Genomic DNA, 57,671 nt, shown 5'->3' with positions numbered 1-57,671 from the left:
AAATACGGGCCAGCTTCCGTAGAGTTCTTTATAAAGAATCATGGCATCAGTATGGATAAGCTCAATCGCTTTCCTGTCCTTGCCACTCACACAAGAACCATAAGAATGCCCGCCAAGGGTCAAAATAATCAGCTGCTCCAAAGAACTCAAAAACAATTCTCTGCCTGCATAATCAAAAATCGTCGCTGTCCCTGGTTTTGATTCTAAAACACTTTTATATTGCTCCAAAAGCGTCTGCAGCCCTGGGGTCGAAGAAGCATATTTTTTCGCAACAGCCAATAAATTCAAACTGTCTTTATCATTCGACGGAGTATAATAAACCCGTTTTGCTATATTATAAGGGTGATTGTTTTGGAGAATTGCTTGAGTTTTTGCTCGCCGTTCTACAGCCGCTCGCGCTAATTTGTACAGCTCTAAATCAGGAGGTAGTGTTGGCAAATAATCCGTTATCCAGTTCGGCACATAATCTGCTGCATGAATTGGGCTAATCAGCGTTTGTAAGAGTGGAAGCTGCTCTGACTTCGAATGTTCCATCACTTTAGCAAGATTTGAATCGCTATGACGCTCCTGAACTGCCTGTGGCCATTCCAATCCATCGCGTGTGGCAATATGGCTCGAGCGATACCGCTTCTTTGAGAGTTCACGAATTTTTCCTTCACGGCTTACTGCCAATAAACTATGGGCAGCATAATTTGCAGGTAAAGGCAGCGTTCGGTGACGGCTGGATAAAAAGGTAACCGCATCTTCTTCCCGCTCGAACTCTTTAAGTACATGTCCTAGAAAAAACTGCTGATGATGGGGTAATACCCAATACCATTGTGGAATACTTGAAATGTGTCCCACTGTGTCAGCGCATTCCAGCTTAAAATTCTCTGAGGTGAGCAGTTTTTTAAACTTGTCTAATTTTTTATCCACAGTATAAGGATCAGCCGCCAAAATTCGCATCATTTCTCGCAGGTGCGGGCTCAGTTGATTAAACCATAAAGGAAGCGGTGAAGATCCCGCAGCAATTTGTTGTAGGTCTGTAGTCAAACTGATTGCTTTCTTTTTTATTGAATCCCAATTAAATAAGAAATCATTAAAATCATGGACCACTTCAGTGGGGCTTTCAATTTTTCGATCCAGATTGCAAAAATAAGCTTGTTGATGCTCATTAAGAGTATAAAACCAGGGTGGAGTTTTCGGATATCTTTCTTTTTTTATTTGCTTTAATTCATTTAGAACTTGATCGTAGTAAGGAGAAAGTGACTCGTCGAGCTGGATAATATAGTCATCCTCTCCCAGCTTCATGGGCATTAATGTTGCCAGATCAGAGCGCCCACGACGCATTAAGTCATATTGCTCCGCTTCGTTCAAAATCTCGATTGCTTCTTTAATAGAAGTACCCCATGCCAAAGCAATCACTTCAAGTAATTGGGCGGTGTATCGTTCCAGCTCCTTATGCAATTCTTCCGTGGAGCCTTTTGCTTCCAACGCCCTATCTTTACATTCAACAACATACTCTTCTAAAGTGCCTTTAGCTAAAAAGCTGCTCTGCGGAGGCAGGGGGTATGCGTCAAGAAGAAAGGAGAACGCATTACGAAAACTGTTAATCCGTCGCTCATAACTGCGGTGATTATCGGGCTTCTGGTGGTAAGCTTCGAGAATATAACCAGGAAAGCGAATTTCTAAGGCCTGGAGTACTTCGTGTGGTAATTCGGTACCATAAGGTACACGTAAAATAATTCCTTTTCCCATCGATTAATTTCCTTAACTACTTACCCCAGTTCAAAATAACGCCGGTACAAAAGCGATTCAAAAAGAGGTTATTTTAGTCCTAATCTCTTCGTTATTATTGTATAAATAATTCCATGAAACAATTACAATAATCACTTAATTTGATAAAAATAATAAAAAGGAGTTTGCTAATGAGCTACATTGTTCAACATTATATTGGTGGCCAATTAATCAATGAGAATACTACAAGCCACTCTATTTATAATCCAGCTCTGGGAGAAGTAGTCGGCCAAGTTCATTTTGCATCCAAATCACTTTGTGATAAAGCAGTTGCCACTGCTAAAGAAGCAGAGATAGGATGGGCACAAACCCCAGCAATTAAAAGAGCACGAATCCTTTTTAAGTTCCGCGATTTATTAGAAAAAAACCAACCGGATCTTGCACGCATCATCACTCGCGAACATGGTAAGACTTTAGATGATGCCAAAGGTTCTGTAGCACGTGCTATTGAAGTAGTGGAATTACATTGCGGCCTGGTCAATCAACTTCAAGGAGCTTTTTCCGCTGACGTAACCAATGGAATTGATTGTCATACATTAAGGCAACCCATAGGTGTGTGTGCAGGTGTTTCTCCTTTTAATTTCCCAGTTATGGTTCCTGTATGGATGATGATTCCAGCGATTGCTTGCGGCAACACCTTTATCTTGAAACCCTCGGAACAAGACCCTTCTGCCCCTGTCCGGTTGTTGGAATTATTAAGTGACGCCGGACTTCCAGATGGCGTTGCCAACTGCGTGCATGGTGATAAAACGACAGTAGACCAGCTACTCGCTCATCCAGACATTGCTGCCTTTACTGCAGTTGCTTCTACACCTGTTGCCCAACACATTTATACTACTGCAACATCTTATGGAAAACGCGCGCATACATTTGGCGGGGCGAAAAACCATTGTATCGTAATGCCTGATGCGGATCTGGATCAAGCTGCTGCTGCGATTGTAGGTGCAGCGTATGGTTCTGCAGGCGAACGATGCATGGCCATTTCTGTTGTAGTTACTGTAGGTGAGCATACAGCGGATGCCTTAATTGCAAAAATGACACCGCAAATCAAAGCAACCCGCATCAATGCAGGTGATGCACCTAATACCGATATGGGGCCATTGATTAGCGCAACGCATCGAGAAAAAGTCTTGGCAGCCGTAGATAAGGGAGTAAGTGAAGGAGCAAAATTAATCATTGATGGCAGAACATTTAAACATTCCGAACATCCACAGGGTTTCTTCATGGGCCCATGTTTGTTTGATCATGTTCATGAAGATATGTCTATCTATCAAAATGAAATTTTTGGTCCGGTTCTAGTGATTGTTCGTGCCGATCATTTTGATGAAGCCCTTGCCTTGGTAAATAGAAATCAGTACGGCAATGGAACTGCAATTTTCACCCGCGATGGATTTAGCGCTCGTGAATACAGCCAACGCGTTCAAGTTGGCATGGTGGGGATCAATATTCCTATTCCCGTTCCGGTTGCCAATCATCCTTTTGGCGGTTGGAAACATTCTTCTTTTGGCGACACCAACATGCATGGACAAGAAAGCATCAACTTCTATACCCGACGCAAAACAGTTACCAGTAAATGGCCTGTGAGTGAAATCAATGAAAGTGCTTTTATTATGCCAACGCATGATTAAAACAATAGAATAATTAATGTAGCCTGGGGCCGGAGCCGTAACCCGGTTTATCACTTAAACTCCCCAGGTTATGGCTTTGCCTTCACCCAGGCTACATTGGTACATAACACGGAGAATTCAATGGCAAAAATAGGATTTGTGGGACTAGGGAATATGGGCTTACCTATGGCCATCAATCTCCTTAAAGGCGGGCATCAAGTTACTGGATATGACCTACAGCAATCCGCTTTACAGCATTTTTCCCATTCAGGTGGTCTGATCGCTCAAAACGCGCATGAAGCCGCCAAAGAAAAAGATGTATTGATTACCATGCTGCAAAATGGACAACAAGTGTTACATGTTTGTCATGGCAATAATGGATTGTTCCAAGTGGCAAAAAAAGGAGCGTTATATATTGATTGCTCCACCATAGACGTCAACAGCTCACGTGAACTCCATAATCTGGCCAAGCAACACCATTTGCAAGTCGTTGATGCGCCAGTATCCGGGGGAGTCTCTGGTGCAGGAGCAGGCACACTAACATTCATGGTTGGCGGTGAGGAAGACGCGTTTCATACTGCAAAACCTATCCTGGCTGCTATGGGGCAAAAAATAATTCACACTGGCGGTGCAGGAAGCGGGCAAGCCGCGAAAATATGTAATAATATGATCCTCGGGATCTCCATGATAGCTATATCGGAAGCGTTTATCCTTGCAGAACAACTGCAACTGTCTCCGCAAAAACTCTTTGAAGTAGTGAGTAATGCATCAGGACAATGCTGGGCAATGACCAAATATGCACCTGTACCGGGAGTTTTGGAAAATGTTCCTGCCAATAATGATTACAAACCTGGATTTGCTGCAGCAATGATGCTAAAGGATCTGCTGCTCAGTCAAGATTCAGCACACTCAGTCAATGTGAGCACTCCTTTAGGGGCTAAAGCGACAGCAATTTATCAGCATTTTATTGACCAAGGCCTGGGTGATGCCGATTTTTCTGCAATTATTAAACTGATTTCACGAACTGAAGAGGTATAATATGCATGATCATTTGCTCAATCCCAAATTAACGCCAACAGAAGATTCAATAACCGAGTTTTGGTCTGAAGTGGCCCAACAAACCATGGATTGGCTTCAACCTTGGGACACAGTACTCACTGGGGGATTAAAACACGGTGATGTAACCTGGTTTAAAGGTGGAACATTGAATGCCAGCATGAATTGTTTAGACAGACATTTACCTCAAAAAGCGAATCAAGCAGCAATTATTTGGGAAGGAGATGATCCAACCCAACAGAAAACCCTGACATTCGCTGAGTTACATGCTGAAGTTTGCCGCATGAGTAATGTGCTTAAACATTTAAAGGTAAAAAAAGGGGATAAAGTAGCAATCTATTTACCCATGATCCCTGAAGCAGCAATTGCCATGCTTGCTTGTACGCGTATTGGTGCAGTACATACGGTCATCTTTGCCGGTTTTTCCGCCCACGCATTAAGACAACGCTTAATCGCCTCCGAATGTACTTGCCTCATCACCGCAAATCATTTCAGCCGAGGCGGAAAAATAATTGCTTTAAAGAAACAGGTTGATGAGGCATGCCATGATTTACCTTTACAAAGACTCATCATAAAAACGAGTGATGATTCTATTACCTTTGATAAAAATAAAGATTATTGGTGGCATGAACTCAAAGACAAAGTCAGCACATACTGCGATCCCGAACCCATGGATGCAGAGGATCCTCTATTTATATTGTACACCTCTGGAAGCACTGGCCAACCTAAAGGAGTGGTCCATACAACAGGAGGATATCTAGTTCAGACAGCGTATACACATCAATTAATCTTTAATTGTCAAAAAAATGAAGTATTTTGGTGTACTGCAGATATAGGATGGGTTACAGGGCATAGCTATGTAGTATACGGCCCTCTTTGTAATGGAATTACAACCTTGCTTTATGAAGGAGTTCCCACCTGGCCTGATTCCTCCAGGAATTGGCAAATCGTTGATAAGCATCAGGTAAATGTGTTTTATACTGCACCCACAGCGATACGCGCCTTAATGCGTTCAGGTGACGAATGGTTAGCTTCCAGTTCTCGGCGTTCCTTACGATTACTGGGATCTGTAGGAGAGCCCATTAATCCTGAAGCATGGCAATGGTATTATCAAAAAGTAGGGCAAAGCAGATGCCCCATAGTGGATACCTGGTGGCAAACTGAAACCGGCTCTATAATGATTAGTCCCCGAGCCGATGATTCGATTAAAAAACCGGGATCAGCGCGTCAACCAATTCCAGGCATCGTTGCTGTATTACTCAATGAATATGGTCACGAAATAACTGGGGCTGGTGAAGGGTTTTTAGCAATCAAATATCCTTGGCCTTCGATGGCCAGAACCATTGCAGGCGATCACCAACGTTATTGCATGACTTATTTACACCATGGTTATTACATAACAGGAGATGGTGCAAAACGAGATGAAGATGGTGATTATTGGATTACAGGACGGATAGATGATGTGATTAACGTATCAGGACATCGCTTAGGTACTGCAGAAATCGAAAGCGCTCTAGTGAGCCACGTTGCTGTTGCTGAAGCAGCTGTAGTAGGTACCCCCCATGATCTTAAAGGCCAAGGCATTTACGCCTATGTTATTTTAAAACAGGATTTCACTGCTGATGACACTTTGAAAGACCAGTTAATCCAACAGGTCAATAAAGAAATAGGACCTATCGCAAAACCTGATGTCATTCATATTGTTAATGATTTACCTAAAACACGCTCGGGGAAAATCATGCGACGCATCTTGCGCAAAATTGCAAGTCAAGAAATCCAGAACCTGGATGAGTTGGGTGATATATCCACTTTGGCAAATCCGCACATTGTTGAAAAATTGTGGGAGGAATCGAAACAATCCTAACGTATTCATTTCTTTATCAAATGCAGCCTGGGTGATGGCGCGCAGCCAGAATCCAAGTACGCAGTTGTATACACCCGGGTTACGGCTGACGTATTCACCCAGGAGATAGTTTGTGCGCTTAAAATTTGTGAATTTTTGACCAAATTGTCAAGTAAATGCAAATAATGTATTGCTTTATAAGCAAAAAACAATTAAAATTGGTGATGTTTTAGCTATAGATCAGACCCCTAAAATGCAAGAAACCCCGGATTGTTTTGATTTTTCTAAGCTCTCCTTGGAGGAAATAGCCAAATTACTCCAACGTTTTAGCGTGCGCCTAACTCCTGATGAAGCCCTTACCATTCAGAATTCCTTATTAAAGCGACCACCAACTTATGCAGAATGTATCTTATGGTCCATCCAGGGCTCTGAACATTGTTCTTATAAAAGCAGTCGTAAGCACCTTAACCAATTTAATACTAAAGCGCCCCACGTCATTCTTGGCCCTAAAGAAGATGCGGGAATTGTTGCTGTAGCAACGGATAAACAAAACAGACGCTATGGCATCGTGGTGAGCCATGAATCCCATAACCACCCCTCGCAACTCGTGCCCTTTGAAGGTGCAGCAACAGGAGTAGGCGGGAATGTACGTGATGTTTGTTGTATGGGAGCGGAAGTCATCGCCGTTGCCGACAGTTTGCGCTTTGGCGATATTAATCGTCCCAAAACAAAATGGATACATCAAGGAGTAGTTCAAGGAATCGCAGGCTATGCGAATCCCCTTGGCATTCCCAATTTAGGCGGTGATACTTATTATGATGAAGCCTATAATGAAAACTGCCTGGTCACTGTAGTCACTTTAGGTGTCGTCAGAGAAGATCATATTATTCATTCCTATGCGCCAACCAATGCAGAAGGGTATCAATTTATATTAGTTGGCAAACCTACAGATAACAGCGGTTTTGGCGGCGCGGCTTTTGCTTCAGCAACACTAAGTGAAGAACAACAAGAACAAAATAAAGGGGCGGTACAAGAACCTAATGCCTTTTTACAACGCCATATCCTTAAAGCCAATTACGCTATGTTTGAATTCCTGCGCACAAAAAATCTAATCGATCGCGTTGGATTCAAAGACTTGGGGGCAGGAGGAATTGCTTGCGCCAGCGTTGAATTGGCAGAAGCAAGTGGATATGGAGCAGAAATCAATCTTGATCTTGTTCCAACCAGCATGAATAATTTATTGCCTGCTGTCGTCTTATGTTCTGAAACTCAGGAACGTTTTATGTGGGTTGTTCCCCAAGAATTGGTTGATACCTTCCTAAAACATTACAACGAGCGTTTTGCACTTCCAGAAATCTGTGATGGGGCACAGGCAACTGTTGTAGGCCAAATAAGAAATGATGGCTTATATGTTGTGAAGGCACAGGGAAAAGAAATTGTTTCTGCACGAGCAGAAGATATTACTAAGGGAATTCTTTATGATCGCCCGTTCAGTGCGAAACACAGCATTTATAGTGAACCAGAACATTTTTCAATAAGCGATTTCAATGCAGAACTGCTCAGTTTACTTGCTCATGAAAACATTGCGTCACGCGCGCCTATTTATGATAGTTATGACAAACAGGTTCAAGGTCGTTCACTTGTTGAGCCAGGATGGGCCGATGCTGGAGTAATTACTCCATTTAATGAGGATAAATATCCGCAAGAAATTCGGCAAACCGCTGTTGCTTTATCTGTCGATCATAATCCGCGTTATAACAAAATTGACGCATATTGGGGTGCGGTTAATGCAGTTGTTGAATCAGTGCGTAACATCATTGCAGTGGGCGCATGGCCTCTTGCTCTAACGGACTGCCTGTGTTTTGGTAATCCTGAGAATGCCGAACAAATGGGCGAGTTTGTTGATTCAGTACGCGGCATAGTAGATGCATGTGATGCCGTAAAAATGTTTACCGATCGTAACGTAAGTCTACCCATTATCTCAGGCAACGTATCTCTTTATAATGAATCGACTCATGGTGCAATTCCACCGAGCCCCATCATCAGCTGCATTGGCGCGGTTAGTGATTTCTCCAAAACAATTACTTATGATTTCAAACAGACTCATTCAGTGCTTTTAATGATTGGAGCACGCAAAGACGAATGTGGCGGCAGCGTGTATTACCAATTACATCATCAACTGGGCAGTCAATTACCCAAGCCAGAACTTGCTGCATTTGCTGATGAAATCTCAGCAGTACATGCAGCCATACAAGCAGGTCTGGTATTGTCAGCACATGATATTTCCGAAGGCGGCATTGCAGTTGCTCTTGCAGAAATGAGTTTTAAAAATGAAATTGGGGTGAATGTTTTTATTCCCGGTGATTTACCCAATGATAAAAAACTGTTTTCGGAGAGTGGAGGATTTATTCTCGAAGTCTCTCCGGAAAAAGTAAGCACGCTGGAACAAATATTTCATAAACATTCTATACCGTTTCTATCCATAGGTGAAACAACAGCAACCCCAAACTTGATAATGAATTCGGTTATCAATCTATCAATCAGTGCAGCCAAAACTGCCTGGAAAAATGGTTTAGTTGAGAGGCTCATATAATGTCAATTATTGATTATAAAGCTGCAGGTGTAGATATTGAAGCAGGTAATGAAGCAGTTCGTAGCATTAAAAAAGCGGTAGAAAGCACTTTTTCGTCGCGAGTACTTACCGGAATTGGCAGTTTCGGTGCCATGTATGATCTCAAAAACCTGCTGCAAGATTATGAGCATCCTGTTCTTGTGCAAAGCATTGATGGTGTTGGTACTAAAATGATGGTCGCCAAAATGATGCAAAAATTTGATACCATTGGTATTGATTTAGTAAGTGCCACCACAAACGACATTATTGTTTTGGGAGCAAAGCCGCTTACCCTGCTTGATTATATTGCCAACGATAAATTAAACCCGGAAGTCATCGAACAGATCATTAGCGGCATGGTCAAAGCCTGTAAAGAAAACCACATTTCTTTAGTTGGTGGTGAAACGGCTGAAATGCCAGGTACCTATCTTCCAGGCGAGCTTGATTTGGTCGGTGTTGTCACAGGGGTCGTAGAAAAAAATAAGGCGATTGAAGGAAAAGAGATTTGTGAAGGCGATCTTGTAGTCACCTTTCCTTCAAGTGGTTTGCATACCAATGGTTATTCACTCGCAAGAAAGCTGCTCTTTGATGTTGCCGGCTATAAGGTTGAGTCGCAATTTCAAGATTTTTCCCACAGCATTGGTGAAGAACTTTTAATACCTCATCTGAACTACACCCGGCCTGTTTTAAGTCTTTTGGAAAAAAGCATTCCTATTAAAGGAATGGCACACATAACAGGTGGCGGGTTACTGGAAAATATTCCGCGTATTTTACCCAAACATTGTGCTGTGGAAATCCATAAAAAACAAATTCCCGAACTGCCTATATTTAGTTTATTACGCAAGTTAGGGCATCTGGATGACGAGCACATGTATCGTACCTTTAATATGGGTGCAGGTTTATTACTTTTTATAGCACCAGAAACACTCTCTGCTGTTCGCGAAGTTCTCCGTGATTTTCCTACTTTCCCTCTTTATGAAATTGGACAGGTCGTAAGAGGAGAGCAAAAGGTGAAGCTGTTATGATACGCATTGGCTTAATTCAATTTCCAGGATCCAATTGTGAACGCGAAACAGCGCTTGCTGTAAAACGTGTAGGCATGGAGCCTGTTGAGTTCTTGTGGAATGAATCCTTAGAGAAATTACGTAACCTGGATGGTTATATTCTTATTGGGGGTTTTTCCTATGAAGATCGCTCCCGCGCAGGAATTATTGCAGCACTTGATCCGGTAATTCAAGAAGTCAAATCACAAAGCGAAAAAGGTAAGCCCGTAGTAGGCATCTGTAATGGCGCGCAAATACTCGTTGAATCGGGTTTAGTACCCGGTTTCAATCAGAATGATATCAGAATGTCGCTCACAGAAAACAAGCGTATTGCCAATGGAAAAATAGTAGGAACAGGTTTTTATAATTCCTGGGTGCATATGCGCTTGGCAGAAAATCATCAACATAATGCGTTTACCCGTTATCTTAAAACTACAGATTTAGTTCATCTTCCTATTGCCCATGCGCAAGGACGGTTTCTTATGCCGGATTTTCTATTAAAAGAAATCGAAAAACACGGCTTAAATTTATTTCAATATTGTGATGCCCAAGGAAATGTCATTGATAATTTCCCCATTAATCCAAATGGCTCTGCAGGTAATATTGCTGCAATCACCAATCAGGCTGGGAACGTCATGGCCATGATGCCTCATCCTGAGCGCACGATTAATGGTGATCCTATTTTTGCGTCCATGCGTGATTATATAAAGGAACATCAATATAGCCTGGGTGAAGGAGCAGTCGTTCCAATCAGCCTAAGCTCCGCCTCCACGACTAGCCCGCGGAGTCCAGAATTGGATCCCGCGAACAAGTCGCGGGACGGAATGCCGGTCAACCCCCAAAACTTCAACAAAATCCCAAGCAGCCATATATGCCTCGTCAAACTGATTATCACCGATAACCAGGCGTTGACCGTACAAAAAACGTTAAGACGATTAGGTTTTCCAGTAACGGTGAATCGATTTGAGCATTGGGAAGTAGAATGTGATTCTGCAGAACAGTTTACCCAACTCAAAAATACTGGACTTTTGTATTCCGATCGGAAAGAGCGCGAAGTTGTCGCAAACGAGCTTGACTCGCAAAATGCTTTAGCTTATCTGGTGCGCGCAAAAGAAGACTTGAAAGGACAACAAACATTACAAACACTTAATACTCACTATGCAGTACAAAAAATAAATAAAATAAGACATGGTGTCTTATGGCAGTTTACCAGCGATGAAACCAATGTTTCTATGTTAATAGATCACATTTTGTTAACTCACATTATCGGGAACCCTTATGCTCATGAATGCTACCGCTACAACCACTCGTTATGACAATGAAATTCGCGAAGCTTTAGCTTTTTGCCTCGATCAAACGAATCTTCCTGTAGGGAAAAAATATCAAGGAAAAGTGAGAGATTCGTATGATCTTGGTGATGCCATCATGCTCATTACTACGGACAGACTCACAGCCTTTGATAGACATCTCGCACTCATCCCCTATAAAGGAGCGGTACTCAATTTAACCAGTGCCTGGTGGTTTGAACAAACAAAAAACCTTATCCCTAACCACATTATTGCTGTTCCTGATCCGAATGTCGTTATTGCCAAAAAATGTACTGTTTTTCCGATTGAGTTTGTAGTCAGAGGTTATATCAGCGGCACGACCAGTACTTCTTTATGGACTCAATATCAAAATGGAGTACGTAACTATTGTGGAATTACCTTTCCTGAAGGACTAAGTAAAAATCAAAAACTGGAGCAAGCTGTTTTAACTCCGACAACCAAAGAAAAAATCCACGATCGTCCAATTGCTCCGACTGAAATTGTTTCTGGAGGATGGATGACTGAAGAGGATTGGCTAGAAGCCAGTGCTTTGGCCCTTAAACTCTACGAGCACGGCGCTGAAATTGCTAAAAATCATGGCTTGATTTTAGTAGATACCAAATATGAGTTCGGCCGCGATGCGCAAGGGAAAATTATTGTTGTTGACGAAATTCATACACCTGACTCCAGCCGTTATTGGTTGGCTGACAGCTACCAAGAACGCATTGCAGCTGGACTGGAGCCAGAAAATATTGATAAGGAATTTTTACGGTTATGGTTTGCAAAAAACTCAGATCCTTATCACGATGAGCAACTTCCACAAGCACCACAAGAATTAATTGAAGAACTCTCATCACGCTATATTCAGTTGTATGAACGAATCACGGGTAAAAAGTTCAGTTTTGCTGAACATAAAGAACCTGCTGAGCAACGGATCATGCGTCATATTGCAAATTACTTAGGGTAGCATAATCAAATGTGTGGGATAGTAGGTATTTACAGCCATGAACCAGTAGCTTCCGAATTGTATGAGAGCTTGATTCACTTGCAGCATCGAGGACAAGATGCTGCTGGCATCTTGACCTGTGATCAGCGTTTCTATACAAAACATGGATTAGGCTTGGTACGCGAAATTTTTAATTCTGATAACGTCCCTAAACTACAAGGAAATATAGGTATTGGTCATGTCCGCTATCCTACTGCAGGTGGCTATTCGGAAACTGATGTCCAGCCATTATGGATAGGAAGTCCGCGAGGCATTGCGCTTGCTCATAATGGCAATCTGTCCAATTATCCAGAACTGGCAGATGAGATTCGTTTAAAACAACATCGTCATCTTAATTCTACACTTGATTCCGAGGCGTTATTACTTATACTTGCGGATAATCTGGCCAGTAATGCCCCCAGTAATGAAGAAAATAATGACAGCTTTTTCGAACTGCTGACCCAAGCAGTGTCACATATTTTTGAACGAATTGAAGGGGCGTATTCCATTGTATCTGTGATTATTGGCAAGGGACTTGTTGCTTTTCGTGATCCTCATGGTATTCGCCCTTTAGTATGGGGGACGCGTGAAAATCCAGATGGAACCATAGACACTATTTTCGCATCAGAAACCACCCCTTTTTATGCCTTAGGCTTTGAACCCAAGGGAGATATTTTACCTGGTGAAGTCGCCTATGTGGATCTTAACGGAACATTACACCGTCGGGTTCTGAAAGCTGAAGAGTTTAAACCTTGTGTGTTTGAGTATGTTTATTTTGCCCGTCCCGATGCAACGCTCAATAACGTAAGCGTCTACCGGGCACGTCTACGTATGGGACAAAATTTGGCACTTCAGTGGAAGAAAAAATACCCTGATCTCATACCCGATATCGTAATTCCAGCCCCTTTCACTGCAAATACTGCAGCCTTATCTTTTGCACATGAATTAGGAGTCAGATATTCTGAAGGACTCTATAAAAATCCTTTTATTGGCCGTACGTTTATCATGCCCAATCAAAAGGCAAGAAGTCGTAATATCCGTTACAAGCTTACCCCACAGCAAACTGAAATTAAAAATAAAACAGTCATGATTATCGACGACAGTATTGTCCGCGGCACAACTTCCCGGGAAATTGTCAAAATGGTAAGAGAATCTGGTGCAAAGAAAATTTATTTCGCCTCTACTTCTCCACCACTTAAAAATCCTTGTTTTAGCGGGATTGATATCCCCTCACGCAAAGAGCTCATTGCCGCCAATCAAAGTGAAGATGAAATTGCGGCTTACCTTGGTGTTGATGTGTTACTCTATCAGTCTCATGAAGATTTGATTGAAGCAGTAACCCGTCGTGGCGAACACCAAATCAAAAAGCCTTGCATGGCATGTATGGACGGCGATTATTTTTGTAAAAAATTAACTGCAGAAAAAATGAAACAGCTCGAGCTACAGCGAGAAACAAGCAGGCTAAGCCCCCCTGCAAAAAAAGAGGACATGATTGAATGAACATTCTTGTTATCGGTTCTGGCGCACGAGAACATGCACTAATCAAAGCATTACATCGTTCCCCACAAAATACTTCCTTGTATTGTTATGGAACAGCAATCAATCCAGGAATCCACAAACTAACCGCTCAATATTGTGCGGGTGATATTACCGATTGCACTGCAGTAGTGTCCATGGCAAAGCTCTGGGGGATTGAATTAGCAATTATTGGACCAGAGGCACCGCTTGAAAAAGGAATGGCAGATGCATTATGGCAAGCAGGAATCCCTACGATTGGCCCGAAAAAAGTATTGGCACAAATAGAAACCTCTAAAGAATTTGCCCGTGATCTCATGCAAAAATATCACATCGCCGGTTTGCCGTGTTATCAAAAATTCGCAACGCTTAATCACGTTGAAACATTTCTTAATGAACTCGGCGAAGGCAATTATGTGATTAAAGCAAATGGCTTGATGGGAGGTAAAGGGGTAAAAGTTGCAGGAGAACATCTGCATTCAATTTCTGAAGCCTTATGTTTTTGCCAGGAAATTCTCGATAAAAAACAGACGATTCTTATTGAAGAAAAACTCATTGGACAAGAATTTTCCTTCATGTGTTTTGCTGACGGAAAAAAACTGATTCCCATGCCTTTAGTACAAGATCATAAACGCGCTTATAACGGGGACAAAGGACCCAATACCGGTGGTATGGGAAGTTATTCAGATACCGATCATCGTTTGCCTTTTTTAACCTCAAATGAGGTACAAGAAGCCCTAGCGATTAACAAGGCAGTCTTTCAGGCTTTGTCTGTTGAATGTGATGAACAGTATATTGGCATTTTATATGGTAGTTTTATTTCCACCAAAAATGGAGTTTATGTCATCGAATTCAATGCCCGCTTTGGTGATCCTGAAGCGTTAAACGTGTTATCCATTTTGGAGTCCGATTTTGTTGCCATATGTCAAGCCATGGTCAACAACAACCTCACTGAAGATAAAGTCAAATTCGCAAAACAGGCTACTGTTTGTAAATATACGGTTCCGGAAGGCTATCCTGATGCACCAAAGAAAAACTTTGCTGTAGATTTCTCAAAGGTAGTATGCCAAGACCATTTGTATCTTTCTTCGGTAAATCAGGTTGATCAGCAAATTATTGCTGAAGGTTCACGCACTGCCGCCTATGTCGGCATTGCCGATTCAATTTTTGCTGCAGAAATGAATGCTGAAGATGAAATTTCGTTAATTGAAGGTCCTTTATTTCATCGTCAGGATATAGGCACAAAAAAATTAATTCAGCAACGCATCGACCACATGCAAAGGATACGCTCCTCATGATTCGCATTGCCGTCCTCGGTTCAACTCGAGGCACTAATCTAAATACTCTTGTTGCTGCAATAAATCAACAGCATTTATCCGCGTCTATCGAGTTGGTCTTAAGCAATAAAGCAGATGCGCTCATTTTGGAAAAAGCTACGAGTTTTGGCATTAAACCCATATTCGTTAATCCGCAAGGCTTAAGTCGCATCGACTTTGATCATGAGCTGTCCAAAATACTTAAACTCCATCAAATAGAGCTTGTTGTATTAATTGGTTATATGCGCATCTTATCCGCCGAATTTGTCAGCCACTGGGAAAATAAAATAATCAATATTCACCCGTCCTTATTGCCTGCTTATGCAGGCTTAATGAATCTCGATGTTCACCAAGCCGTTTTAGATGGTGCCGAGATTGAAACAGGATGCACTGTACATTTTGTTACCGCGCAAGTAGATGCGGGCCCTATTATTTTGCAAAAAAAATGTCCTGTTCTAGTCAACGATACTCCAGAGATTTTGAAAACCAGAGTACAAGAATTGGAAGGACCTGCTTTGGTTGAAGCAATAAAAATTATTGCAACAAATAGAAATCGAGTTTCACATCATAGCCCCCAGGCAACGAATGAAATTAAGATAAATCAATAACGAGGGAATTATGTCTAATATACTTGTATCAATACTTATGGGTTCAAAATCTGATTGGGCCATTATGGAAGAAGCCAGCCTGACTCTGGAAAAATTCAACATTCCCCATGAAGTGCGCGCCTTATCAGCACATCGTACTCCTGATGCTTTATTTGAATATCTTAAATCTGCAGAACAACGTGGCGTTGAGGTTTTTATCGCTGCTGCAGGAGGCGCAGCTCATTTGCCTGGTGTGGTGGCTGCCAAAACAATAATACCCGTTTTAGGGGTGCCCATGCCTTCATCGACGTTTACTGATGGTCTTGATGCACTTTTATCCATCGTGCAAATGCCCGCGGGGATTCCGGTAGGCACTCTTGCTGTGGGTAAGGCAGGAGCAATTAATGCGGCTATTTTAGCGGTAACAATATTAGGTAATAAGTATCCTGTGTACCGGGACGCAATAAAACAACACCGTAAGACACAGGCAGAAAAAGTATTGGAAAATGCAGAAATTAAGGGATAAATTGCATTAAGTGGACAGATAAAAAAGCTGTTTACTATATAAACCATTAAAATAGGAAACTCTTTTTTTGATGAACCTGCTGCAAAATTTTGCCGCTTTCCCTAATGGATCATGCTCATTGGAAAGCGGCTGTAAACTTTCTTCAAATTAGAAATTATATATTTTTGGGTGTCGTATCATTATCATCTTCAAGAGCAAGAAGCGATGATTCGTCCAGCTTATCTTTAATAGCTCGTTTTTGCCGAGGATCCAGCTCTACTTCCTTTACCAGCTTGGTATAAAATTCTTTTTCCTGCGCTTTAAATTTTTCTAATTTCTCTGGATCAGGACCTTTTATTACAGTAAATTCAACTTGATTTCTTCTTACGTCATAAATAACATCATAAAAAGCATGTAATAAATCATCGTATTCTTTATTTAATTCTTCTGATAATAATACGCGATCTACATAGAAAGGATTGCACTCAATATTAAGTTTCAACCCCTCACGAGAAACACGCATTGGAATGGCTGATACATGAACACCACTTACAGTCAGCTCCCGCTCATGACAATAATTTTGCGGCTCTCCAGTACAATCAGTAACACATATATCATCCTCATAATCTTGATTAACCTGCTGACTTTGGGGAATATTATTTCTATCAACTACATATACTGCGTGCGTTTTTTTAGGAAGATAGTTAGCAAATGAAATTCCAACGCCTAATTTCATGGAGGTAGATATTCCACTTACATCACCTTTTCGGTGCTGCTTAGCTACTTCTTGGGTTGCCGCTACATCTATTTCTTTAGTGCCTTCTTTATAAACAATCAAAGGTTTGCTCCCGGCCAATCCATGTACGTCTTGATTTATCTGATCGCGCTCTTCCTTGATGCTCATTCCTCTAAATAAGAATCCTTGGCTGAATGCATTCATTAGAAAATTAAAGATACTAAATCCTTCTCCTGCAAATACTTTTTGACCTCGTAAAGTACTGGTACTAAAAAAATGGGTATCAATAACAAGCTTTTCTTGTTTCTTATGCCGATAAAAATCTCGATTTTCATCATGGCGAGTCCAAAAATGTCTTACTTGGCTCTTTTTATGACTCTGTTTAACCTGCTGCTTGGCACTATGCTTGACTACTTTCAAAAACATGATTACATCTCCACTGAAAGAATTGCAATCAAAGTGTAGAATATTATTTCTAATAGCGCAAAGTACAAGCCAAAATGTTTGCGAGTTTGCATCTGTTTTTGGTGAAAAATGAGGTTTTAAAGGGAAAAGAAAGATGCTCTCATTTTTACGTAAATTATTGGTTGGGACCAAAGCGCGCCACAAACCGGTGGCGGCTTGTTTTTTTATATGGTTTAAACGTCCGAAAGTTCAAGGAGGCGTAATAGATGGGCTTTGAATATCAAATTCAGTACTGTAATCTTCGTTAATTGTAATACCGACATAATGATTCGGATCTAAAAGCATAGGATTTGCATGAGAGACCTGATCCAGGCGTAAGGAACTATTAAGGCCAATCATCGCTTCCACACTTCCATAACCCCATTCATTGCCTGTATAGGCAAAGGCATCAGAAGGATTAATAACGCAAACAAAATACTTCTCTCGCTCTTCTTCCGTGAATTCCAATACATCGCGGTGGCTGCTGGTGACCTGAACTGGACCCGTTTGGGTGTCGAAAATAACATCAAACTGAAATTGTTGCGATTCATCAAAAACAGGAAATTCAATCTTTGCTATCCAGGGATAGGAATTTTCAGTAAGTAATTTTTTATAAGCACGCAAATAATAAGGAAAAAGGATATTCTGAATGCCGTAAGTACCATCTACTTTGGCAAAAAATCCCATACCTACAGCGGTTGCTTTTAAGAAAGCTGGTTTTCCTGCTTCTTTCGCTGATTCATTGATCGACGCAAGAAGTAATGAGATGTCTTCCAGCTGATGAAGAAAATACGCTTCCGTTAAAAAGATAACTGCATTCGATTTACCGAATGTAGGATAATAAAAGCCCGATGAAGTTCGGCCAAGAAGGGGTAATCCTATTCTAATACGCGTCATAGAAGGATTTAAATCATAAGTTCCGAGTTCCTTTTTAGCGACCTCAAATTCCGTAGGAGTATTTTTATATAAATGGCTGAATGCATCGTTTTTAATTTTAAGATTATAAGGATCCAGTATAAACAACTGGCTATGAAGGTAGCTGTTTTCAAAAGCAGCACCCGCCATTGAAAAGATAGCTGCTTTAAAGGGTACCTTATATGAATGCTTGGGATTAGTATGAGGGTATCCTCCCCATCCCAATATTATACTGTTAGAAAGAATAATTTTTTTTGCGGCCGTCAACCTCTTGGAGGGAGACAAGAACTCAGGGTGCCCGTCCGGGATTTGGGAAAAAAATTCAGGTCCGCTCTCGACGCGCTCTCCATCTTGCTTATAAACCTCTCGATCCCCTTCGACATTAATTGCTGGTATTTTTATTAATGATTCCGAGACAGCGGATGTGTCGGTGAAGTATTTTTTATTAAAAATAACTTTGACCGAAGATTGGGTATCCTTTAGCAGTTCTAATGAAAATTTTTCTTTTAATCCACTTTCCCTTAGCTGTTGGTCAAACCATTTTTTAGGATGAGTGCGTCCTTTTTTTTCTAAATTTTTAGATTTTACACGGGAAAAAAGTCGACCACCTTTAAAAAACATAAGACATCCTACGTAAAATTGAGAAACTCATGTGCTAAATTATAGGACGAATTTTTACAGTTCGTCTCATAATTTCTCACTTCGTACTATCTAGGGCAGGAATTCACCATAATTTGGCATAATTTTAAAACAAACAATCGCGATAATGGTATAATTTAAATCAAACAATCGCGGCACAAATTATAATTACGTTTTAAATCCTCCATAAATAAAACTGATTTCCTCAAAGAACGATACAAATTTTAAAGTTTTAGAAAAGAACTTTTCACCGCTTCACTGCACTTGCAGCCAGGCTAAGCCAAATCAAACCATTGATTTAACAAAGCGATTAAGTCCTCGATTCCCTCTTTTTTTAAAGAAGAAAAAGATTGCACCGTAATCAAATGTACTGCCAATTCATAATGTTTACGAACTTTGGATAAGGTGTTCTTTACCTCACTGCGGCTTAGTTTATCTGATTTAGTCAGTAAAATATGTACGGGAAGCTCGCGCTCCAAAGCCCAATCGACCATCATCAGGTCTAAATCTTTTAAAGGATGACGAATATCCATCAATAAGATCAAGCCTTTTAAGCTTTGTCTGACTTCAAGATAATGCGCTAAATTTTTTTGCCAATCCATTTTTACTTGCAAAGGGACTTTGGCATAACCGTAGCCTGGTAGGTCAACAAGGCGACGCGCTTCATCGATTTCAAATAAATTAATTAATTGCGTACGTCCGGGCATTTTACTGGTTCGCGCCAAATTTTTAATGCCCGTTAGGCAATTCAAGGCACTTGATTTTCCTGCGTTTGAACGGCCAGCAAAAGCAACCTCATATCCTGAATCCTCAGGTAAGTGGGATACACGTGCTGCACTTTTTAAGAATACTGCTTTAGAATAAGGATTTTCTGGCATAAGAATCATAATATTTTGGTATTTCAACCAAGGCAGTGTACCATTACTTCGTAAATTTATTATGAGAAATCGATGAAAAAATTTGTACTCACTTTTGTTCTGTTTGTTCCATTAGTCCTTTTTGCCCAAGAAAATAGTATCTCCGAAATGAAAAAAGCAGTAGTTTGTACTGCGTGCCATGGTCAAGAAGGCAACAGTGCAAATCCCGAGTGGCCTAATATTGCAGGGCAACATCCCAAATATTTTATAAAACAACTGCGCGATATGAAAGACAGTGAATTACGTGATGCACCTACAATGAAGGCTCTTGTTGCCACATTAAACGAGCAAGATATGGATGACTTGGCAGTATATTATGCTAAAATGCCTCTTGCTCAAGGCAGCACTCCCCCAAAATTTCTTAACCGGGGTGAGCAAATCTACCGCGGAGGGGATTTTGCAAAAAGGATTGCGGCGTGTATCGCCTGCCATGGTCCCAAAGGTACAGGTAATGCCCAAGCTGGTTTTCCAGTACTTTCTGGCCAACATGCTGCATATACCGTGTTGCAACTAAATGCATTTAAAGACGGTAAGAGAAAAAATGATTTAAACCATATCATGCAAGATATTAGCAGCAGAATGAGTCAAGATGATATGGAGGCAGTTGCACATTATATTGAAGGGTTACATTAGGGAACTAAACTATGTTAAAAAAATTAATCGCTGTATTTTTTCTTTTGCCAACAATGGCATTAGCCGCATCATTTGTTGAAGGTAAAGATTATCAAATCGTTAACAATCCCCGGGCAACAAATAATAAACATAAACCACCCATGGTTGAAGAATTTTTTAGTTATGGTTGTCCTTGGTGTTACAAAATAGAGGCGCCTCTGGATACATGGATTAGTAAAATGGGCAATAACATTCAATTCGAACGCGTTCCTGTAGTATTCAAACCGTCCTGGGAACTCTATGCAAAAGCCTACTACACCGCAAAGACTCTTGCACTTTCTGATAAAATGAATCCTTTACTCTTTAAAGCCATACAGGAAGACAGAAAACCCCTGGATTCAAAGCAAGCGATGATCAATTTCTTTGTTACTCAAGGCATCGATAAAGAAATTGCGAAAAGTGCTTTTGAAAACTCTCCAGCAATTGATATGCGCGTGCAAAATGGGATGAGTCTCATGGGAACCTATCAAATTAATGCAGTTCCTGCCTTCGTAGTGAACAATAAATATAAAACTGACTTACAAATGGCCGGAAACTCAGAGCGTTTATTGGAAATATTAAGTTTCCTCTCTCGAAAATCTTAATGGTATTGTTGAGCGTGTAACCCATTTTTGCATGTCCTGAGTGGGTACACACTCATTAATCGATTTAAATTCATTTTTATTTTGCAAGCGCTTTTATGCGACGCGAAATGGAGGGCTTTTAGATGTTTTTATTCCGATGTATGTAGATTCAGTTTTAAAAATTTGCACTCAAATATCCACAATATGTTTCCACAACTTTCAGTGGAATAAAAAAAATAAAACTTGTTACTATAAATATTGAAGCTTTAATCTGGGTGAAACCATAACCGTAATTTACAATAGCACAGGGTAGAAAAGGAACTAAACGACACAAAGCAAGTGACTTCCATCCATATGAATCTAGACGTCTTAGCCAACCATCTAATTGTTGTCTCTTTTTAACTGATAAACAAGCAAGCCTTACATGACGACTCATCATAAATGCAATTACCGCACTGAGTATTGCGCTCAATAAATTCAGCACCAGTCCCCAATAAAATCCATATAAGGCGCCGGCTGCAAGAATAATTGGCAAATTTGGTAAAAACAATAGGGTGCAAAAACAATAAAGTAGGAAAAAACCAATAACAGCTGGATAGCCTAATGTACGTAACCAATGGATGAGAGCAGGAATTTCATGCTGAAAAAAACAGGCAACAGTAATTAAGACAATAACCGTTCCCCATCTAAAGCATCTAAAGCATCTAAAGCATCTAAAGCATCTAAAGCATCTAAAGCATTCATTGATTTTCATAAATGATGAAATAGGACTATATCCAATAAATAATTATGTCAAAAAGTTACTATTGCGTCAAACCAAGTCATTGATTTAACAAGTCAATTAATAGTAGCCTCCCCCTTGTATTCCAGTAAAGATTTAAAATGAATTTGTAACTGCCCCAGCTTTTTGGTGTTTCGGTTCTTTTGCAGCAGATAAATGTGCCAACAATCCACTTAAAACATCTAATGTTTGCTTCAATGCGGTTGAGAGTGAACTTGATACAAAGGTACTCAAAAAAGGACTGTCTTGTTTATAAAGTTGATCGGCACTTTCAAGAAGCTCTACTGTTTTTCTATAGGCCTCCACTAACTCTTCCACACTTTTCACGTGAAACAATTTATCAAAAAGTGTCTTATATTCTTCTCTTAGTGCGCCTTCTTTGGTTAAATCCGAGTTCTGTTCTGTAAAAAAAACTGAACGGTTTTTGGGATTAATTAATTTCAAATAATCATTCAAAAATTTTTCTAACTTAGGTTTTAGCTTATTGAGTTGATTGACAATATATATTTGGTCTGTAATTTGTGTAAATGGTTGCTCGATATTTTCTTTTTTTAGGGAAGAAACCTCTATGTAAGTAAGTCCCAGCTCACCAGCCCATTTCTTTGCTTCTTCAGAGCATACACCTCTACATTTCCCCAAATCTGCTTTACAACCAACAAGTATTATAGGAACATTTTTTTTAATTTCTCTTAAACGCTCAATATGCTCTTTCGTATGCTGCAGAGATACTCTATTGGTTAGGTCAAAACAAATCAAGGTACCATCAACATGCCTAAAATAGGATGAAACTATTTTTTGTAGTCTTGGAGTCCCCGAAGCATCCCAGATACGCAATTGGATTATTTTATTAAACGCTTTAATCAGCCTAATTTGTTGGTCAACACCCATTGTATCCGTATACTCATCAGAACTATAGACATTACCGCCACAAAATGTATGCAGTAAACACGATTTCCCGACAAAGTTGTCACCTAGAAGGATTATTTTGAAATGCTCGTTAAACTCTTGCTTTTGTTCCATGCTAAATATCCCTCCTTAGATCAATTTGAACAAATAATAACAAATAAATAATGGTGCTTTAAGTGTTTTTTGAACTAATAGTTAAATTTTTTTAGCATGAATAAACTAACGAAATCCGAGTCTTGCTAATACAAACTCAGGGATTTAACTGTATCGTAAGCGTTGAGCCCTATCAAGGAACGGCTGTATTTAGGTGCATCTTGCAAGAAAAATGCTCCTAGTCAATACTCACATACTGATGTATGCTGCGTTTGTTTAGAAAAATTTTCTCACAACCTGCGATCAAACCTACCCGTTCAGATTGACATTAATATAATATGGTGAGCTATTACACTGTATCTTGTTATGCTCCTTTACCTGGATTTTCCAAACTTAAAATTCCAGTATTAAAATCATAAGCAAAAATCTCAGCATAACGTCCCCAATCAATCATTGTGCGCAATACACGTTCTGCTTCCTTTTCACTTAAATAATCTTCAAGCTTGCTCAAAAACCGCTCTTCGGAAACCCTATGCCCTACTTTTTCATCTAGTATACGGCGAATATAGCGAGCCAGAGGTACTTTTTCCAACAATCTTTGCGCAAATAATTGTTTACGTTCTTGAAGATCAGCCTCAGCAAATTGTTTGCCGAGGTCACTTAATTGAATATCCCCTGCAGAAACTTTAGCAAAACCTAATATTTCCAAAGTTTCGAGTATGGGGAACAGATCATCAATATTCATCATCAGCTCATCAGCAAGCTCTGGCAAATCAATTCGCTCTTCAAAAGAAGTCATTGTTTCAATCAAACCAGTCAGTTCTGAAGGCTCTACATCAGGCAAACGATATCCCAAACCGATTTGTCGTTCTCTCTGCGCACGTTTTGCCTTTTCTTTAGGACCAGTAGTCATTAAAGTATAAATTTTATCCACCAAGGCACGGAACTCATGTGATTCAGGATCACGCGGCTGCGGTAAAGTAACAGGCAATTCGGCGCGGATGTATCCAGGATCATTACCAAAAATTACAATTCTATCGGCCAATGTCGCTGCCTCTTCAATATTATGCGTCACTAATAAAATGCCATTGGTATTGGTTTTCTTTTCCTCCCACAATTCCAACAAGTCAGATTTTAAGTTTTCTGCAGTCAGAACATCAAGCGCAGAAAAAGGTTCATCCATTAATAAAACATCAGGATTAATCACGAGTGCACGCGCAAAACCAACCCGTTGGCGCATCCCGCCTGAAAGTTCTTTAGGAAATGCAGACTCAAAACCATCAAGACCAATAATATCAATCGCTTCAATTGCTCGATGCCTGCGCTCTTCGCGGCCTACTCCTTGCGCCTCGAGACCAAGCTCCACATTTTCTAATACGGTAAGCCACGGCATTAATGCAAAAGACTGAAAAACCATCGCAATTCCATCAACAGGACGAGTAACGGGTTTACCTCTATAGGTCACCGTTCCCCTTGTAGGCGCTATAAGACCAGCGATAATACGCAATAAAGTAGACTTTCCGGAGCCAGATTTTCCTAATAACGCAACGATTTCACCTTCTTGCAGCTGGAAATTCACATCCTCAAGCACAAGCAAATTTTGTTCCGCTGCTTTTTTAAATGACTTGCTCAAGCCTTCTATAGCAATAATGGTTTCAGACATAGATATCTTTTAATTAAAGTTAAAACGTTCTTCCGCTAGCCGATAGAGCGGACGCCAAATCAAATGGTTAAAAGCAAGTACATACAAGCACATCATCGCAGTACCCAAAGCTATTCGCGGAAAATCTCCCGTGGCCGTGCTGGCTTGGATGTACTCCCCTAAGCCGGTAGCTCTAAGTGTGGTATTACCCCAGCTGACAAACTCTGCCACAATACTGGCGTTCCATGCACCACCTGCCGCCGTTATGGCACCAGTAATATAAAAGGGAAAAATCCCAGGCAACGCCAACCTTTTCCACCAAATCCATCCTTTTAAGCCAAAATTGTCCGCAGCAAGATAAAGCTCTCGCGGAATAGACGATGCTCCCGCAATCACATTAAATAAAATATACCATTGGGTTCCAAGAATCATGAGTGGTGTTACCCATATTTCTACGTTCAAATGAAATTTTACAATGGCAATCACAAATAAAGGATAGAATAAATTCGCTGGAAACGCCGCAACAAATTGGATCACAGGCTGTATTTTTTGAGCAATTCTTGGTCTTAAGCCAATCCATACCCCTACTGGAATCCAAACTAAAGAACTGATGAAGATCAAACAAAGCACTCGTGTACCTGTTGCTGCCCCAAGCAAAAACACATGCAAAATATCACTGACTTTCAATTCTGCGAGGATAAAGCGCAATAAGAACCACCCTCCAGAGCAAACACTGATTAAAACCAAGAGGCTCCAAACTCGATCCAAGCGTTTCTGTTTTTTAAAATCAACCTCCTTAATTGCTTTGGCTTCATTTATCCTAAGCCAGCGCGCGTTGACAAAATGATCGGTAAAAATACTAAGTACTTCAGCAAACTGTTTCATTAACCGACTACCACGAATCCAGTCCACTAACCAAGATTGATATTCAGTTTCATCATGTGAAAGCTCTGTTTTAAACTTCTCGGACCAGGCAATTAAAGGCCGAAAAAATATTTGGTCATATAAAAAAATAACAATAACCATAGCCAAAATGGCATAACCCACAGCATGTAAATCACGTTGCTGGATTGCCAAAGCAATATAAGATCCTACCCCCGGTAATCTAATGTCTTGATGCGCTACAGAAATGGCTTCAGACAAAACCACAAAGAACCAACTTGCGGACATAGAAACCATCATATTCCATAACAAACTCGACATGGAAAAAGGAACTTCCAGCTTCCAGAACCGTTGCCATGCTGACAGTCGGAACATGGAAGAAACTTCTTGCAAATCATGCGGCAAGGTTTTTAATGATTGATAAAAACCAAAAGTCATATTCCATACTTGAGCGCAAAAAATAGCGAAAATGGATGCACATTCAGGCCCTAACAAGCTGTTAGGAAACAAACGAATAAACGCTGTCACTGTAATGGATAAGAAACTTAAAACCGGTATGGATTGCAAAATATCAATAGCCGGTATCATGATTTGTTCTGCACGACGATTTTTAGCTGCCCAAAGACCTACCGTGAACGTAAAAATGATTGAAAAAAATAACGCAATAAACATCCGGAGTACAGTGCGTAGAGCATAAAAAGGAAGATTGGCAGGATCCAAAGAAATAGGTATCTGTTGTCCTAACTGATACGGAGCGGTCATTTGCGAACCGGTCCAACCCAAAAAAAACAATATTGAAAAAATGAGAATAATGAGCAGCAAATCCCAACGATTTATATATCGGCCAAATCTATCAGGATTAGCAAAGTAGAACCGACTTTCGCGCACAATGCCTCCTTAATAACTTTGTCGACACCCAAATACACTCTGCAACTTAATTAACGCAGTATTTATAATTCAACTATAGTGAAAACTTAAATAATGGCATGAGATAAACTCTTGGATTACCGAATCGGTGTTAGTTTTTCTTACGAGCCCACCTGCCTGTTCAACCTAGAAAAAGCACTTCAAGCCATAACGAGCAAACTAACGATGCTGAAGATGCTGGATTTTTTGAGCTTTTTCACGAAAAAAGTAGTCACCACTACAGCGAAAAAATTCAAAGAATTCGGTGGATTCAGCATCGTTAGTTTGCGCAGTAGGAATCAACTGCTTTTCTAGGTCCAAGACAATAAAATACCATAAAGACGGCATATTCGATAGATTAATGCAGCTGAATAAAACACTTTCTACTTATATAGCATCATTATTTTTATCATTAGATCGTCTCAGCCAGAATAATTTGATTAAAAATTGAACTTTTTGATAATTTAGGTGTCTAATATAGTGAGCATTTCCCCCGAATGCTTAGCTCCGCTTTACCCCCTCTTAAGCGGGGCAATGTTTGGATTCATTATCTAAACATGAGATTTGCCCCGGCAGCAGCCGGGGATTTTTTTATTTGTATTGAATAAGCTACACTATAGCAAAGTAATTATAAATTTAATAATCATTCCTAATTAACAGGATATTCTCATGAATAGAAAATTAGTCTTTGTTTTATTATCGATTTTTTTTCAATTAAGTTATGCACAAGCAGAACAGGCTCAATTATCCGTCTGGGTCAATGAAGCAATCGTTTCTACATATACTTACAGCTATAAAAGTTATCTTGAAGATCAGAAAAAAATCGCTAAATATTTTACAGCTGATGGCTGGATAGCTTACAGCAATGCTTTAAATGCTTCCAAACTGCCAGAGGATGTACAAAAGAATCTTTACACCGTAAGTTCCGTTGCAACTGCGCCTCCCGCAATCACTAATATTGATCCAACTCATTGGAAAGCAACTATGGGACTAATCGTCGCTTATCAAAACCCGCAATACCAACAACGACAACACCTGAAAGTAACCATTAATTTTATGGTCGCACCATCAGGGCAAGGAGTACGAGGATATAGCATTACCAGTTTACAATCCACAGTAGTCAAACATCCTTGTAAATGTGATGTTGAAGAAGATGAGCCTATACCAGCAAGTACGCCAAATACTTCTACTCCAAATACATCACCCCCAAGTCAACCTACCCCAAATAACGCCAAGCAATAAGTCCTAAATGCACGACGATTAACATACCAATCAAAATCAAAATAATATTTAATTTGGTTGGTATGGTTACATCTAAAGCAGATTGCTCCGGGTGGTTAGGATTGTAATAAACATCAATTTCTGCATTTTCTTGGAACGCCATGGCCGCCTTGTAAGCAACACCACGAGAATATTTACTGTTCGGATTATTATGAGCTGTATCTAAAAATAAATATTCTCCAGTTAAATCTTTATCATAAACTTGATAAGTATATTCAATTTTAGGCCACACACTATGGCCTACTTTAGTCCATTCACACGCAGTAATACGACCTTTAACTTGTAACCAAGACTGGGCTTGCACCAAAACTTGCCTATCACGCCAAAAATGCCTGAAGATAATTAAGAGGAAGAGCAGCCATCCTAAATCCAGCATCCAACGCCAAATATTTAGCCCGATCATTAAAGTAGTCCTAAGAAATACGCAATATGCAATATACAGTATATATCGCAATAGGTATAATCACCCAACATCAAGGTGATTGAAAAAGGACGTACAATGATTGCTAAAACTCCCCTTCACGCCACCCATCAAGCATGTGGCGCTAAAATGGTTGATTTTCATGGCTGGGAAATGCCCCTGCATTATGGTTCTCAGATTAATGAACATCACTTTGTTCGTAAAGATGCAGGCATGTTCGATGTCTCACATATGACTATTGTTGATATTCTTGGTGCCGGCGGCCGGCAATTTTTACGCAAGCTTTTAACGAATGATGTTGATCAGCTCGAACACAATGGGAAAGCGCTTTATAGTTGCATGTGTAATGAGCATGGAGGGATTATTGACGATCTCATCGTTTATCAACGTGCCTCAGATAATTACAGGGTTGTCCTGAATTCAGCCACCCGACACAATGATTTAGCCTGGATTCGCAAAAAAAGTGAAGGATTTGCCGTTGGCTTGCAAGAACGAAGAGAATTGGCAATGATTGCTATTCAAGGCCCTAATGCAATAGAAAAAACACTAAAAATTCTTAATCCCGCCCAAATTGATGCAGTTTCAACGCTGACACATTTTGAATGCGTAGATGTCGAACAATGGTTTTTTGCCCGTACGGGATATACTGGAGAAGATGGGTTCGAAATTATCGTGCCCCAAGAATCCGTAGTCCAATTATGGAATGATTTAATGCAAGCTGGAGTGCATCCTTGTGGATTAGGTTCCCGAGATACGCTTCGACTGGAAGCCGGCATGCTTCTTTATGGTCAAGATATGGATACTACCACCAGCCCATTAGAGTCGGGACTTTCTTGGACCATTAAATGGGAACCCGCGGATCGTGACTTTATCGGAATGGGTGCCTTATTCTCCCAAAAACAAATGGGAATAAAGCGAAAAATGGTAGGACTTACCTTGTTAGACAAAGGGATTATGCGTCATGGACAAAGAGTAATCATTTCAGGTTATTCTGATGGGGTTGTTACCAGTGGCAGCTATTCGCCCACACTAGAAAAATCCATAGCCTTAGCAAGGCTTCCAGTTGAAGCTGGTGATGAAGTGATGGTAGACATTCGCGGTAAATTAGTCCCTGCAAAAGTAGGTAAGCCACGTTTTGTTAAAACAGGAAAAGCAATTTAAAAACATCGGAATTAAGTTAATAAAAATGTAAACTTGCGACTTTGGAAGAAAAAAAGCAGAATCAGGTTTTTAGTAATTAAATAAGGATAAGACAATGAATGAATTAAAATTTACTAATACCCATGAATGGCTAAAAGAAGAACAAAATGAAGTAACCATGGGTATTACCGATCATGCTCAACAATTATTGGGCGACATGGTTTTTGTCGAATTGCCAGAAATTGGGGATAAAGTGAGTGCTGGTGAAGAGCTTGGAGTTGTAGAATCAGTAAAAGCTGCTTCTGACTTCTATGCACCTATTAGCGGTGTTGTTACTGCCATCAATGAAGTAGTTGTCGAAAATCCAGCTCTTGTTAATTCTGACCCTTATGCTGCTGGCTGGCTTGTTAAATTGAAACCCAGTCATCCTGACGAAATCAATAATTTATTAACTGCCGAACAATATCAAAATGAGATTGCTGAGGAGCATTAATCATGCCTTATATTCCACACACTCCCAAAGACAGCAAAGACATGCTTGATGCCATTGGCGCTCAAGACACCCAAACTTTATTTGATGAAATTCCATTATCTCTGCAATATGCAGGATTTCAAAATATGCCTGCTGGCATCAATGAAATGGATATGTTAAAAGAAGCACAACAGTTAGCGGATAAAAATCGTAATGGAATCTGCTTCATGGGTGCAGGATGCTATGAGCATCATATACCTGCAGCAGTGTGGGATATCGCTTCTCGTGGTGAGTTCTTAACCGCATATACTCCTTATCAGGCCGAAGCCAGTCAAGGTACTTTGCAGTTGCTCTACGAATACCAAACCATGATCTGTGAATTAACCGGCATGGAAGTATCGAACGCATCGATGTATGACGGTGCCACCGCATTAGCCGAAGCCATTTTAATGGCAGTGCGGGTTAATAAACACAGCAAAACGAGTCGAGTATTAATCCCCGGAACAACTCATCCCTTTTATCGTGAAACCATCGAAACCATCCTGCGCAATCAGCATATTGAAGTGATTACTTTGCCCTTTGATGAAAAGCAAGGTATTACTTCCCTTTCAGCATTAGAACCCTATACAGGAGAAGATATCACTGCACTGGTTATTGCTCAGCCTAACTTTTTTGGTTGCCTGGAAAAAGTGGATGAACTCAGCGACTGGGCTCATCAGAACAAAACAATTAGTGTTGCTTGTGTTAATCCTGTGTCGCTGGCCTTATTAAAACCGCCAGGATTATGGGGGAACCATGGTGTAGATATTACATGTGGAGAAGGCCAACCTTTAGGCGCTCCTATGGCATCAGGCGGCCCATACTTTGGTTTTTTAAGTACTCGTATGGCTCATGTGCGCCAAATGCCCGGACGAATCATCGGATGTACTTTAGATAAGGATGGAAAAAGAGGATTTACTTTAACCCTGCAAGCACGGGAACAACATATACGCCGCGCGAAAGCAACCTCAAATATTTGCACCAATCAAGGTTTATTGGTTACAGCGGCTACCATTCATATGAGCCTCTTGGGTGCAGAAGGGTTATTCCAGGTTGCAAGCCAATGCCATCATAATACTCATGAATTAGTGGACGTTTTAACACACATTGAAGGTGTAGAGCAGGTCTTTGATACACCTTTTTTTCATGAGGCGTTACTCAAGCTCAATCAACCTGTTGAGCAGGTATTAAAACAATTAGCCGATGCGGGTATTACTGGAGGATATGCTCCAGGAATTTATTATCCGCAATTGGCAAATACCCTTTTAGTCTGTGCTACTGAAATGCGCACTAAAGAAGAAATTATGCTTTTTGCAAAAACATTGAAATCGATTATGTCTCAACGAGGTGCCTCATGTTTGTAATCCAGTTAACCTATTTGGTTCCTCTTACTGAAGTAGATAAATATCTGCAAGCACATAGGGAGTTCCTTGATTACTATTATAAGCAAGGTTTACTGCTGGTCTCAGGACCTATAAAACCACGTACAGGTGGAATCATTATTGCAGCTACGAATGATCGAGCTTACCTGGAGTCCATATTCAAAAAAGATCCTTACTGTTTAGCAGAAATTGCAGAGTATCAATTTATTGAATTTACTCCAGTCAATCATCGAGCTGAACTTAAAGAATTTATTCAAAAAATGGAAGGCAAATTATGTTGATTTTTGAATTATCCCAAAAAGACCGGCAGGCAACAGCCCAAGCTCCAAAAATTTCAACCAGTAAATACGCCGTTCCTGCTGAACTGCAGCGAAAAATGCCCCCGAAAATGCCCGCCTGTTCCGAATTACAAGTGATACGGCATTTTACTCGTTTGTCCCATAAAAACTTCTCGATTGACAGTAATTTTTATCCACTGGGTTCATGCACCATGAAATATAACCCGCGTGGGGTTCACAAAGCAGCATCAATGGCGAATTTTCTCAACCGCCACCCCTTGGCAACAGAAGAAAACAGCCAGGGCTTTTTAGAACCATTGCATCATTTGCAAGAATATATTGCTGAAATTACCGGCATGGCTGGTGTTTCTTTAACTCCAATGGCGGGTTCGCAAGGAGAATTTGCTGGTGTTGCCATGATTAAAGCCTATCATCAATCTCGAGGCGATACAGCACGTGACGAAATGCTGATTCCTGATGCGGCCCATGGCACAAATCCGGCTTCTGCTGTTATGTGCGGATTTAAGATTGTTGAAATCGCTACTGCTGCAGATGGTGATATTGATCTTGAAGAGTTAAAAAGCAAACTAGGCCCAAGAACAGCCGGTATCATGCTTACCAATCCCTCTACATTGGGCTTGTTTATGCGTCAAATTAAAGAAATTGCTGCTCTTGTTCACCAAGCCGGTGGTTTATTGTATTACGATGGAGCCAATCTCAATGCGATTTTGGGAAAAGTGAGGCCGGGTGAGATGGGCTTTGACGTCATGCATTTAAACCTGCATAAAACATTCGCAACCCCCCATGGCGGTGGCGGACCAGGTTCGGGGCCTGTAGCTGTAGGAAAGCGTTTACTCCCCTTCATACCCTTACCCGTAGTGAAAAAAACCGATTCAGGATATCAATGGGCAACTAGTCAAGATTATCCGCAAAGCATTGGCCGCCTTTCTGGTTTTATGGGAAATGCCGGTATTTTACTGCGCGCCTATTTTTATATACGATCACTCGGTAAAGAGGGTTTGCTCCGTGTTTCGGAATATGCAACGCTTAATGCAAATTATCTGCTCAAAGAACTGACGAAAGCAGGATTTACTGCAGCTTATCCAAGCCGACGTGCCTCTCATGAATTTATTCTAACTTTAAGCCCGGAAAAAAGAATGTATGGTGTTACAGCGATGGATTTTGCTAAAAGATTGCTGGATTATGGCGTTCATGCTCCAACCACTTATTTTCCACTACTCATTCCTGAATGCCTTTTGATTGAACCAACAGAAACTGAGAGTAAAGAAGAGTTAGATCATTTTGTACACATCATGAAAACCATTAGAGAAGAAGCAGCCACAAACCCAAACCTGGTTAAAGATGCACCACATACTTTACCGGTCAAACGTCTAGATGATGTTAAGGCAGCTCGCGAATTGGATTTAAATTATTTCGCACATGCAGAATCTTAGATGAATTGTTGCTCAAATCTCTATTAAACTCATAATACTGGGAGCCCTTTAGCTCCCAGTATATTGCTTTTTCAGATTAAGCCTAAAACACATAGGACTTGTCTTGTACATCTATCCCATTCGGTCTATAACTATAATGAATTAACAAATTGATTTATACCATCATCACTTACAGTATATTTACACGATGATGGACGCTAAATTATAAAAAGATATTTTTATTAAGGAAAAATATAAAGTGCTCCCTAAGAACCTTACAGTTCTCCATTTTCTTTTACACGACACACAAGTCTGTATGGACCTGCATTATATAGAGAAAATATTACCTTTGCCCATGCTTGAAATCGTTCCATCGTGCCCTACCTATTTTGTAGGATTAATGAATCTTAAAAATAAATGTATCCCTGTACTTGACTTAGCTATTTGTACCGGTTTGACACGAAATGAAGAATACCCTTTAAATATACCCATCTTACTTTGCTCCGATAGACCTCTTTCCAAACTCGCTGAGGAGTGTGAAGTGCGAGGAGACGCGGAGCGGAGAACCGGAGTGTACACAGAAGTACATGAGGATTCGAGCACCGCATCGACGAAGCAACTCACCTCCTCAGTAGAGTTTGGAAAGAGGTCTAATGAAACACATCAAATTGGACTCATAGTTGATAAAGTGCTTGGATTGAGCAGCATTGATGAACAGCAAATTGAAATACATGAAGAACTTACAAGTAATAATTCACCATTTTGGGGCGCAGTGACTCTAGAATCCGGTGTTTCGCTATTGCTCAACATCAATTGGGTTTTTACTTTAAAGTTAACTCAAGAAAATACTCAGTTGAGTACTAATCATGAATAACAACATGAGCAATAATATGTTGGATGAAATCAAAAAACTTGAGCCTGCATTTATCGAATTAATCCACAAGCGTTTTGGACTTGTTATCCATGTAAATCAAGCACAAGAATTAGCAAAAACGATTAGTACAGCATGTAACAAATTCAATTATCAACCTCAAGAATACTTAGACCAATTAAAAAAATGTTCCAGTAACTCATCTTTATTAGCTGATTTAGTCGCAGCCATTACTGTGGGAGAAAGTTATTTTTTCCGTGATAAAAATCAAATACATTTACTTGAAAAGAAGTTGTTGCCTCAATTAATAAAACAAAAAGCACAAGACTTTACTTTAAAAATTTGGAGTGCTGGCTGTTCTTCAGGCGAAGAAATATACACCATTGCCATGCTGTTAGCTGAACTTATACCGAATATGGATAGATGGAGTCTCTATTTATTAGGCACAGATATCAATGCCACCGCTCTGCAAAAAGCAATAACGGGCGTCTATGGACAATGGTCTATGCGTTGTATTCCGCAGAAGTACATGCAACGCTATTTCCTGAAAAATAATCGTACACATATACTTTCGCCTGAAATTCGTGATTTAGTACAATTTAAATACCTTAACTTGTGTGATAACAGCTATCCATCCATAATTAATGGTATCTTTGAGGTCGATTTAATCCTATGTCGCAATGTGCTCATTTATTTTGATAATGAACTTGTTACTAAAATTATGAAAAAGATAAGCGCATGCATGACTGAAAATGCATATCTTTTATTGGGTGCATCTGATCCTATTGTAACAACTGACACAAATCTTGTCTTTCATCATGATGGTGCCATCTATTTTTCGCAGGATAAGAGTTATGGAACAAAAAAGGATTTTGAATGATGACAAAAGAACAAAAACATGCCTCGGAATTAATGCCCAAAAACACGGAAGCACTAAAGATATTGCATGCAAGAGCACAACAACTTGCCCAACAGGAAATAGACATCCATAAAAATCATGGCGTTGACTTTATTCGCTTCAGCTTAAGCAAAAATGAAATGTATGGGGTTTCTTATCAATACGTTCAAGAAATTCTGCATAACACCCCCATGGCACAACCTCCTTTCGCACCCAATTTTATTGCCGGAGTAATCAACTGGCGTGGTGCTTTGATTACAGTGGTGGATCTCCTCAAATTTTTCCATCCAAATCATTCAAGTCACAATCTCAAACAGGATAATCAATTTATCATTATTGTTCATGCAAACACTATAACTCTTGGCTTACTTGTTCACCGTGTCGAAGGCAGTGAGACTTATCTGCCAAGCCAATTAGCAGCTCCATTATCCTCTGCGAAGGTGACCAATTCAGAATATATTCTGGGATTACATCATGCCGCCACGGCAATCATTAATATGGAAGCTTTTATATCAAGCTTAAATCAAGAAATTAAAACGCGTTTACACAAGATAGGAGAGGGTCATGGAAACTAAGGGGAATAGACGAGGTCTTGTTATCACAGTACGTGCCCGCTTGTTTATTGGATTTATGAGCCTTAGCCTACCTGTAATACTCTTAATTATTTTTTTGTTACCTAAAGTAAATGAGATAGTCTATCTAAGTGAAAAAATTCGTAGTGAAAACTTACCCGAAATTCTTGATAGCCAAATCTATCAAACTCAAGACCTTCTCGAACATTGGGCAATGACGGGAGACCCACATACTAAAGAGCATTTGACGCGTCTATGGAGTGATATCAATGAAGTCAGAAATCAGTGGGATCAAGTAATGCATTCACTTGGGAATAAAAAATTACAAGAAAAATGGGATAAATTGCAAGAATTATATATACCTCTTTATGATGTCCAAAAATCAATATTGGATGCCCCAAGAGAGCCCAATAATGCAAATAATGTAGAAAACAGCAGGAACCAGACCAGGGAAGTCGAAAGCGCCATGATTGACATAATACTGGGTTCTTATTCTAAAGAAACAGGAAAAAGATCAGGTGGCTTGTACATAATTCTGGCAAAAGAAATTGAAAAAAATACAAATAAAATAAATCATAGCTTAAATTCCTTAAAGAAATACGCTTATGGGCTATTAATTTTGGCTATCATTTTAACCCTTATCGTTCCTTATGTGACACAACAAGCTATAGCTCGTCCTGTTGATAACGCAATTAATATTGCTGAACGAATTGCCGCAGGCGAACGTAATATAGATATTCAAATTCAAACCACAGATAAATTGGGTAAATTACTTTTATCGCTAAAAGCCATGCAAGAGGCGATTAAAAAGAATGAACAGATCCTGAGTCAAAAAGAAATAGAATCTCGCGAACTCTTTGAAAATTTAGTCAATTCATCGAAAAAATTTAGGCTGCATAGCAGTAAAGTTGCTGCAGGCGATCTTAGAGAGCGTCTTGAAATAGACAAAGAAGACATCTTACAAGATCTGGGTAAAGATTTAAATTCAATGACTGATGGACTGGCATCAATTACCAAAAAAATTAGTAAAGTCAGCAATGACATAGTCACTATGGTGGGAACCGTACTCACTTCAGCAAATGAGCAAGTAGAAGGGATTACCTCTCAAGCATCCGCTATAAATGAAATTAGTGTTTCATTGGAAGAAATAGATAAGAGTTCAAAGCAAACTATGGCTAAAGCACAAACTTTGCGGGAAGTAGCGAAAAACACCTATGAGCAAGGAAAGCTGGGTACAGAGTCCGTAGAACAAAGTATTCAGGGGATCAAAGCTTCAGAAGAAAAAATGAAGCTTATTGCTCAAACCATTCTTGATTTAAGTAATCACACCCAACAAATTGGTGACATTACCACTGTAGTAAACACCCTTGCCCAACAATCAAAGATGTTGGCATTGAACGCATCGATTGAAGCATCAAAAGCAGGAGAGGCTGGAAAAGGCTTTGCTGCAGTGGCAACTGAAGTAAGAAATCTCGCCGAGCAATCAGAACAGTCAACCGTACAGGTACAAAAAATTCTCGAAGATATCCGCCGTACTACCGAAAAAGCAGTCTCCGTTACAGAAGAAGGAGCCAAAACGCTTGATTTAGGGATTAAACTCATAGAGAAAGCGGGTCATATCATTCAAGCACTAAGTAAAATGATTAATGAAGCATCAATTTCGAGCCAACATATAGAAGTAGCCATTCGTCAAGAAGCTGTTGGGATTGAGCAAATCGTTGAGAGCATGAATGAAATTAATCGTACCACCTCAACATTTTCCAGCAGCATAAAAGAGATGATGGCATTTATCCATAATTTGGATGAGATTGCCAAACATCTAAAAGATGATGTGAATTTTTATAAAGTTTAGGAGCGCCATATGACTCCAGACGATCATTTATTAAAGCAGATGCTTGAAGCATTTAGTACGGAACTTGAATCATCATTGACGCTCATTACCAGTCATTTAAAAAAAATAGAACGTGGTGCATCAATGAGTGATTTAAATCAGATGATAGAGGAGATTTCTCGAGCAGGACGTAATATTAAAGTATTAGCACTTTCTGTAGGTATTGAGGAGCTGGGGAAAATCGCCGAGTGTGTTGAAAAATTGTTTAAGCCCTCGCAAAATGTATCACCTGAACGAATTAAGTTAACATTTCGTGCCATAGATGGAATGCGTGAAACCCTCCATGATTTTATAGAAAAAAAACCGCTTCCAGACGAGCTTCATGCATTATTACATCAACTCCAGCAGTCGCTAAATCACGAAGAAAAAAAAGAAGAAATTCGAATAATAGAGGAAAAACCAACTTTATCTAAACCTATTACCCCTGTGACAAAACCCTCACCAAATGCTGCAGATAATGAATTTATAAAAAAACTTGTTGAAACATTCAAAGCAGAACTCCAAGAAAATTTAATCACGATTACAGATGGTTTGCTACAGCTTGAAAAGGGAACTAAATCAGAACAAGAATTTCGGAGTTTATTGGAGGAAATTTTTCGTGTTGCTCATAACATCAAAGGATCTGCACGGGGTATAGGCGTTAATGATATTGGTGAGATTGCACATCATATAGAAACTTTATTTACAGCGATCCAGAAAAAAAGTATTAAAATCTCTCCAGAACTTATTAATCTGTGCCTGCAATCGATCGATTACATGAATGAAACAATGCAATGCTATACGGAACAAAAACCACTAACTTTTGATTTAGCAAACCACTTGCGACAACTAGAACACTACACAAAATCGCCTGCTCAAGAAATACCATTCACATTAGAACCAACGGTTGAATCATCACCGCAACGTGAAAAAGGGCCTAAGACTCAAGAAATACAAGCCCAAACAAATGAATTTGAATCAATACGTGTCTCTTTGCAAAATTTAGATCGTGTTTCAGTTTATACCGAAGAAATTCAAGCTATTAAAATTGCGATTGAAGAATACTATTCCAAATTAACCAAGATGAATTATAAAATCGATCATCTGGTCCAATCATGGAAAAAAGATAAAGCTAATCTCAACGCTGTTCCTCAAAATGAAATGAGCTCATTAGCCGCTCTATTCTCCACGAACCTTGTTGAATTATCTGAAATCAATAATTCAACTCACTTAATGCAAAGGGAGTTACGTACCTCTGTGAGCGAATTATCTATTTTGTTAAATGCGCTACAGGATGAAATTCGTACCTTACGTCTAATACCGGTAACGACTCAATTACGTTACTTACCACGAATTGTACGTGATTTGGCGCATGAGCTAAAGAAACAAGTCAATCTCCAAATAAATAGTAATGATGTAAAAATTGATAAAATGATACTTGATGGCTTAAAAGATCCTATCGTACATCTTCTACGCAATGCAATTGATCATGGCATAGAAGATACTGATGTTCGTAAAGTTTCTGGAAAATCACCACAAGGAAATATTTCGATTAATGTAAATCAAGAAGACAATCAAATTGTCTTTAAAATAATTGATGATGGAGCTGGAATTAAAACAAATGATTTAATGCGCACCGCACTGCAAAAAAACATCATCACCCAATCTGAGCTTGAAAATATGAAAAAAGAAGACCTGTACGAGCTCATTTTTCGTCCTGGTTTCTCTACTCGGGAAATTGCGACTGATATTTCTGGTCGAGGTGTAGGCCTGGATGTGGTGCGATCCAATTTACTCCGCTTAAAAGGCCAAGTCAGTATTGAAAGCGAACAAGGGAAAGGAACAACCTTTTTTCTGAGAGTTCCTCTTACATTAGCTACTGAACGTGGATTGATTATTTCATGCAGTAATCAAATATTTGTGCTTCTTACCAACTCTGTAGAAAGTGTCATGTTATTAAAGAAACATGAGGTTATGGCCGTGGAAGGAAGTCCCACCGTTCTTGTCAAAGAACAACCAATTTTGTTATGCTCTTTGTCTAAGATACTCCATCTTGATGAAACAAAACAAAATAGAACAGAACATATCTCTGTTGTAGTCATCAAAAAAAATAGGGATCGTATTGCCTTACTTGTCGACGAAATTATTGGTGAAAGGGAAATTGTACTCAAACCGTTGCAAGAACCCTTATCAAATATACCTTGCGTCATCGGAGCTACCTTGACAGGCAACAATCAAATTAATTTAGTATTAAACTCTTCAGAGATTATGAAAAGAATGCTGCTATAGTGAACCTGCCCATGATAAAAATTTTAATTGTTGATGATTCACCAACAGAAGTTGCATTAATTCAACATATTATAGAATCTGAAAAAGATATGGAAGTCATTGGCGTTGCAAAAAATGGCAAAGAAGCCATTGAATTAACTGAAAAGTTAAACCCAGATCTCATTACCATGGATATTCAAATGCCCATCATGGATGGCCTCGAGGCTACACGTATTATTATGGCCAAAAAACCCACACCAATTGTTGTGATTAGTTCCCTGGTGAATGACGAATCAATCCATGCCACATTCCATATTCTTGAGGCAGGAGCATTAACTGCTTTGGCAAAACCCGTGAATATATTTTCTTCTTCTTTTGAGGAAAGCAGGCAACATATCGTTGATACCTTACGCAGCCTTTCTGATATCTGTGTCATTAAAAAACCTTTAAAAAACCATTTAATTTTTGATGAGAACAAAAAATATAATACGGAAGATGTCAAAAAAACAAATTACGAGATTATAGCGGTGGGGGCTTCAGTTGGAGGCCCTATGGCATTGCAGACTATTCTCTCGCAATTAACTCCTGATTTTCCTGTACCGATTATGATTGTTCAGCACATGAGCCGTGGCTTTATTCGAGGATTTGCACAATGGCTTGAAGAGAATGTAAGCATTACCGTGAAAAATGCAATAAATCATGAACCATTACAAAAGGGAACGGTATATATAGCGCCTGAGCACCAACATATGGTAATTGAACGTGTTCATGAACAATTAATCTGTAAATTAGTTGATGGACCCCCTGTTTCAGGTTTTTGTCCTTCTATTACCCGATTACTTCAATCAGTTGCCAAAGTTTGTGGAAAAAAAGCCATTGGTATTCTATTAACCGGGATGAGTGATGATGGTGCAGAGGGCTTATTGAAATTAAAAGAAGCTCAGGGACATACCTTGATTCAAGACCAGGAAAGTTCCATAGTTTTTGGAATGGGCGCTGTTGCTCAATCATTGAATGCTGTTGATCAAGTCATTGAGTTGGAGCAAATTGCAAGTTATTTAACAAAAATTTGTACCCGTGAAGATGAGTAACTCTTTTATGGAAAAAGAAAATCCAGTGATCATGATTGTAGATGATAGCGCCACTATGCGTTTAATCACCTGCGATGCATTAACCAAAGTTGGTTTTAATGTCATTCAGGCAGAAAATGGCGAAGTAGCATTATCACTACTTAAAACAACTAAACCTGACGCGATTTTGTTGGATGTGGAGATGCCTGGCCTCAATGGTTTCGAAGTATGCGCCGAGATTCGAAAATTACCTGATTTGCATTATCTTCCAATCATGATGGTTACCGGTTTAGACGATTATGAATCAGTTAATAAGGCTTTCCAGGTCGGTGCTACCGATTTTACCACCAAGCCCATTAATCCGACTCTATTAGGGTATCGCGTCCGTTACATGGTGCGCACCAATTCTTATTTTCAAGATTTACAGATTGCGGAACAAAGGGTTAGAGCTCTAAATGAAGAACTTATCAATAAGCTGGTTGAAATTCAGCAAAATGCAATTGCAGTAGCTCGTTTTGTTCCCCAAGATTTTCTTAAGGTGCTTAATCGTAAAAATATTTCTGATATTAAACTCGGCGATTGTGTTGAAAAAGTCATGACTGTCCTCTTTTTAGATATAAAATCATTTACCACTATGGCCGAACGCTTATCACCTGTTGATATCTTCAACCTTTTTAATACCCTCATGAGTTATTTAGATCCTGCCATTTTTAAGAATTCGGGTCTTATTGATAAATATATTGGTGATGCCATTATGGCATTGTTTAATAATGCAGATGATGCCGTAATTGCTGCATTGGATATGTTAGAAGCCCTGAAGGATTTTAATGCTACGCGAATGCGCGATAACCTATCCCCCATTAATGTAGGAATTGGTATAAACACGGGTAATTTGATTGTTGGTACTGTGGGATTTGAAAAGCGTATGGATTGCAGTGTAATTAGTGACGCAGTCAATACGGCTTCCCGGCTTGAAACATTAACTCGAACTTTTAATATCGAACTCATCATTGGTGAAGAAACATATGAACAATTAAAACAAAAAGATGGATACGATATGCGTTTCTTAGGCTTGACTACAGTAAAAGGTAAAAGCTTACCTATAAAAATTTATGAAGTCTTTAATCATAATCCTCCGATCGAAGTGCAATTAAAAAAAGATTCCGCCTCTATTTTTGCCACAGCATTAGATCATTATGAGGCAAAACAACTTGATGAAGCCTCAAGTCTTTTTGAACAAATCATAATAAGTAATCCAAATGATTTACCCGCACAATACTTTTTACAGCAATGTAAAGAAAAAAAAATTAGGAAGCCTGGGTGAAACAAAAATTAGGCATGGCTCTAAAATATCCTATTGTGCAACTTGCTATGGAGCAATGAAACTCATAGTACTCGTAAAATCTAGCCTATAATAAATAATAGATTTACTCATTGACAATTAACTGATGAACATTGATGAAGAATCTATAAAGGCCCTCTGTGGTACAAGTAATAAAATTGTTGTTTTCGGTTTTGGTAGATATAAATATATTGAAGCCTGTGAAGCGATAAATAAAATTAAAGGAATTCAAGCCGTACACTCAGACGATTATCAATATAAACATGAAGTGTTTGATAAAAGACAACCTTACAGTATGAATGCTTACTTTAAATACATACCAAATGATCTGGTATTGGAAAATTATAAGAGAAAACAACAAGGTGAACCTATAATTCCATTAATATTTATAATCGGTTTTGAAGAAGATGAGTGTTCACTCGAGCAAGTTACTAAAAGACAAGAGAAATATGATAAGTGGGTAACCCTAACTGAACTACGAAGATGCTATAAACTTGCACATGAGTTTGGGAATGAATTGACCGAAGTAGCTAACGAAACGTTTAAATTTGTAAAATTAAAGCAGGGATCCAACGGGTATCAATTACAGATGGTTTCTCCTCTTTGGCAATCACAAGACTGGGAAAAACATTGGTCAAAAAGAAAGCAGTCGACAGAGAAGGCACCTGGAAGTGAATATAAATACGACTATTGGCGAGAACGCTTTAGCACATTAGCCAACAATTTAAAAGACAAAAAACAATCAGAAGATGAAGCTGGTCCCTCTTCCCCTGACTCTCCAAAACAGTAATTTTTCTGTTTAACGCTTGGGATGGAAGCTGCAACATAAATTAAACATGGGCATAATTTATCACTTTAGCTTAGATAAACAGCATCATTAGATTAATTTGTTTTTGCATAGCATTTTTTTATAGTATTAATAATCCGGACTCATGCTATTGAATAGATCTATTTTCACCCAATTATTTGGAAATTGTTCTACTATAGTAACCGCCTGATATTTAGGCTATTATTGGCTTTTATGTTGGAACATTTTTTGCTATGCACAGCGTCATCGTAATTCCTGCCCGTTACGCTTCAACTCGTTTACCAGGAAAGCCCCTGGCAATGATTCGTGGTCAAACCATGTTGCAACGTGTGGTTCGTTTATCACGTGCTGCTGCTGAAGGACTAAAAAATGTTTCTGTACTCGTTGCAACCGATGATGAGCGAATTGTCCAACATTGCAATGAAATAGGTGTTACATCAATAATGACCTCGCCAGAGGCTCCCAGCGGAACAGATCGTGTCGCTGAAGCAATACGTTCTATGAAAAATAAACCAGATTTTATTATAAACATGCAAGGAGATGCCCCTTTAACACCACCAGATTTTCTACGTGCACTAATTGATGCTTTTTCTGCCTCTCCTTGTGATGCGGTGACCCCTGTAACCCAATTAACATGGAAACAGCTGGATGCACTGCGCCAAAATAAACTGACCACTCCCTTTAGTGGTACTACGGCTGTATTCAATGAAAAAACAGGCAATGCTTTTTGGTTCAGCAAAAATATTATTCCCGCCATTCGCAACGAAGAGGCGTTACGCAAGAAAAGTGATAACAGCCCTATATTTCGTCATATTGGTTTATATGGTTATTCACTGGACATGCTCGAAAAATACATTACCTTGCCAGAAAGTACATTTGAAAAAATGGAAGGATTGGAGCAATTACGCATCCTGGAAAACGGTTATACCCTTCGTTGCATTCCTGTTGACTATAAAGGTCGTGTCAATATGTCAGGAATTGATAGCCCGGAAGATGTAGTTCGTGCTGAAGCGTTAATTACCCAATATGGTGAATTATTAGAGAGTATGTAACTATGACAACACGATTACTTGTTGCACGCCATGGGAATACTTTTGCACCTGGTGACGTGGTTAGAAGAGTAGGAACTACTGATTTGCCCTTAGTCGATAGTGGTTTAAATCAAGGACGTATGCTGGGTATCTATCTGAAAAAGCATGATCTTATCCCTGACGTCATCTTCACTTCGAAGCTCAAACGAGCCATACAAACTGCAGATGAAGCACAAAGTGCTATGGGAATAAATTTACCTATGGAAACACTGGCTATCTTCAATGAAATTGATTATGGGCCTGATGAAAATCAACCTGAAGAGCATGTAATTGCGCGCATTGGAAAAGAAGCAATTAATGCCTGGGAAACGCATGCCATAATACCTGAGGGTTGGAAGGCAAATCCTGCTGCGCTTATTAATAATTGGATGAATTTCTCCACTCGTTTACGTAAAGAATATACTGGAAAAACATGTCTGGTAGTCACAAGTAATGGAGTCGCACGTTTTTCGCCTTATTTGACTGGTGATTTTGCAACATTCAGCACGCAATACAGAGTCAAAATCGCTACAGGAGCATTGTGTGTCTTTGAAAATGAAGAGTCCTCAGAGATATGGCATTGCCGTGCATGGAATGTGAAGCCCCCATTACAAAGTGTATAAACAACAATTTTGGAAGATGATTGATGCGATTATGGATGATAATATTTCCTCTATTTATGAGCTTTATTTGCAATGGAGTTTTGGCAAAGCAGTCTGATCAACAATATTGTTTACCCAATCAATCATGTTGGCCAACCAAAGCACAGTGGGATGAATTAAATAAGCAAGTTAACGGTCATTTGCTGCAAGGATACTCTCCCTTATCTCCTTGCATACAAGACGCTAAAAGCACCGCATGTCAAAAAGTTCTCAATAAACTAAAAAATCCTTATTTTATTGAATCACAAGCTGGAGCGACGCAATCGAATGGTTGGGTGGACGCCTGGAAATCTGCAGTAAGTGCTTATGTGGTTGCTGTGGAAAATACTCAAGAAATAGCTGCCGCGGTTAATTTTGCACGTAAACATCGCATTAAACTTGTAGTGAAAGGAACCGGTCATGATTACCTTGGCCGATCCAATGCACCAAATTCACTCTTGATCTGGACACATAAGCTGCGTAAGGTAACCATTCATGATCATTTTATCCCCCAGGGATGCCCTAAAACTCATACACCAACAACAACGGTCACCATTGCAGCAGGTACACGATGGCTAGAAGCATATAAAGAAGTTACTACACACAATGGCCGCTACGTTCAAGGAGGAGGTTGTGTCACCGTCGGCGCTGCTGGTGGATTTATTCAGGGTGGAGGTTTTGGTAGTTTTTCCAAAAAATTCGGCACAGGAGCTGCTGGGGTTTTAGAAGCAGAAATTATTACCGCCGATGGAACAATACGCACTGTTAATGCTTGCCAAAATCAAGATCTTTTCTGGGCATTAAAAGGAGGTGGTGGAGGTACTTACGGCATTGTCAGTAAAATTACTTTGCAAACCCATGAGCTCCCTGCATTATTTGGCAAAGTAAAAGGAACCATCACAGCAAAATCCGACGTAGCATATGCAAAACTTATTCATTACTTTATCCATTTTTATCGTTTAAATCTCAACAACGAACATTGGGGGGAACAAGTTAGTTTAGCGCCAAATAATAAAATGAATTTCTCTCTAGTTTTTGTCGGATTAAATAAAGCTGAAGTAGACAAGCTTTGGCAACCTTTCTTTAGCTGGTTAACAAAAAAACCGGAGCAATACCAATTTCACTTCAACAGCACTACACGTCCTGCAAAACATTACTGGGATTTTGATTATTTGCTTGCCAATGCACCTGATGCAATTATGATGAATCAAGAAAAAAACAGATCTGTTGGCGAGTTTTGGTGGGCATCGGATCAATCTGAAGTATCTATATATATCAATTATTTTCTCTCCATGTACCTTCCTTTCAAATTATTTGCTAAAGAAAATTCGGCACAATTTGCCAAAACACTTTTTGATGCATCACGTTTTACTGAAATTGTACTACATTTCAATAAAGGTTTGTCGGGAGCGTCATCAGAAGCTCTTGTACATCAAAAAAATACTGCCATGAACCCAGAAGTACTCGATGCGGCAGCTTTAGTCATTATTTCTGGAGGCCAACAAGATACTTATGATCCTATTGCAAGTCACCAGCCCGATTTATTTAAAGCGAAAGAGGCAATAAAGAAAGCCCGCAAGGCCATGGAGCTACTGCATGCCTTAAGTCCTGGTTCAGGTACTTATCCGAATGAAGCAGATTATTTCATTAAAAATTGGCAATTGGCTTTATGGGGAAGCAATTATCCTAAGTTATTACAAATAAAGCACAAATATGATCCCCAAAACTTATTTACCTGCCATCATTGTGTAGGGAGTGAATAAAATGCAAAACTTGAGTAATGCGGCATTAGTGAGGCTACATTCGTGAGTTCGAAGGAACCAGTTCTAAACAGGAATCGTTCGATATAAATTTTTTTATATCGAACTCACATTAATTAAACGTTATCAAAATAATTTTTTAATGTTTGTTGCACATCTAAATTGAGCTCACCAGAATTAGGATCGATAGCACTTACCGTATCCCCAAGATAGCCAATTGCCCAGAAGAAAATGTTGTTCGTTTCCATATTCGCCTGTAAATAAGGCATTAGTGAATTGGTAAAAAATGCCTTCCCTTTTGCGGTCTTCCATGATGCCTCACCAAGAACAACGGGATAGCCTGCTTTATATAAAAATCCCCATGACCAGTCGAAACGTAGTTGGCTCGGCATCCCGGGTGCGGTCTCCCAACCAGCAACCTCAGAAGGGTAAACATGGGGCGAAAAAACCAAATGACTGTTTTGAGCCTGCCCATCTCCTAACAACCATTGTAACGCAGACTGATTTATTCCTTGGCTGATTAACTGATTCCTAAATTTATCTTTATCAAATACAGCGCTTCCGTTTTGAGCCTGTTTTTCATCCAGTAAAGGCTTGAAATCCTCTCCCCAATTCCCTTTAAAAAACATACGCTCTAAATTGCCGCATAAAGAGGGATCAGGAGAATGGCTGTATCCGTTGTCATTCACTATTTGAGATTTAGGAATGCAAATTACTGGGTTATTTGCATCATCATTTCCTGAGTCAGGACCTTCTACAAATAACAGTAAATTAGGATTGTTTTTCTGCACTGCATTAGCAGCAGTTGCTATGACTTTTGTCCAGGGTACTTGAGAATCATGTGTTTTAAACCAATTTAAACGATAAGGCTCATTAAAAATATCAATGCCTAATACGTTATCTAAGTTGCGATTTTTGATTTCTGCAGCTAAAAGAGAAATATCATTTCCATATCGTTGCATATCATAAACCGTACCATCTCGCATCGCATCGCCATACCCATGACGATGGTGGATATCAATCATTACTTTGATATTCTTCTTTTTTAATTCGTGTAACACGATCCAAAACGCTTGTTTCGGACTGACAGCTTTTTCGCAAGCAGTACCATTACTTTGCCAGGTTTTACAAAAGATACCATTCCCTGCACTTGGGGAAGATTTGTCAGAAAGTGACTTATTTAAATCAACCTCATGTTGCTCATCATAAAGAACCTCGGGTTGGATAGGTAATCGTAAGGTTTTAAAACTTACTGATGAATTTTTATCTACCCCTGAGCTGGGAAAATCCCATGGATGACTAATCAAATCCATCATTCCATAGGCTCTTGGATTGGAACTCAAAGATGGAATTGCATAAAAAGGATTACTTTGTAAGCCTTGGAAAATATTCGTGTCTTGAAATCCAGACCATGATAAACCATCTATATGGACAATCTGCCCTTTATCATTGTAAATTTTACCTTCTCGGGTTTGGTAGGCGTGTGCATCCAATACAAGCATTAATAATAACCAACATCCTAATACTCTCATTTTTTTCATTCATTTACCTCCAGAATGCATATAAAACGTTCAAAACGTGGATGTTATTAACCACTCATGAGTAACTTCAGGCTAACCTTGGAATGTATTTTACAAAAATATAACAATTAAGTGATTCAATTGGGCGCGCAACATGCAAACATCATAGTGGGCTGGGAGAAGCGTAACCTGAGGTTCGAAATCTTGAAATTCCCAGGTTACAATCGCTAAAAAAATCTTTATCCTACGCTTGAAAAACGACGATCATTTTCATGGATTGACCTTTTAACTAATTCATCCATATCTTCATTGGGTTCGCAGGGTTGATAAACAACTTTTAGGGGAGAAACATCCACAGTTGATTTGGTACTATCATTTTGCAAATAACCATCAAGGTTTCTAAAAGTAAAGTATTTATCTGTAGCAAACTCTTGGCATTGGGCCATGGTTTCATCTTGGCATATTGAAAATTTAATTAAATGTTCTACATGAAACGGTTCACGGCTTTTTGAAAACACATACTGCATATCGTACAGAACGCTATCAGCACCAGCACAAAAATAAGAACCAGATTGAAATTTATTATTCTCAAATACATCACTACGAATGAAACGGCCTTCACCGGGTTGTAATCCAGCAAGGGATACTTTGTGAGCTGCTATTTCTTTAGGATTGTCTGCAAAAGCATAACCAGTTAAAACCACACCTAATAGTAATGAGATTATTTTCATCATTCTGTTTTAACTCCTAATATGAAATAAATATTCCCTGTAATGGTTATTATCCCTAAACCACAGCAAAGAACAATAAAAGTAAGAAGTTATCTAAATAAAGTGATAACTCTAATTAATTTCAGTTCGAGATTATACCCTATTTCACACGAACAGTGTAAAAATTTATAAATTAATTCTCATTTTGATCGAAAATCTTCTAATAAATAAACATCTATCTTGATAGGAAAGAGTAGAAAAAATACAGACAAATATCTTACACTCATTTTGTAATGCATTTTAAGACATTACAGAAGCTTGAAGCGGAGGGTTATCCTCGGTGATATCTCGATGGCTATCCCGTAATGCCTCTAATTTTTGATCAATACACTTTTTCATAGCAGCTACAGTGTCTGTTTCTCCATAAACACCTCTGATTTTTTTTATTATCCAAATTTCCGATCGAAGTTCTTTAATAAATTTTAAATGTCCAGCAGGCTCTTTTTCTTTTAACTCCTCTCTTAATCGCAAAAGCTCTTCTTTACTTAACTCTGCTTTTTTCAGCAATTCTACTGCATACACTTTATCTTGTTTTAAAGTTCGTGAAGGTTCTTTCCGCATTATAGAAAGATAGTTTTTATAGTCTTCCAACGAACGAACTTTCGGAATCAGGATTGATGCAGAGCTGGTTTTTTGTGCTTGAGCAATAACCAATGCATATTCATCTGCAGATAGCCCATGCTTTGCCTTATGATGATGCAAATCACAAATCACATCCGCATAATAAACTTGCATTTCTATGTAAGACCCTAATTTTGACTTTGCTGCGTCCAAACTTTTTACTTTCTCAGCATATTTTTCAAAATTGGCAACTGCAAAATCCAATGCCGTATGTCCTTCATCATCTTTTTTATTCAGAATATTCTTAAAATATTTTGCTGTTTCATAACAACGATAACATTGTGTTTGAATTGCAGCATGTAATGGGCTATCATTTTTACGTACTCCCTGAATTGATTTCAACATATTGCTTGCTTCCGACTGATATCGCTTTATTTCATTAGGAGAGCAGTTTATTGCGATGCAATGTTGCCGCAATTCGTCGAGAATTGATTCTTTTGCTTCTTCAAAATTATGGTGCAAATACTCTCTAAATTCCGGTATTGCTAAAAGTGCTACACGCAATTCGGCTATTTTGGAGGAGCTTGCTCGTTGCACAATGGTCAAAGTACTTTCAATTTCAGGATCACTACCAACTTCATCTAAAGGTTGGTGCAAGCATTTGGAAATAAAACTTTGCGGGGTCACTGCTTGCTTTAAAAAACGCATCCACTTTGCTTTCTGAAATTCAGGATCCTCTTTTAAGTATTTATAAGCAGCCCGATCTTCTTCACTTTGATATGCTTTTGTACCTTTAGAAAGGATAGCTCTTTTTGTCGGCCAATAATGATTTCCTGAGTCTTGCAGATCGGGAAATTCAAGCAAGTCGCGAGTAGTAATACGAAATTTGTCACTGGAATAGCGAAGATTGGCAAAACGAACATCACGCGCAGCCATAATTTTATCACTGAACATCAAATCATGATCTATTTTAAAAAAATGAAAGCAAGGACGACCATTTTCACATGTAACGTAATAACCAATATTTCCCTTGTGTAAATCATCTTCTTCTAGTCCATAGGCTGTAGTAAACACATCAGCCAATGAATCCATATCAATATCTACTGCGCCACGTCTTTTTTGTTCCAAAAGCCTGGCAAAGAAATTTTGCGGTAATTTATCCAGAAAATTAATCGCCTCACCTACACCATAGGTTGCCATTTCTGCTTCTTGTGCGATATTTTCTGCTTTTGTTTTAGGCTCTTGGCATTTTCTTCTCAGCTTTTCTGCTTCAAAAATAACCCGAAGATGGTCAGACATCGGCTCTAAGATGTGTTTTAATCTTTGTGGAATTTTTTGAGCATCAAATTTGGTAATTCCTTGATCTAATTGGTTCTTACAAAATATGACTGCACTATCGAGATCTTTGGGATCTATATTTTTATATTCTCCCAGCTTTTTCCGTTCATCCCAATATTCATCCAATCTTTTCTGATAAGTTTTTTGTAGTTTTTGTCGTTTCTCTTGATGTACTCTTTTAAGAGCAATTGCTTCCCATTTATTTTTAACAGCAACTTTTTCTTCAATTGCCACATATCCTTTTATCCATTGTGCAAATTGCTCTTCACTCACTTTCTCATTGGGCAATAAATCTTGGGGTGCTTTCATAAAAACGATGTTCTTATCCTTCTTTCGAAGACGCAATAAAGCATGGCCTGCATTCTCAGTACACACACCGACGATTCCACCTTGAGGATCCGTTATAATGTCTTGTCTCAAAGCGCGATGAGGTGCTGTGTACGCATTAGCAACTGCGGTAAAGCAAGCTTCCAATTTAGACGCCTCTTGACCCTTAGCCCCAGGATGTTTATTCTTTTTAAAAATAACATGACGTGCATGACCCATTGGATCATAAGCAATCGTTTTTTTATGAACTTCATGAGCACTTTCTTTAACTTCTTGAAAGCTAAAACCAAAAATTCGAGATAACTTCATGATCAATATGCTTTAATAATGCAATTTATGATCTAATTATATACAATCAACCTTACACTTTACTTAACTGCTTCAGCTCTTTCTAGTGGTCAACTAGTTGTCATAATGGTAAGTAGATAAATAACCAATTGATTTTAGAATAAAAAAACTTTGCTATTAAAAAAAAATGGGTTATAACTCTCTTACCTGAATCATGGAATGACAGGTACCTAATATGGGGCAGCATGATGCTGAATATTTTTTTCATGGAGTGAGAAAATGAACAGTAAAGTATTTTCACAGCGCTTCAATCGCGAGTTAGCTTCATTGGGCTTTCCAGAAGATTTAACTGAGAAAATTAAAGCAGTTTCTAAAGTATTTGGTGTTTCACGTCATTTAGCAAATTCTTTAATTTTTGGCCACATACTTCCGGTAAACGAACAACTTAATAAAATTGCCGAAATTTTAGAAGTTTGTCCGCAATGGTTAGGTGGGGCAACTGATAGAAAAAAAACTTATCCGACCCGTGAAACAGCAGATAGTGTATAATAGTTAAAAGTTGAGATAATTATCATATATTGTAAAATGCTGTATCTGACTCTAATTATTGACTATCAGATACAGCAGAACATGTATCTATTTTCATCATAAAAGCTTTATTTCGCGGATTATTAGCCATCATGGAATGCTTAAGTTTTTGTATTGCCAAATCAATTGATTTAACGCGCGTTGACAATTATTTTAAAAATGCTTCGACTGATTTTACTTCACTGAAAACTCGGGATGTACTCAAGTTAAGCCCGAATCATAACAAAGATCATACCATATTCATTTTTAAAAATGGCACCGTGGTTTCCTGGGGTATCAAACGGTATCAAATTAATGATTACCTGAATACCATCAAACTCTTGATTGATAAGCCCGTTGCTATTTTGGTACATGATGAATTTCATTATCAATTCGATAACAAAACAACTATAGAGCCTCATGATTTTTTCGATGTAGACTGCTTGGCTATAGAAGATGATAGTGACGAGCTCAAACTCAGTTTATCTTATGGGTTTTCTCAATCAGTCAAGTTACAATATTTTGAAACCATTATTGATGGACTGATTGAGAAATACAATCCTATGATCCAAAAGCTATCACATACAGGCGAGATGGAAATTAGCCGTACTCAAATACAGCAAATTATTGGAGAAATTCTTGGGGCAAAAAGTGAAATGAATTTAATTAGTAATTTCCTATATCACCCAAAATATTTTTGGCAACATCCAACCTTAGAAGAGCACTTCACTATGTTGGAACGTTACTTACACATTCAAAGGCGCGTCAATGCGATTAATCATCGCTTGGATACCCTTAATGAAATCTTTGATATGTTTAATGGTTACTTGGACAATCGACACGGCCATAATTTAGAGATTATCATCATCATATTAATCATTTTGGAAATTGTAGTCGCTGTTTTAAACTTGCATTTTTAATAAATTCATTTTAATAAGAGCAAATTAACGTAAAACAAGCTATTCTTTAAAAAAACAAATAATATTTATTAATACCAATTATGCTTAGTAGAACTACCCAACTCAATGAAGACCAACTCAAAGAACTGGAAGAATTAAAGGCTATCTGCAAAAAGAAAGATGGCAGCGCACCTAATTTGTACACCCACTTACTCATACAAAAAAGAAATTTACCTACAGTTTTGAGGTATCAAGATAAACAGCAATTAGTCGGATTTTTAAGTGTTTTTTTCTTTTATGAGGATGCAGTTGAAATTTCACTGCTTGTTCATCCAGATTATCGTCGGAAAGGTATTGCCAAAAAAATGCTTCGCAATATTTTACCCCTGGTGAAAGACCAAGGCTATTTTAAATTGATTTTTTCTAGTCCTTACCTTTTGAATAGTCAATGGTTAACTGAGCTTGGTTTTTCTTACATGCATAGTGAATACTATATGGAGCGACATGATTTAAGTCCTTTACTGGATTACCAAAAAAATCTGACGTACCGCACTGCAACAGAAAAGGATATTCCACTGCTTTGTATTCTGGATGAGGCATGTTTCTTTAAAACAGAAACAGAATTAGTTCCTCGCTTTGAACATATACTGAGTGATAGAACATATCAAATAATACTGGCGTTTGAGGATAATCACCTTGTAGGGAAAGCACATATACGCTGGGAAAACAATGGTGCAACACTTTCTGATATTGCAGTTTTGCCAATCCGCCAAGGGAAAGGTTTGGGAACAGCATTGATTTCTCACTGTATCAATTATGCTTTAAGTGAAGGAAAACCCCACCTCAATCTTGATGTAGAAACACATAATCAAAAAGCACTTAACCTATATACTCGGCTTGGTTTTCTAACTCAAAACTCGTGTGATTACTGGGAAATTGATTTCTACGAATTGCAAAAACGGGTTATCGCAAAAAAAAGACGTTAGTTCGCTTACCCTGAGGCAAACCGTATATACTCAAGTGAGGAAAATTTGAAGCGCTTGCATTCAGAAAACTGGGTTATATCGACTGCCTAGGTAACTCTTTTCGGTAAAATAGAACTTTTCATATAGAGCTTGACAGAATTTAAACTAGTATTATCCTAAAAAAACTAGAACAACTATTTACTGCAAAATTGTCTTACATAGAAAGTTTTCATACTAAAAACAAAAAGGATCATGATGAAAAAAAGGGTTGTTATAACCGGCATGGAAATAACCTCTTCCATAGGAACAGGCTTAAGCAAATTCTGGGAAGCAGCAAAACAGGGACGATGCGGAATAAAACGCATTCAAAGCTATGATCCTTCTTTGTACCCCACACAAATAGCAGGCGAAATTACCGATTTTTCCCTGGAACATCTTCCCGAGTTTAATAAGAATAAACGCTATCCACGAGTTGCTCAATTTGCGCTCTATTGCACATATCATGCAATAGAACAATCCAAACTGACTCCCCATGAACTCAGTAAAGCAGGGACTTTCATAGGTACTGGAATGGGAGGATATCCCGAATCAGAAGCAAGTTATAAATTCTTCTTTACTGAAAATTGGAAAAAAATGCAGCCCCTGACTGTGATCAGAGGAATGTCCAATTCCATTGCAAATTTTATTGCCATAGCATTCGGCCTAGGCGGACCTAATTCCACTATCTCTAATGCATGTGTTTCATCAGCTGATGCCATAGGGGCAGCTTACCAACAAATCACTAACGGCAGAATTTCCACGGCGATCTGCGGAGGTACTGAGGCACCACTTTGGGAATCAATGATGTCTGCGTGGTGTAAATTAAGGGTGATGTCCACTCATAATGAAAATCCAACAAAAGCCTGTCGCCCATTTGACCTAAATCGTGAGGGTATGGTAATGGCAGAAGGTGCCGGGGTTTTAATTCTTGAGGAATTAAATCAAGCCAGGGCACGAGGAGCTACTATTTTCGCGGAAATTATTGGTTTTGGTGCCAGCTGTGACGCATTTCATATTACTGCACCCTCGCCAGAAGGACAGCAGCGCGCGATTCAAGGTGCATTGGATGATGCAAAATTATCTCCGCGAGATATTCAGTATCTAAAAGCACATGGAACTGGAACGCCATTAAATGATATGATCGAAACACAAACAATTAAATCACTATTTGGTGAAAGAGCCTATGAGATCCCAATTACGGCACAAAAATCAATGCTTGGGCATGCAATAGGTGCATCTGGTGTAATGGAAGTCATTTCCACATCACTAAGCCTGCAACATGATTTACTATTACCTACAATTAACTTAGATACTCCAGATCCTGCCTGTGATTTAGATTATGTAGCTAATGAAGCCCGTAAAAAAACCATTGATATTGTATTGTCCAATCATTTCGCTTTTGGAGGCGCCAACGTTGCTTTGATCTTACGCAGATACATAAGATAAAAAAATAATAGTCTGGATATAAAATTTTGGATGTGTTGACATGTTAAATACTGGGGTTTAACAGCCACATGACCATCAAATTAAAAGTATTTAATGTTAATTAAACTCAATTCGTAAGTAAATCTTTCATCCTCGCGCAGGGGATCAATTTTTATATTAACAATGTGCTCAATCATGGATGGATTCCTGCCTTTGCAGGAATCCATCCACTTTCTGCCTAGCTTGACAGCTAGGTGCTTAACAGCCCTACATCTGTCAAATTGAAAGAAAAAATCCCATGTTCCGAAGTAAACCACACCAGGTTGTTTTAAAACATATAGCTCAAGCTAAACAATAACTCAGTAGTATACAAATGAGGCATACCGGGACCTTGATTCAATGTGGCTCCATCGCCACCCAAATAATTTTTACCCCAATCAGCAAATTCAGCTCCCACACCCACCTGCCAGTTAGGAGTTAGCATTTTTTGCACCCCGAGCCCAAGAGTATACGAAAAAGCAACCGTACTCGCTGTTTCAAACCAGAATGCTGGATAAAGGACAGGATCGATTGTAGTAGGTACCCAGTTATGAGCATGGTTCCAACCGACACCAAAACTACCGCTTAAATAAGGCTGGAGGGTTTGAAAACCACAGGCAATAAGCTTTCCTTTAAACTCTGCTCGGACATGACTCACGCTATAATGGTAGGTATACACATCAGGTACTCCATTCACATTAATCGTACCTGAAAGATTGGCGTCACTCGCTGCTGCAACCCCAAGCCCAAATTGGGCGATAAAACTGCTTGCGCCAATAAAATGTTGTAACCCAAAAAATAATTCGCCAGTACCTAACCAATCAGATTTCGAATCAGCAAGATAAAGGTTGAACTGTGGCGGTGGGAAAGGATAGAGATATTGATCACTCCCTGGATCAGACCATGCTGGTCCTCCACTTACAGTAATAATTGATGACCAAACCTGAGGTAAAACAGGAGCATAAGGGTCATCGGTAGCATATACTTTTACTGTAAACATTCCGCAAAACCCTAAGGCAAATATTATTTTTTTTAACATACCTATCCCTTTGATTTTTAAACATGAAATCCAAAGTGTTCAGGCTAATTTTATACCGTATTTGCACCTATTTTCTATACTTAACTCAACTAGATTTTCCCTGGCAGTGGAAGGAGCGTTTTCGAGGACTTCGATGCGCTAGTATTTCTATTGCTTTCTTCTAATCAATTCGCAATAACGCGATATAACGCATCTTTTAGACAAGCCTTTCTGCCCAAAAATCAAGTCGACTAAACATAGCATTGGATGTTTCTTGGGTATATAATCAGCTATTTTATAAAAAAAGGCCAATAAATGAGTTATTCACTAGGTGATATAGCAAATAAGGTACAAGGGGTAGTCGTAGGGGATGACTCAATAAAAATTTCTTTCTTATCCCCTATCGATGAGATTATACCGGGAAGCCTAGTGTTTGCTGACAGTAATGAAAATATAAAATTAGCAGAAGCATCACAAGCAGCTGCTATCTTAGTCAATGAACAGACTTCTGTTTCAAAAAAACCACTCATCCAGGTAAAACATCCATTCAAAGCCTTTATTACCCTGATGCATTTTTTCAATCCCCCGCAAAAAACCTTTCCTAATATTCATCCTACGGCAGTCATTGGCGAAGGAGTAGCATTGGGGCGGGAAGTATTTATAGGACCTTATGTGGTGATTGAAGCAGGCAGTAGTATTGGCGACAACTGTATCCTAAAAAGTCATATTCATATTGGTCGTGAAGTGACCCTGGGAAATAATACAACCATCCATCCCCATGTTACTGTGTATGATAAGTGTCAAATCGGTTCCAGAGTCATAATTCATGCTTCTACGGTTATTGGCTCCGATGGTTTTGGTTATACCTTTGTTGATGGAAAACATCTCAAAGTTCCTCATGTTGGGTGTGTCATTATTGAGGATGATGTAGAAATAGGTGCAAATACCGCTATAGACCGTGCCACGATGGGAGCAACTGTTGTTGGTGAGGGTACTAAAATTGATAACCTTGTCCAAATAGCACATTCGGTAAAATTAGGTAAACATAATATTCTATGTGGTTTTACCGGCATCGCAGGCAGCACCACTTCAGGCAATCATGTTATTTTTGCTGCCAATGTTGGAGTCAGTGATCATGTTCGTATTGATGACGGCGTGGTATTAGGCGCTCGCACAGGAGTACCGCCGAACAAACATCTGAAAGAAGGGAACATTTATTTAGGAAATCCAGCGCGTCCTAAAGACCTTGCGATTCAGCATGAACTCGGCGTCAATCGAATTCCTTTAATACGCAAAAACATTAAGGCTCTTTCCGAACAAGTCGAATTATTGAAGAAACAACTTGCCAAAGAAGAGGCGGAATAACTATGACTTCTCCCTTGATTCTCATTGACGGTTCCTCCTATTTTTTTCGTGCATTTCATGCATTACCGCCTTTGACCAATTCAAAAGGACAGCCCACAGGAGCCATCTATGGGGTGGCCAATATGATTAAAAAGCTCATTAAAGATTATCAGCCGGAGGAACTGGCTGTAGTCTTTGATGCCAAGGGAAAAACATTCAGAGATGAATGGTACCCAGAGTATAAAGCGCATAGACCTCCTATGCCCCAAGAACTAAGCACTCAATTTGCACCCTTAATCCAGCTCCTGGAATCTATGGGACTTCCTATATTGATTATTGAGGGAGTCGAAGCAGACGATGTAATCGGTACCTTGGCAAAGCAAGCTACTGAACAGGGAATCCCTGTAGTGATCTCTACAGGTGATAAAGATATGGCGCAACTCGTTAATGAACATATTACGTTAATCAATACCATGAGTAATACCACCTTGGATATTGAAGGCGTCAAAGAGAAATTTGGGATAAAACCCTCACAAGTGATTGATTATCTTACACTTATTGGTGATACTGTCGACAATATTCCGGGGATAACTAAATGTGGGCCCAAAACAGCAGTTAAATGGCTTACAGAATATCAAACGCTGGATAATCTGATTCATCATGCAGATGAGATTGGTGGCAAAATTGGTGAATATTTGCGTGCAAGTA

49 protein-coding genes (2 of these 49 cut by a window edge) are annotated in these 57,671 nt (G+C 39.2%); 36 read left to right on the top strand and 13 right to left on the bottom strand.

All coding sequences use genetic code 11. The annotated features are described in order from the left end of the window. Positions 1-1,737, bottom strand: the 5' portion of a protein-coding gene (locus Ltuc_RS02010; protein WP_058519690.1) for a hypothetical protein. The gene continues 723 nt to the left of window position 1, outside the view; the window shows 1,737 of its 2,460 coding nt (coding positions 1-1,737); it begins with the start codon at positions 1,735-1,737; its stop codon lies off the left edge, out of view. Between the two features lie 170 nt (positions 1,738-1,907). Between Ltuc_RS02010 and Ltuc_RS02005 the strand changes: the two genes are divergently transcribed. The 11 genes from Ltuc_RS02005 (at position 1,908) to purE (ending at position 16,172) form a co-directional block, all read left to right on the top strand. Further along, entirely contained in the window at positions 1,908-3,404 is a 1,497-nt protein-coding gene (locus Ltuc_RS02005; RefSeq protein WP_058519689.1) for a CoA-acylating methylmalonate-semialdehyde dehydrogenase, read from the top strand. 120 nt (positions 3,405-3,524) lie between these two features. Next, the gene (gene mmsB / locus Ltuc_RS02000; RefSeq protein ID WP_058519688.1) at positions 3,525-4,421 is read left to right on the top strand and encodes a 3-hydroxyisobutyrate dehydrogenase; all 897 of its coding nucleotides are present in this window, start codon (positions 3,525-3,527) and stop codon (positions 4,419-4,421) included. A gap of 1 nt (position 4,422) precedes the next feature. Continuing rightward, positions 4,423-6,303, top strand: a complete 1,881-nt coding sequence (acs, locus tag Ltuc_RS01995) for an acetate--CoA ligase (protein WP_058519687.1) — start codon at positions 4,423-4,425, stop codon at positions 6,301-6,303. Between the two features lie 232 nt (positions 6,304-6,535). Next, complete coding sequence (gene purL / locus Ltuc_RS01990) at positions 6,536-8,875, top strand: phosphoribosylformylglycinamidine synthase subunit PurL (RefSeq protein ID WP_058521569.1); 2,340 nt, start codon at positions 6,536-6,538, stop codon at positions 8,873-8,875. Then, complete coding sequence (gene purM, locus Ltuc_RS01985; RefSeq protein WP_058519686.1) at positions 8,875-9,918, top strand: phosphoribosylformylglycinamidine cyclo-ligase; 1,044 nt, start codon at positions 8,875-8,877, stop codon at positions 9,916-9,918. Before purL ends, purM begins: the two co-directional genes overlap by 1 nt. Next, positions 9,915-11,252 (top strand): phosphoribosylformylglycinamidine synthase I, encoded by a 1,338-nt coding sequence (purQ, locus tag Ltuc_RS01980; protein WP_058519685.1) that lies wholly within the window; start codon positions 9,915-9,917, stop codon positions 11,250-11,252. The genes purM and purQ overlap by 4 nt, the downstream gene beginning before the upstream one ends. Further along, the gene (locus Ltuc_RS01975; RefSeq protein ID WP_058519684.1) at positions 11,215-12,210 is read left to right on the top strand and encodes a phosphoribosylaminoimidazolesuccinocarboxamide synthase; all 996 of its coding nucleotides are present in this window, start codon (positions 11,215-11,217) and stop codon (positions 12,208-12,210) included. Before purQ ends, Ltuc_RS01975 begins: the two co-directional genes overlap by 38 nt. Before the next feature lie 9 nt (positions 12,211-12,219). Beyond that, positions 12,220-13,728 carry an amidophosphoribosyltransferase gene (gene purF / locus Ltuc_RS01970; protein ID WP_058519683.1) on the top strand — a complete coding sequence of 503 codons (1,509 nt, stop codon included), beginning with the start codon at positions 12,220-12,222 and terminating at the stop codon, positions 13,726-13,728. Continuing rightward, the gene (purD, locus tag Ltuc_RS01965; RefSeq protein ID WP_058519682.1) at positions 13,725-15,041 is read left to right on the top strand and encodes a phosphoribosylamine--glycine ligase; all 1,317 of its coding nucleotides are present in this window, start codon (positions 13,725-13,727) and stop codon (positions 15,039-15,041) included. The genes purF and purD overlap by 4 nt, the downstream gene beginning before the upstream one ends. Beyond that, entirely contained in the window at positions 15,038-15,667 is a 630-nt protein-coding gene (gene purN, locus Ltuc_RS01960) for a phosphoribosylglycinamide formyltransferase (protein ID WP_058519681.1), read from the top strand. Before purD ends, purN begins: the two co-directional genes overlap by 4 nt. A 10-nt stretch (positions 15,668-15,677) precedes the next feature. After that, positions 15,678-16,172, top strand: coding sequence for a 5-(carboxyamino)imidazole ribonucleotide mutase (purE, locus tag Ltuc_RS01955; protein ID WP_058519680.1), 495 nt, complete (start codon positions 15,678-15,680; stop codon positions 16,170-16,172). A 154-nt stretch (positions 16,173-16,326) separates the two neighbouring features. On the opposite strand, the gene Ltuc_RS01950 is transcribed toward purE, so the two are convergent. From Ltuc_RS01950 to yihA, 3 genes are all read right to left on the bottom strand, one after another. Continuing rightward, the gene (locus Ltuc_RS01950; protein ID WP_238584051.1) at positions 16,327-17,313 is read right to left on the bottom strand and encodes a hypothetical protein; all 987 of its coding nucleotides are present in this window, start codon (positions 17,311-17,313) and stop codon (positions 16,327-16,329) included. Between the two features lie 228 nt (positions 17,314-17,541). Further along, a complete protein-coding gene (locus Ltuc_RS01945) occupies positions 17,542-18,867 on the bottom strand; it encodes a hypothetical protein (RefSeq protein ID WP_058519679.1) in 1,326 nt (441 codons plus the stop codon). A gap of 293 nt (positions 18,868-19,160) precedes the next feature. Beyond that, on the bottom strand, positions 19,161-19,763 hold the full coding sequence (gene yihA, locus Ltuc_RS01940; protein WP_058519678.1) for a ribosome biogenesis GTP-binding protein YihA/YsxC: 603 nt from the start codon (positions 19,761-19,763) through the stop codon (positions 19,161-19,163). Positions 19,764-19,835: 72 nt separating this feature from the next. Here yihA and Ltuc_RS01935 point away from each other — a divergent pair, with 72 nt between their 5' ends. Beyond that, a complete protein-coding gene (locus tag Ltuc_RS01935) occupies positions 19,836-20,435 on the top strand; it encodes a c-type cytochrome (RefSeq protein ID WP_058519677.1) in 600 nt (199 codons plus the stop codon). A gap of 11 nt (positions 20,436-20,446) precedes the next feature. Then, positions 20,447-21,058, top strand: a complete 612-nt coding sequence (locus tag Ltuc_RS01930; RefSeq protein WP_058519676.1) for a thiol:disulfide interchange protein DsbA/DsbL — start codon at positions 20,447-20,449, stop codon at positions 21,056-21,058. Between the two features lie 154 nt (positions 21,059-21,212). Here the strand turns inward: Ltuc_RS01930 and Ltuc_RS14870 are convergent, their stop codons facing one another. The 4 genes from Ltuc_RS14870 to Ltuc_RS01910 form a co-directional block, all read right to left on the bottom strand. Beyond that, the gene (locus tag Ltuc_RS14870) at positions 21,213-21,791 is read right to left on the bottom strand and encodes a TVP38/TMEM64 family protein (RefSeq protein ID WP_083498025.1); all 579 of its coding nucleotides are present in this window, start codon (positions 21,789-21,791) and stop codon (positions 21,213-21,215) included. Positions 21,792-21,914: 123 nt separating this feature from the next. Beyond that, entirely contained in the window at positions 21,915-22,838 is a 924-nt protein-coding gene (locus Ltuc_RS01920; protein ID WP_058519674.1) for a Rab family GTPase, read from the bottom strand. Positions 22,839-23,181: 343 nt separating this feature from the next. Continuing rightward, a complete protein-coding gene (locus tag Ltuc_RS01915) occupies positions 23,182-24,480 on the bottom strand; it encodes an ABC transporter ATP-binding protein (RefSeq protein ID WP_058519673.1) in 1,299 nt (432 codons plus the stop codon). Between the two features lie 9 nt (positions 24,481-24,489). After that, positions 24,490-26,229: an ABC transporter permease gene (locus Ltuc_RS01910; protein WP_133138376.1), complete on the bottom strand. Its 1,740-nt coding sequence runs from the start codon at positions 26,227-26,229 to the stop codon at positions 24,490-24,492. A gap of 687 nt (positions 26,230-26,916) precedes the next feature. Here Ltuc_RS01910 and Ltuc_RS01905 point away from each other — a divergent pair. Continuing rightward, positions 26,917-27,489 carry a DotI/IcmL family type IV secretion protein gene (locus Ltuc_RS01905; protein WP_058519671.1) on the top strand — a complete coding sequence of 191 codons (573 nt, stop codon included), beginning with the start codon at positions 26,917-26,919 and terminating at the stop codon, positions 27,487-27,489. On the opposite strand, the gene Ltuc_RS01900 is transcribed toward Ltuc_RS01905, so the two are convergent. Next, complete coding sequence (locus Ltuc_RS01900) at positions 27,464-27,931, bottom strand: DUF3592 domain-containing protein (protein ID WP_058519670.1); 468 nt, start codon at positions 27,929-27,931, stop codon at positions 27,464-27,466. The genes Ltuc_RS01905 and Ltuc_RS01900 overlap by 26 nt on opposite strands. A 96-nt stretch (positions 27,932-28,027) precedes the next feature. On the opposite strand from Ltuc_RS01900, the gene gcvT reads away from it, so the two are divergent. The 16 genes from gcvT (at position 28,028) to Ltuc_RS01820 (ending at position 45,866) form a co-directional block, all read left to right on the top strand. Beyond that, positions 28,028-29,110: a glycine cleavage system aminomethyltransferase GcvT gene (gcvT, locus tag Ltuc_RS01895; protein WP_058519669.1), complete on the top strand. Its 1,083-nt coding sequence runs from the start codon at positions 28,028-28,030 to the stop codon at positions 29,108-29,110. A gap of 94 nt (positions 29,111-29,204) precedes the next feature. Then, complete coding sequence (gcvH, locus tag Ltuc_RS01890; RefSeq protein ID WP_058519668.1) at positions 29,205-29,582, top strand: glycine cleavage system protein GcvH; 378 nt, start codon at positions 29,205-29,207, stop codon at positions 29,580-29,582. 2 nt (positions 29,583-29,584) lie between these two features. After that, positions 29,585-30,964 (top strand): aminomethyl-transferring glycine dehydrogenase subunit GcvPA, encoded by a 1,380-nt coding sequence (gene gcvPA / locus Ltuc_RS01885; RefSeq protein ID WP_058519667.1) that lies wholly within the window; start codon positions 29,585-29,587, stop codon positions 30,962-30,964. Next, on the top strand, positions 30,955-31,263 hold the full coding sequence (locus Ltuc_RS01880) for a YciI family protein (protein ID WP_058519666.1): 309 nt from the start codon (positions 30,955-30,957) through the stop codon (positions 31,261-31,263). Before gcvPA ends, Ltuc_RS01880 begins: the two co-directional genes overlap by 10 nt. Continuing rightward, positions 31,257-32,714: an aminomethyl-transferring glycine dehydrogenase subunit GcvPB gene (gene gcvPB / locus Ltuc_RS01875; protein WP_058519665.1), complete on the top strand. Its 1,458-nt coding sequence runs from the start codon at positions 31,257-31,259 to the stop codon at positions 32,712-32,714. The genes Ltuc_RS01880 and gcvPB overlap by 7 nt, the downstream gene beginning before the upstream one ends. 238 nt (positions 32,715-32,952) lie before the next feature. Further along, on the top strand, positions 32,953-33,567 hold the full coding sequence (locus Ltuc_RS14865; RefSeq protein ID WP_133138377.1) for a chemotaxis protein CheW: 615 nt from the start codon (positions 32,953-32,955) through the stop codon (positions 33,565-33,567). Then, entirely contained in the window at positions 33,560-34,444 is an 885-nt protein-coding gene (locus tag Ltuc_RS01865) for a CheR family methyltransferase (RefSeq protein WP_058519663.1), read from the top strand. The genes Ltuc_RS14865 and Ltuc_RS01865 overlap by 8 nt, the downstream gene beginning before the upstream one ends. Beyond that, positions 34,441-35,037, top strand: coding sequence for a chemotaxis protein CheW (locus Ltuc_RS01860; RefSeq protein WP_058519662.1), 597 nt, complete (start codon positions 34,441-34,443; stop codon positions 35,035-35,037). Before Ltuc_RS01865 ends, Ltuc_RS01860 begins: the two co-directional genes overlap by 4 nt. Beyond that, positions 35,027-36,886: a methyl-accepting chemotaxis protein gene (locus Ltuc_RS01855; protein WP_058519661.1), complete on the top strand. Its 1,860-nt coding sequence runs from the start codon at positions 35,027-35,029 to the stop codon at positions 36,884-36,886. Before Ltuc_RS01860 ends, Ltuc_RS01855 begins: the two co-directional genes overlap by 11 nt. A gap of 9 nt (positions 36,887-36,895) precedes the next feature. Beyond that, on the top strand, positions 36,896-39,193 hold the full coding sequence (locus Ltuc_RS01850; protein WP_058519660.1) for a chemotaxis protein CheA: 2,298 nt from the start codon (positions 36,896-36,898) through the stop codon (positions 39,191-39,193). A gap of 11 nt (positions 39,194-39,204) precedes the next feature. Further along, entirely contained in the window at positions 39,205-40,263 is a 1,059-nt protein-coding gene (gene cheB / locus Ltuc_RS01845) for a chemotaxis-specific protein-glutamate methyltransferase CheB (RefSeq protein ID WP_058519659.1), read from the top strand. A 7-nt stretch (positions 40,264-40,270) separates the two neighbouring features. After that, entirely contained in the window at positions 40,271-41,566 is a 1,296-nt protein-coding gene (locus Ltuc_RS01840) for a response regulator (protein WP_058519658.1), read from the top strand. 124 nt (positions 41,567-41,690) lie between these two features. Beyond that, positions 41,691-42,374: a hypothetical protein gene (locus tag Ltuc_RS01835; protein WP_058519657.1), complete on the top strand. Its 684-nt coding sequence runs from the start codon at positions 41,691-41,693 to the stop codon at positions 42,372-42,374. 251 nt (positions 42,375-42,625) lie between these two features. After that, positions 42,626-43,444, top strand: coding sequence for a 3-deoxy-manno-octulosonate cytidylyltransferase (kdsB, locus tag Ltuc_RS01830; protein WP_058519656.1), 819 nt, complete (start codon positions 42,626-42,628; stop codon positions 43,442-43,444). 2 nt (positions 43,445-43,446) lie between these two features. Continuing rightward, a complete protein-coding gene (locus Ltuc_RS01825; RefSeq protein WP_058519655.1) occupies positions 43,447-44,085 on the top strand; it encodes a histidine phosphatase family protein in 639 nt (212 codons plus the stop codon). Positions 44,086-44,108: 23 nt separating this feature from the next. Further along, the gene (locus Ltuc_RS01820; RefSeq protein ID WP_058519654.1) at positions 44,109-45,866 is read left to right on the top strand and encodes an FAD-dependent oxidoreductase; all 1,758 of its coding nucleotides are present in this window, start codon (positions 44,109-44,111) and stop codon (positions 45,864-45,866) included. Positions 45,867-45,979: 113 nt separating this feature from the next. Here Ltuc_RS01820 and Ltuc_RS01815 read toward each other — a convergent pair whose 3' ends face one another. The 3 genes from Ltuc_RS01815 to Ltuc_RS01805 all read right to left on the bottom strand — a co-directional run bounded on the left by Ltuc_RS01815 (position 45,980) and on the right by Ltuc_RS01805 (position 50,688). Then, positions 45,980-47,404 carry a cellulase family glycosylhydrolase gene (locus Ltuc_RS01815; protein WP_058519653.1) on the bottom strand — a complete coding sequence of 475 codons (1,425 nt, stop codon included), beginning with the start codon at positions 47,402-47,404 and terminating at the stop codon, positions 45,980-45,982. A 218-nt stretch (positions 47,405-47,622) separates the two neighbouring features. Then, positions 47,623-48,117, bottom strand: a complete 495-nt coding sequence (locus Ltuc_RS01810) for a hypothetical protein (protein ID WP_058519652.1) — start codon at positions 48,115-48,117, stop codon at positions 47,623-47,625. Positions 48,118-48,393: 276 nt separating this feature from the next. Beyond that, positions 48,394-50,688 (bottom strand): hypothetical protein, encoded by a 2,295-nt coding sequence (locus Ltuc_RS01805; RefSeq protein ID WP_058519651.1) that lies wholly within the window; start codon positions 50,686-50,688, stop codon positions 48,394-48,396. A gap of 258 nt (positions 50,689-50,946) precedes the next feature. On the opposite strand from Ltuc_RS01805, the gene Ltuc_RS15445 reads away from it, so the two are divergent. The 4 genes from Ltuc_RS15445 (at position 50,947) to Ltuc_RS01785 (ending at position 54,583) form a co-directional block, all read left to right on the top strand. Beyond that, entirely contained in the window at positions 50,947-51,216 is a 270-nt protein-coding gene (locus tag Ltuc_RS15445) for a hypothetical protein (protein ID WP_058519650.1), read from the top strand. 131 nt (positions 51,217-51,347) lie between these two features. After that, positions 51,348-52,154 (top strand): RMD1 family protein, encoded by an 807-nt coding sequence (locus tag Ltuc_RS01795; RefSeq protein WP_058519649.1) that lies wholly within the window; start codon positions 51,348-51,350, stop codon positions 52,152-52,154. 80 nt (positions 52,155-52,234) lie between these two features. Then, positions 52,235-53,119 carry a GNAT family N-acetyltransferase gene (locus Ltuc_RS01790; RefSeq protein ID WP_058519648.1) on the top strand — a complete coding sequence of 295 codons (885 nt, stop codon included), beginning with the start codon at positions 52,235-52,237 and terminating at the stop codon, positions 53,117-53,119. Between the two features lie 234 nt (positions 53,120-53,353). After that, positions 53,354-54,583 carry a beta-ketoacyl-[acyl-carrier-protein] synthase family protein gene (locus Ltuc_RS01785; RefSeq protein WP_058519647.1) on the top strand — a complete coding sequence of 410 codons (1,230 nt, stop codon included), beginning with the start codon at positions 53,354-53,356 and terminating at the stop codon, positions 54,581-54,583. Positions 54,584-54,890: 307 nt separating this feature from the next. Here Ltuc_RS01785 and Ltuc_RS01780 read toward each other — a convergent pair whose 3' ends face one another. Then, positions 54,891-55,640: an outer membrane protein gene (locus Ltuc_RS01780; RefSeq protein ID WP_058519646.1), complete on the bottom strand. Its 750-nt coding sequence runs from the start codon at positions 55,638-55,640 to the stop codon at positions 54,891-54,893. A gap of 294 nt (positions 55,641-55,934) precedes the next feature. Between Ltuc_RS01780 and lpxD the strand changes: the two genes are divergently transcribed. Together lpxD and polA are read left to right on the top strand one after the other, a co-directional pair. After that, a complete protein-coding gene (lpxD, locus tag Ltuc_RS01775; RefSeq protein WP_058519645.1) occupies positions 55,935-56,984 on the top strand; it encodes a UDP-3-O-(3-hydroxymyristoyl)glucosamine N-acyltransferase in 1,050 nt (349 codons plus the stop codon). Between the two features lie 2 nt (positions 56,985-56,986). Continuing rightward, on the top strand, positions 56,987-57,671 hold the 5' end (the start) of the coding sequence (polA, locus tag Ltuc_RS01770) for a DNA polymerase I (protein WP_058519644.1). Its footprint extends 2,000 nt past the window's final position; only the first 685 of its 2,685 coding nucleotides appear in the window; it begins with the start codon at positions 56,987-56,989; its stop codon lies off the right edge, out of view.

It is taken from the genome of Legionella tucsonensis, from assembly GCF_001468035.1.
GTDB lineage: Bacteria > Pseudomonadota > Gammaproteobacteria > Legionellales > Legionellaceae > Legionella > Legionella tucsonensis.
This window is presented reverse-complemented; position numbering and strand designations above follow the sequence as displayed.

Coding starts and splice junctions, on each gene's coding strand:
- purF (WP_058519683.1), top strand. CDS start 12,220: ATGTGTGGGATAGTAGGTATTTACAGCCATGAACCAGTAGCTTCCGAA.
- Ltuc_RS01835 (WP_058519657.1), top strand. CDS start 41,691: ATGAACATTGATGAAGAATCTATAAAGGCCCTCTGTGGTACAAGTAAT.
- Ltuc_RS01790 (WP_058519648.1), top strand. CDS start 52,235: ATGCTTAGTAGAACTACCCAACTCAATGAAGACCAACTCAAAGAACTG.
- Ltuc_RS01950 (WP_238584051.1), bottom strand. CDS start 17,313: ATGTTTTTGAAAGTAGTCAAGCATAGTGCCAAGCAGCAGGTTAAACAG.
- Ltuc_RS01780 (WP_058519646.1), bottom strand. CDS start 55,640: ATGTTAAAAAAAATAATATTTGCCTTAGGGTTTTGCGGAATGTTTACA.
- Ltuc_RS01810 (WP_058519652.1), bottom strand. CDS start 48,117: ATGATGAAAATAATCTCATTACTATTAGGTGTGGTTTTAACTGGTTAT.
- Ltuc_RS01920 (WP_058519674.1), bottom strand. CDS start 22,838: ATGGAACAAAAGCAAGAGTTTAACGAGCATTTCAAAATAATCCTTCTA.
- Ltuc_RS01945 (WP_058519679.1), bottom strand. CDS start 18,867: ATGTTTTTTAAAGGTGGTCGACTTTTTTCCCGTGTAAAATCTAAAAAT.
- Ltuc_RS01860 (WP_058519662.1), top strand. CDS start 34,441: ATGATGACAAAAGAACAAAAACATGCCTCGGAATTAATGCCCAAAAAC.
- Ltuc_RS01935 (WP_058519677.1), top strand. CDS start 19,836: ATGAAAAAATTTGTACTCACTTTTGTTCTGTTTGTTCCATTAGTCCTT.
- Ltuc_RS01795 (WP_058519649.1), top strand. CDS start 51,348: ATGGAATGCTTAAGTTTTTGTATTGCCAAATCAATTGATTTAACGCGC.
- yihA (WP_058519678.1), bottom strand. CDS start 19,763: ATGCCAGAAAATCCTTATTCTAAAGCAGTATTCTTAAAAAGTGCAGCA.
- Ltuc_RS14870 (WP_083498025.1), bottom strand. CDS start 21,791: ATGAAAATCAATGAATGCTTTAGATGCTTTAGATGCTTTAGATGCTTT.
- purD (WP_058519682.1), top strand. CDS start 13,725: ATGAACATTCTTGTTATCGGTTCTGGCGCACGAGAACATGCACTAATC.
- acs (WP_058519687.1), top strand. CDS start 4,423: ATGCATGATCATTTGCTCAATCCCAAATTAACGCCAACAGAAGATTCA.
- purM (WP_058519686.1), top strand. CDS start 8,875: ATGTCAATTATTGATTATAAAGCTGCAGGTGTAGATATTGAAGCAGGT.
- purL (WP_058521569.1), top strand. CDS start 6,536: ATGCAAGAAACCCCGGATTGTTTTGATTTTTCTAAGCTCTCCTTGGAG.
- purE (WP_058519680.1), top strand. CDS start 15,678: ATGTCTAATATACTTGTATCAATACTTATGGGTTCAAAATCTGATTGG.
- lpxD (WP_058519645.1), top strand. CDS start 55,935: ATGAGTTATTCACTAGGTGATATAGCAAATAAGGTACAAGGGGTAGTC.
- Ltuc_RS01975 (WP_058519684.1), top strand. CDS start 11,215: ATGCTCATGAATGCTACCGCTACAACCACTCGTTATGACAATGAAATT.
- Ltuc_RS01865 (WP_058519663.1), top strand. CDS start 33,560: ATGAATAACAACATGAGCAATAATATGTTGGATGAAATCAAAAAACTT.
- Ltuc_RS01900 (WP_058519670.1), bottom strand. CDS start 27,931: ATGATCGGGCTAAATATTTGGCGTTGGATGCTGGATTTAGGATGGCTG.
- gcvPB (WP_058519665.1), top strand. CDS start 31,257: ATGTTGATTTTTGAATTATCCCAAAAAGACCGGCAGGCAACAGCCCAA.
- gcvT (WP_058519669.1), top strand. CDS start 28,028: ATGATTGCTAAAACTCCCCTTCACGCCACCCATCAAGCATGTGGCGCT.
- Ltuc_RS01815 (WP_058519653.1), bottom strand. CDS start 47,404: ATGAAAAAAATGAGAGTATTAGGATGTTGGTTATTATTAATGCTTGTA.
- cheB (WP_058519659.1), top strand. CDS start 39,205: ATGATAAAAATTTTAATTGTTGATGATTCACCAACAGAAGTTGCATTA.
- Ltuc_RS01840 (WP_058519658.1), top strand. CDS start 40,271: ATGGAAAAAGAAAATCCAGTGATCATGATTGTAGATGATAGCGCCACT.
- Ltuc_RS02005 (WP_058519689.1), top strand. CDS start 1,908: ATGAGCTACATTGTTCAACATTATATTGGTGGCCAATTAATCAATGAG.
- Ltuc_RS01905 (WP_058519671.1), top strand. CDS start 26,917: ATGAATAGAAAATTAGTCTTTGTTTTATTATCGATTTTTTTTCAATTA.
- Ltuc_RS01785 (WP_058519647.1), top strand. CDS start 53,354: ATGAAAAAAAGGGTTGTTATAACCGGCATGGAAATAACCTCTTCCATA.
- Ltuc_RS01880 (WP_058519666.1), top strand. CDS start 30,955: ATGTTTGTAATCCAGTTAACCTATTTGGTTCCTCTTACTGAAGTAGAT.
- purQ (WP_058519685.1), top strand. CDS start 9,915: ATGATACGCATTGGCTTAATTCAATTTCCAGGATCCAATTGTGAACGC.
- gcvPA (WP_058519667.1), top strand. CDS start 29,585: ATGCCTTATATTCCACACACTCCCAAAGACAGCAAAGACATGCTTGAT.
- Ltuc_RS01915 (WP_058519673.1), bottom strand. CDS start 24,480: ATGTCTGAAACCATTATTGCTATAGAAGGCTTGAGCAAGTCATTTAAA.
- Ltuc_RS01825 (WP_058519655.1), top strand. CDS start 43,447: ATGACAACACGATTACTTGTTGCACGCCATGGGAATACTTTTGCACCT.
- mmsB (WP_058519688.1), top strand. CDS start 3,525: ATGGCAAAAATAGGATTTGTGGGACTAGGGAATATGGGCTTACCTATG.
- Ltuc_RS01850 (WP_058519660.1), top strand. CDS start 36,896: ATGACTCCAGACGATCATTTATTAAAGCAGATGCTTGAAGCATTTAGT.
- Ltuc_RS01805 (WP_058519651.1), bottom strand. CDS start 50,688: ATGAAGTTATCTCGAATTTTTGGTTTTAGCTTTCAAGAAGTTAAAGAA.
- gcvH (WP_058519668.1), top strand. CDS start 29,205: ATGAATGAATTAAAATTTACTAATACCCATGAATGGCTAAAAGAAGAA.
- kdsB (WP_058519656.1), top strand. CDS start 42,626: ATGCACAGCGTCATCGTAATTCCTGCCCGTTACGCTTCAACTCGTTTA.
- purN (WP_058519681.1), top strand. CDS start 15,038: ATGATTCGCATTGCCGTCCTCGGTTCAACTCGAGGCACTAATCTAAAT.
- Ltuc_RS15445 (WP_058519650.1), top strand. CDS start 50,947: ATGAACAGTAAAGTATTTTCACAGCGCTTCAATCGCGAGTTAGCTTCA.
- Ltuc_RS01930 (WP_058519676.1), top strand. CDS start 20,447: ATGTTAAAAAAATTAATCGCTGTATTTTTTCTTTTGCCAACAATGGCA.
- Ltuc_RS01820 (WP_058519654.1), top strand. CDS start 44,109: ATGCGATTATGGATGATAATATTTCCTCTATTTATGAGCTTTATTTGC.
- Ltuc_RS01855 (WP_058519661.1), top strand. CDS start 35,027: ATGGAAACTAAGGGGAATAGACGAGGTCTTGTTATCACAGTACGTGCC.